Raw genomic sequence first — 55,929 nt, 5'->3', positions numbered from 1 at the left:
CGCTGCGTCGCCGTCATCTCCGACCACGGCCCCGAGCGGAACGCCTGATCGGCCGCCTGCACGGCGCGATCGATATCTGCTGCGGTGCCGCGGGCCACTTCGGCCCAGGTCTTGCCGGTAAAGGGATTCTGGGTTTCAAACCAGCGACCGTCGCTCGCATTGACGAAGGTGCCGTCGATGAACATTTGATACTGCTTCATGGCGCGATGCTGTCCGTGTTGGTGTTGGCAGATCAGAACGGTGCGAAGCCGAGATGCTCGCGGAAGCGGTTCTTGACAAAGGTGCCATCGCGCGGAGGCAAGGCCCGTTGCGGCTCGTCGGTCGAGATATAGACCTGCGCCACGGTCATGCCCTCGGCCTTCCTGATGGCTTGCGCCAAATTGCCCAGCTCCTCGATATCGGAAATCTCGAGCGTCGTCGGCACGCCGACCGCCTTCGCCACCTGGGCCAGGTTGGTACCCAGGCTGGTGTGGCTTTGCTGCATGCCAGTCTCACCGAAGTGGCCGTTGTCGAGAATCACGATGTTCAGGTTTTTCTGCTGTTGCGCCGCCGCCGTTGCCAGGCTGCCGATGCCCATCAGCTGCTCGCCGTCGCCGGTGATGGCGATCACGGTCTTCTCGGGTTGTGCGATGGCAAGCCCGAGAGCCAGCGAGGTGGAACCGCCCATCGCGCCCCACAGGTAGAAGTTGCCGGGACGGTCGCCAGCGGCGAACACGTCGTACGAAGGCGAACCGAGGCCCGAGACTACGAGCGCGTCAGGAAATTGCTTCAGCAGTTCGGCAACGAACTTGCGGCGGTCGATGCCAGGCTTGGAGGTAGAGGTAGTCATAGGATCAGCGCATCCACTTTTTGCGGCCGATAAGGCTCTGGGACAGGAGAACGGCAACGCGGTTGCCAGCGTCGAAGGCGGAAACCAGGCCGGCGTCGACCAGCTCGGCGGCCTCTTCCGGCGAATTCACGCGATAGACCGTGATGCCCATCAGCTCCAGCGCGCGCTGGGTGGCCAGGCCCATGGGGTTCTGCCAGGGATTGAACTCGGCGTACTCGCCGCGCATAGTCACCAGGGTGAAGAACGGGAACTTGCAGCTCTCCAGCAGCGAGAACATGTTCACGCAGTTGCCGACGCCGCTGCTCTGCATCAGCAGCACCGCGCGATCCCCGCCCAGCCAGGCGCCGCTGACGACGCCCACGCCTTCCTCTTCCGTGGTCAGCACCACGTCGCGGATTTCGGGGTCGGCCTTGGCGCGTCGGATGACATGCGAGTGGCCGGCGTCGGGCACGTAGGCCACCTGGCGGACGCCGTTCTGTTTAAGGACCTGGAAGATGTCCTCTTGCCAGGCAAGAGGCTCTGAGTTGTTTGTCGTCATAGTGCGCAAGTTAAGAAAGGGGAAAGCGGAGGGACAACGTTTGCTATCATAGAGTTGACTAGCTGGAAGTATGAAATACAATTAATTGATGTCTGCGATCACGAAGTTGAATGCCGGCCAAGGGCCTTTACAGATATGGACATCAAGCAGCTTCGAGCCCTGTTAGCCATCGCCGAGACCGGCAGCGCCACCAAGGCGGCCGAGCTCCTGCGCATCGTGCAGCCGGCGGTTTCCCGGCACGTGCGCCTGCTCGAGGAGGAACTGGGCGTCGAACTGTTCGAGCGCGAGCGCCATGGCATGGTCCTGACTGACGCCGGCCGCACGCTGGTCGAATACGGCCGCAGGGCGCTGCAGGAACTCGATCGGGCCAAGGCGGAGATCACGCCGGCGTCTGGCGCGATTTCAGGCACTGCGGTCATCGGGCTACTCCCAAGCACTTGCGAACTGCTGGCAGCGGAGCTGGTTGCCACGGTGAAGGCCAGGCATCCGCAACTGGTGGTACGCATCAACGTCGGCTACGCGGGAAACCTGCTGCAGTGGCTCGAGGCCGGCGACGTGGAGGTCGCCTTGCTCTACGACACCAAGAGTTCTCCCGGCCTGCACGTCGAAGCACTGCTCGATGAACAGCTCTACCTGGTGGGACCCGCTGGCACCCTTGCGCCAGGCGAGGAACAAACCGTCGAGAGCTTCCGCGACCTGCCGCTGATCCTGCCTAACGCCCCGCACGGGTTACGCAGCGTGGTCGAGCATGCCTGCGCGGTCGCCGGCATCACCCCGGTGGTAGCGGTCGAGACCAACTCGCTGGTGGTTCAGAAAAACCTGGTCGGCAAGGGATTCGGCCACACCGTCCTGCCGAGCTCCGCGATTTCCGAGGAGATGGAGACTGGCGCGCTGGCGGGCGCGCCCATCGTGTCGCCCAACCTGTCGCGCCGCATCGTGCTGGCGCACGCGGCCACCCGCAGGCTGACACCCGCAGCCAGCTTCGTCCGCGCCGAACTGGTGGCATTGATGAAGCGGCTGGTGCTCGACGGCGCATGGCCCGGTGCATCCTGGATCAGCGCTTGATACGGTGCCAGCGGCAGTTCAGTCCAGTTCGATGTTGGCGGCCTTGATGACCTCGGCCCACCGGCGCGTCTCAGCCTGGACAAACCTGGCCGCCTTGTCCGGGGTGGAATCGACGATGGGCTGCACGCCGATCTTTTCCATGCGCTGACGCACCTCAGAGTCCTTGACCGCCGTCTGCAAGGCAGCGCTCAGCTTTTCAATGACCGGGGCCGGCGTGCCCTTTGGCACCATCACCATGTTCCACAGCGACGTTTCATAGTTCGCGTAGCCCGCTTCCTTCATCGTCGGCACGTCCGGCAGCACGCTGGAACGCGTGGCAGTCGTGACCGCGAGCGCCTTCAGGCGACCGGACTGGATCATGGGCGCAGCCGTCGACACTGCATCGGTAATGAACTGGACGTCGCCGGAAATCACGGACTGGATCGCCTGGCTGGCGCCACGGAACGGAACATGGGTGAGCTTCAGGTGCTCCTGGAACTGCAGCAACTCGACCGCCATATGGACGGCGCTACCCTTCCCCGCGGAACCGTAGCTGTACTTGCCAGGATTCTTCTTGATGTCCTCGACCAGTTCCCTGGCCGTGTTCGCCTTCACCGAAGGATTGACCGCCAGCACCATCGGCACCCCCGCGACCACAGATACCGGCACCAGCGCATTGACGGGGTCATACGGCAGCTTCTTGTAAAGCGTGGCGTTGATGGCGTGGGAACTGGTGCCGAACAACAGCGTGTAGCCGTCCGCCGGGCTCTTGGCGACTACGTCGGTCGCAATGGTGCCGCCGGCACCCGCCTTGTTTTCCACCACGACCGACTGCCCGAGCAAGGCGCCGAGCTTGTTCGCCACGATACGCGCCACCACGTCGGTGCTGCCGCCGGCGGCGAAGCCGACGACCATTCGGACGGGATGGTCAGGGTAAGCAGCCTGGGCGTGCGCGCTGAACGAAATGAGCGCACCGATCCCTACTTGAGCAAGCAAGCGTTTCATGTCTCTTCCAGGTAGATAGTTTTGGTTGGGTGGCGCATTGCGCGTCGACACCCTTTGAAGCGATGGTAGCGAGCAACCGTGGCGACGGTGAAATAGAAAATTCCGCTGCTGCTATCAAGAGGCGGCATGCCTGGGGCTACTACTGCGGTGTTAACCCGAAGCAGCCTCCGCAGGCCCCGCGTAAACGCAAGTACGCCGCGCAGCCATCGCCGCGCGGCGTACATTCAAGGTCCAACGGAACGGAAGCGCTGGCGCGCTACCGGCCGCAGGATGTCAGTCGGCCTCCACCTTCATGGTCTTCAGCAACGGCTGCCACTTGTCGCTTTCCGCCTTGAGCCAAGACCTGAGCCCCTCCGGCGTCTGCTTGTCGAGCGGCACCACCTCTGCACCCAGGTCGTCAAGCCGCCTGGCGACGGCAGGATCTTTCAATGCCTGCTGCAGGGCCTTGGTCAGCCTGGCCGTGACCGCGGGCGGCGTACCCTTGGGCGCATAGATCCCATGCCAGACCTTCATCGAGAAGCCCTTCAGGCCGCCTTCCTGCAGCGTCGGCGCATTGGGCAGCGCCTTGATCCGGCTCGGTGTCGTCACGCCATACAGCTTGACGCGGTTGGCGTTGATATGCGACAGCGTCGAGGTGGTCTGGTCGCACAGCAGGTCCACCTGCCCGCCCAGCAAGGCCGTCAGCGCGGGCCCGGTGCCCTGGTAGGGAACGGAGGTCATCTTGACTTTGACTGCCTCCTCGAACAGCAGGCCGCATAGCTGCGAAACCGCGCCAAGGCCGGCATTGGCCAGCGAGACCTTTTCCTTGTTCTGCTGCACGTACTTGATCAGTTCCGCCGCGTTGGCCGGCGGCAGGTCCTTGCGGCCCAGCAGCGTCATCGGCACATCCGCCACCTGCCCGATGTACTCGAAATCCTTCAGCGGGCTGTAGGAGAGCTTCTTGTACAGCGCCGGCGCCGTCGCCATGCCATTGTGGTGGATCAGAATGGTGTAGCCGTCGGGCTGCGCCCGCGCCACGAATGCGGCCGCCACTGTGCCGCCGGCGCCGAGCTTGTTTTCCACGACAACGCTCTGCCCCAGATCCTTCGACATGGCCTGCCCAAGCGCCCGCGAAACCACATCGGTCGGGCCGCCGGCCGAGAACGGCACCACCAGCGTGATGGGCTTGGACGGATATGCATCCGCTGCCAGCGCCCCAGCGGAAAACGCCAGCCCGAGCGCTCCGCATGTGATCCACTTCATACCGGCCAGCATGGCCTTGCCCGCTTGAACGCACATATCACCGTCTCCATGTCGCCGGCGCGCTGACTTTGTCGCGCCGGTCGGTTTATCAAACAGGGCTAGAGTGCGGGATAGCGGCACCGGAGGACAATCCGGATTTATCGAACGGGCCATACGGCCAGGCCGAACGCACGCCGGCCGATCACCCGGTCTGGAACATCTGCCCGAAGTCGCAGGCCTCCCGGGCCAGCATGGCGATGGGCGACACAAGCTCGCTGCAATGGTCACTCTTGCAGATGGCGGCATCCGCCCGCCACCATGGCGCATCTTCCGGCAGCAGGTCGAAGCCTCATGTTCTGCTCTCCCTAGCCACGCGCCCATGGCGCTGGTCCGCCTGAAATCGCCTGAAATTTTCAACCAATGAAAATATACGGCATTCGTTTGACGCTCTTTCGCTCCGCTCCCTAAGATCTCCCACACAGAGTTTCCCTCAACGAAACCAGATGCGCGCGCACCGCCTCGCGCCCAGGAGACAACCCGATGCAGCGTCATTCCCCCCAGCGGCGTGCCGTAGTTGCGGCGCTCGCCACCCTGCCCGCCTTGTGCGCCTGGTCCGCACCGGCCTGCGCGGCAGAGGCATTTCCTTCACGTCCGATCCGGCTGGTGGTGCCCTTCACGCCCGGCGGCACCACTGACATCCTGGCGCGCCTGGTTGCGCAGAAGGCGGGCGAGGCGCTGGGTCAGCAGATCGTGGTCGACAACCGCCCGGGCGCGGGCGGCAACATCGGCGCGGAGGCGGTGGCGCGCAGCGCGGCTGACGGCTATACGCTGCTGATGGGCACGTTGGGCACGCAGGTGACCAACCAGTTCATCTACCCGCGCATGCCGTACGACAGCACCCGGGACTTCGTGCCCGTGACGCTGGTCGCCAACTCGCCCAACGTGCTGCTTGTCAACAGCACGCTGAACGCCAGGTCGGTGGGCGAACTGGTGACGCTGGCCAGGCGCCAGCCGGGCAAGATCAACTATGCCTCCACCAGCACCGGCGGGTCGCCCCACCTGTCAGGCGAGTTGCTGAACATGATGGCGGGCGTCAGCATGCAGCACGTGCCGTACAAAGGGGCCGCTCCCGCCATGACGGACCTGCTCGCGGGCCAGGTCAACCTGATGTTCGACAACCTGCCGTCCGCGCTGGCACAGATCCAGACCGGCAAGGTGACGGCGCTGGCGGTCACCAGTGCCAGGCGGGCCTCGGTGCTGCCTTCCGTGCCGACCGTGCGCGAGTCGGGGCTGCCGGGCTATGAAGTCAATTCCTGGTTCGGGCTGCTCGCTCCGGCCGGCACGCCGCCGGAGCGTGTTCGCCAGCTCCAGCAGGCGGTGGATAAGGTGCTGGCCACGCCCGACGTGCGCAAGCGCATCGAACAGCTTGGCGCCGAGCCGGGCGGCGAAGGCTCCGCCGCGTTCGCGGCGCAGATCAGTAGTGATACGGAAAAATGGTCGCGCGTGATCCAGACCGCCGGCATCAAGGCGCAATGACACGGCTCGGCAGCGCCACCCCCTGACACAGGACAACCATGACCAAGACCAACACCCTTCGTATCGGCTCGGGATCGGGCTGGTGGGGCGACCGCGTGGAGCCGGCCGAGCGTTCGGCGCGCCTGGGCAAGCTCGACTACCTGTGCTTCGAGACCATGGCCGAGGCCACGGTATCCGCCGCGCAGGTGCGCAAGCGGCGCGATGCCGCTTTCGCCGGCTACGACACCTATCTCGACGAGCGCATGCGCGCAGTGCTGCCCCCCTGCATCGCCAACGGCACGCGCATCATCAGCAACCAGGGCTGGATTCATCCGCTGGGCGCAGCCCGGCGCGTGGCCGAACTCTGCGAAGAACTGGGCCTGCCCGGTGTCAGGATCGCCGCGGTCACCACCACGGACCTGACCGGGAGCATCTGCGAGCTGGATCTCACCCTGCTGGAAAGCGGCGCACCGGTGTCCTCGCTGCGTGAAACGCTGATCAGCGCCGAGCCATACGAAGGCGCCGAGCCGATCGTCGCCGCATTGCGTGCGGGCGCGCAGATCGTGATCACCGGGCGCGTGGCCGACCCGTCGCTGTTCCTCGCGCCGATGATCCATCATTTCGGCTGGTCTCCGGACGACGTGACACGGCTTGCGCGCGGCAGCGCCATCGGCCATTTGCTCGAGTGCGGCGCGCAGGTGACGGGGGGATATTTCGGCGATCCCGGCTACAAGGATGTGCCGGAACCATGGAACCTGGCCTTCCCGATCGCCGAGGTGGAAGCCGACGGCAGCGCCGTGATCGGCAAGGTGGACGGCAGCGGCGGGCGCATCGACCTGCAGACGGTCAAGGAGCAAATGTTCTATGAAGTCCACGACCCGCGCCGCTACATCACGCCGGACGTGGTGGTCGACTTCTCGACCGCGGTGCTCGAACAGGTGGGGCCGGACCGCGTGCGCATCAGCGGCGTGAGCGGGCAGCCGCGCACCGATACGCTCAAGGTGTCGCTGGGCTGCACCGAAGGGCATATCGGCGAAGACATGTTCTTCTTCGCGGGGCCGGGTTGCCTGGAAAAGGCCAGGCTGGCCAAACGCATCCTCGAAGCGCGCTTTGCCATGGCAAGGTTGCAGGCGGATGAGGTGCGCATCGACTTCCTCGGCGTCAACGCCGTGCACGGCGCGGCCTCGCCCGAGCCTGCCTGCGAGCCCAACGAGATCGCGGTCCGCGTCGCCGCGCGCACCCGCACGCGCGCGGAAGCCGCCAAGGTCGGCCGCGAGATCGACAGCATGGCGGTCTGCGGCCTGGCCTCCACCGGCAAGCGCGTGCCGCACCAGGACCGCACGCGCGAGATCATCGGCGTCTGGTCGGCGCTGGTGCCGCGCGCGTTGATCACCTCCCAGGTCCACTATCTCTGAGGATTCGCCATGCGTGTACCACTGCGCCGCCTCGCACACAGCCGCTCCGGCGACAAGGGCAATACTTCGAACACGGCAGTCATCGCCTATGCGCCGGAGTTCTACCCGCATATCAAGGCACAGCTGACGGCACCCATGTTCAAGGCGCTGTACGGCACGCTGATCACGGGAGCGGTCACGCGCCATGAAGTGGATGGGCTGCAGGTGCTCAACTTCGTGGCGGAGGGCGCGCTCGGCGGCGGTGTGTCGCGCAGCCTCGCGATCGACAACTACGGCAAGGCGCTGGCCAGCGCCGTACTGCGTTTTGAAGTGGAAATACCTGATGCGTTGGCCGGCCTGCTGCGCGGGCCGGCGCCATAGGCTCGCCGGAGTAGGCGTCAGCCGCCGCCGGACTGGCGCCCCCTGGCACGTCGGCCGTCGGTGCACGCGCCGGCCCGCGGCGGTATCACGGTGCGCGTCCAGGCGCTGGTGATGCGCCGCGCCTCTTGCTTGAGCTTGCGCGCCAGCGCGGCCTCGCGCGAGCGGATGCGCGCACTCAGCGCCGCCACGCTCAAGGCACCGATCGGCCGGCCCTCATAGTCGAGAATCGGCACCGCGATGCCGCCCATCCCGTCAACCACCCAATCAAGAAACAGCACATGCCCGCGCGCGCGGGCGGCCTCGATTTCCGCGGCGATGCACGCCGCATCGAGCCGCGGGTACTTGCCAAGCTTGCGCGTGGTCTGCTGCAGCCGGCGCGCGCGCTCGGGCGCGGGCAGCCATGCCAGCACCGCCAGGCTGCCGGCGCCCACGCCAAGCGGCCGACGCGTGCCGACCGTCACGTAGTTCGCCCGTATCGCATACGTGCCGGGTTCCAGGTCGGTGCACACCGCCTCGCCACGGCTGGCCTCGGTCAGCACGGCGGTATCCTCGAACGCCTCCACCAGCCGTTCCAGTGCCGGACGCGCCAGCTTGCGCAAGTCCACGCGCCGCTGCGCCACGTCTGCCAGCTGGAAGATTTCGGGCCCGATGCCGTAGCGGCGCGCCTGGTCGCGCGTGGCGAAGCCCTCCTGCACCAGCAGGTCAAGCATGCGCGAGGCCGTGGCCGGATCGAGCCCGGTTGCGCGCGCCACGTCGCTCATGCGGCGCACTTCCGGATCGGACAGCGCGCGCAGCACGGCCAGTGCACGCTGGATCGGAGATGGGCGCGATGGCACCTGGCGGGCCCGCTCAGGCAGGCCCGGCGCCAGGGCAGCGCTCAGCCATGATGCGATGTTGCCAGGGTATCGCGCTTGATCTTCTTTGCCAGCGACCACTTGTGGACTTCGGTCGGGCCGTCGTAGATGCGAAACGCACGCACTTCACGGAAGACCTGTTCGACGATGGTGTCGCGCGACACGCCCATGCCGCCGAGGATCTGCACGCAGCGGTCAGCCACGCGGAATAACGCATCGGACACGGCCACCTTTGCCATCGAACTCTCCGCGGTGCCCAGGGAACCGCCGTCGAGCACCCCGGCGCACCAATCGATCATCAGTGCGGCCTGCTGCAGGTCGATCAGGTTCTCGGCCAGCATGAAGCCCACGCCCTCGTGGTCGATCAGCAGCTTGCCGAAAGCCTTGCGCGTGGTGGCGTAGGCACGCGCGGTCTCGTCGGCACGTGCCACACCGCCGAACCAGCGCATGCAATGCGACAACCGCGCCGGCGACAAGCGAACCTGCGCATAACGGAAGCCCTCGTCCACCTCGCCCAGCACCTGGTCCTGCGGCACGCGCAGGTCGTCGATCAGAACCTGTGCATGCCCGCCCGGCATGGAACTGTCGATGGTATCGAGCAGGCGCTCGATGCGGATCGCCGGATGCGGCAGGTCGACCAGGAACATGGTGGCCTGCGCGCGCTCACCGTCGCCGGTGCGCGCCATCAGGATGCCGACCCTGGCCCCTTCCGCACCGGTGATGAACTTCTTGCGTCCGCGGATCACCCATTCGTCGCCGTCCCTGACCGCGGTGGTCTGGAGCATCGACGGGTCGGAACCGGCCCCGCCTTCTTCCGCTGGCTCGGTCATGAAGAACGCGGAGCGGGCCTCGCCGCTGACCAGCGGTGCAAGGAAGCGTTGCTGCTGTGCGTCCGTGGCGACCTTGCCCAGCAGGAACATATTCCCCTCGTCCGGCGCCATGGTGTTGACCGCGACCGGCCCGAGGGGCGACAAGCCCGAGCGCTTGAGCACGGCCGCAGTTTCGAGCTGGGTCAGGTGAGAGCCGTCGGCCAGGATATGTGGCGTCATCACGCCGGCGGCGCGCGCCTGGTCGCGAAGCTCGGCGACCAGCCCGGCCGTCGGACCATGGGCTTCGCAGCGCGCATCGCGCTCATAGGGCACCACGACGTCGCGGACAAAGCGCTCGACGCGATCGGCAATGACACGGCTTCTTTCTGTGGGACAGGCGGTGAACATGGTGAGCCTCGTTGTCAGGACAGGATCAGATTGTAGGACGGCACGCCGCCGGGCCGCTGTCACGGAAGGCTGTTCGAACAAGGAACCCCGACATCTGGTCTGCAGCCCTTGCCTGCCGCCCAACAGAGTAATCGCATTGCGATTACTAGTATGTGGATTTCACCTATACCTATGCTCATAACAATCGACTAATATGGCTTCAATCGAGCACGAGGGCACAAAGCGATGTCACTTGTATTGAAGCTGAAAGACCTGTTGGGACCCGATGCGGTTCTCACCGAAGCCGCGGACGTTGCCGCCTACATCGAGGACTGGCGCGGCCGCTACACGGGTCCGGCGCTGTGCGTGGTGCTGCCGGCTTCCACCGCGCAAGTCGCCGCGGTGGTGGAGGCCGCGGCCCAGGCCAACGTGCCCGTGTTGCCGCAAGGCGGCAATACCAGCCTGTGCGGCGGCGCGGTGCCAGCCCCGGACGGCACGCCCCCCATCGTCATCAGCCTGGCGCGCATGCGGCGCATCCGCGCCATCGATGCGGCCAACAACTCGATGGAAGTCGAGGCAGGCTGCGTGCTGGCCGCGATCCAGCAGGCGGCGGCGGAACAGGGGCGTCTCTACCCCGTGAGCCTGGGCGCCGAAGGCTCCTGCCAGATCGGCGGCAACATCGCCACCAATGCGGGCGGCACCGGCGTGCTGCGCTACGGCAACACCCGCGACAACGTGCTCGGCCTTGAAGTGGTCCTCCCTGACGGCCAGGTCTGGAACGGCCTGTACCGCTTGCGCAAGAACAACACCGGCCTAGATCTCAAGCACCTGTTTATCGGCTCTGAAGGCACGCTGGGCGTGATCACCGCCGCCACGCTCAAGCTGCACCCGCTGCCCACCGCGCACGCCATGGCGTGGCTGGCGGTGCGCACGCCGCAGGCGGCGCTGGAGATGCTGGGACGCTTCCAGCAGCGCTGTGGCGCCACGCTGTCCGCGTTTGAAATGCTCAACGACGTGCAATTGCAGATCGTGCTCGATCACGTGCCCGGCCGCCGTGCGCCCTTGCCTGCCAGCCATCCCTGGCACGTGCTGGTGGAACTTGCCGACACCGGCCGGCGCGAACTGCTCGACGAGGTGCTGCAGGAAGTGCTGGAGCAAGGCGTGGCCGAAGGCCTGGTCGACGATGCCGTGGTGGCCGCCAGCGGCGCGCAGCGCGAAGCCATGTGGCAGGTGCGGCATAGCGTCTCCGAAGGCAACAAAAAGGCGGGCCTGGGCCTGAACACCGATTGCGCCGTGCCGGTCTCGGCGGTGCCGCAGTTCATTGAGCGCGCCACCGCGGCGGCGCATGCGGTCCTGCCGGATTTGCCGATCATCGTGGTGGCCCACCTGGGCGATGGCAACGTCCACTTCATCCCGCTGGTGCCTTTCCCGCAGTGGGAAGCGCTGCCAGGGCGCGATGCCGTGGCCGCCCGCATCAAGCATGCCATCGACCAGGTGGCTTACGAGCTGGGCGGCACCTTCAGCGCGGAACATGGCATTGGCCAGGTCCTGACCGAAGAAATGGCGCAGTTCAAGCCGGCGGTCGAGATCGCCATGATGCACGGCATCAAGCGCATGCTCGACCCTCGCGACCTGTTCAACCCCGGCCGGCTGCTGCCGTCCCCACCTTCCCAGCAATAACGGCAATCAAGGAGCCCGCATGAACGATCACAGCCCCATCAACTCTTCTCGCCGGCGTGCCCTCAAGGTCGCCGCTGCCGGCCTCGGCACGCTTGCCGCGCCCGCCGTGCTCCAGTACGCGCGCGCGCAGTCCAAGCGCATCGTGGTGCGCGACGACGGCGGCATCTACACCAAGGCCTACAGCGCGGTGTACTACAAGCCGTTCACCGAGAAGACCGGCATCGAGGTGGTGGGCGTGCAGGCCAACGCCGAACCGGTGGCGCAGATCCGCAGCATGGTCGAGACCAAAAACTACACTTGGGACATGGCCAAGATCAGCCAGCCGGCCATCCTGCTGCTGACGCAGGGAGGCAAGGTCTACCTGGAGAAGCACGGCCTGGAGGGCGACGCCACCGTCAAGACCATTCCGGCGCATTTCATGTCGCCCTATGGCGTGGGCACCAACGTCTACAGCACGGTCCTGGCCTATCGCACCGACGCCTTCAAGGGCCGCAAGGCACCGTCGTCGTGGGCCGACTTCTGGAACGTCAAGGATTTCCCCGGCCGCCGCGCCCTGCGCAAGCACCCGTTCGACACGCTGGAAGAGTCCCTGATGGCCGCCGGCACGGCGACCTCCGCGCTCTATCCGCTCAATGTCGACCGGGCCATCGCCAACCTGGAGAAGATCAAGGCGAACGTGGACGTGTGGTGGAACTCCGGCGCCCAGGTTGAGCAGATGCTCAAGTCCGGCGAGGTCGACATGGTGGCCACCTGGGTGTCGCGCGCACAGAGCGCGGCCGCCTCCGGTGCGGAGGTTGGCATCGTCTGGAACCAGAACCTGTGGGGCGTGGACAACTGGTCCATCCTGGCCGGCACGCCGAATGCGCAAGCCTGCCGCGAGTTCATCAAGTTCGCCTCCGACCCGAAGCGCATGGCCTCGCTGGTGGATTACTTCCCGGCGGGCGTGACCCAGCCGGATGCCTTCAAGTACATCAAGCCCGAGGTCGCGAAGAACTGTCCGACCCACCCCGACAACATCAAGTCGGGCGTGCAGATCAACGCCAAGTACTGGCTCGACAACCAGGCCGCGGTGATGGAGAAGTTCAACGGCTGGATCCTCAAGTGATCTGAACCTCTTCACCAGACACCACAAGCAACGACACGATGCCGAACTTCAAACTCAAGATTTCCGGGCTGACCAAGCGCTATGGCGACTTCGTCGCGCTGGCCCCGACCGACCTTGAAGTGGCCGAGGGGGAATTCCTTACCCTCCTGGGCCCTTCGGGCTCGGGCAAAACCACGCTGCTCAGCCTGATCGCCGGGCTGGCCGTGCCGGACGGCGGCCAGCTGCTGATCAATGGCAAGGACGTGACCTATGGCGCCCCCTACGAGCGCGATATCGGCATGGTGTTCCAGAACTACGCGCTGTTCCCGCACATGACGATCGCGGAGAACATCGCCTTCCCGCTGAAGATGCGCCGGGTCGACGCGGCCACGGCCAGGCGCCAGGCACTGGAAGCCCTGGAAATGGTCCGCCTGCCCCACGTCGCGGCGCGCTTCCCGAAGGAACTCTCGGGCGGCCAGCAGCAGCGCATCGCGCTGGCCCGTTGCCTGGTCTACAAGCCGTCGATCATCCTGATGGATGAACCGCTGGGCGCCTTGGACAAGAAGCTGCGCGACCACATGCAGCTGGAAATCAAGCGCATCCACCGCGAACTGGGCACGACCATCGTCTATGTCACGCACGACCAGGAAGAGGCGATGACGATGTCTGACCGCATCTGCCTGATGAACGGCGGCAAGATCGAGCAGCTTGGCACACCGTCGGACCTGTACTTCCGCCCGCGCACGCTGTTCGTGGCCGACTTCCTGGGCGAATCGAACCTGTTCGAGGGCACGGTCACGGAAGTGCGCGGCGACCACGTGGAGGTGGCGCTGGCACAGGGCGGCGCCGTCGCCCACGCGGTCACCAATGCGCCGGTGGCTGCCGGGGGCAAGGTGCGGGTCATGGTGCGGCCGCAGAACATCGCCATGGCCAACGGCGTCACCGCCGCCAATGCGGTCAGCGGCAAAGTGCTGGACAGCATGATCACCGGCAGCCTGACCAAGCTGTACGTGGAATCCGACGCCGCCGGCCAGGCCCCGGTGGTGCTGTCTTACCCCACCTCGATGGGCGCTTCCCGGCATGCGGTCGGGCAGCAAGTCACGCTCACCTGGCAGCGCAGCGACGCTGTCGCCGTCCCGGATTCCCTATGACCGCCGTCGCCCTGCAACGCCGACCCCTACCCTGGCTGCGGCCCGCCTTGCTGGCCGCGCCGCTGGTGCTCCTGTTCGTGGTGCTGCTGGTCTACCCGGTCGGCCAGCTCCTGCTGCTGAGCGTCTACAGCGACGGTGCCTTCACGCTGGCCAAGTACCGCCAGCTGTTTGCGTCGTCGGTCTACGTCGACGTGATGCTGATCACGCTGAAGATCTCGCTCTGGACCACGCTGCTCTCCGTGGTCGCCGGTTACCCGGTGGCCTACCTGGTCTCCTCGCTGTCAAAGGACAGGAAGGCAAAGTGGCTGTTCTGGGTGCTGCTGTCGTTCTGGACTAGCTTCCTGGTACGCGCCTTTGCCTGGATCGTGATGCTGGGCCGCAACGGCGTGGTCAACCAGTTGCTGAGCGCCGCGGGCCTTCAGGACGCGCCTTCCAACCTGCTGTACAGCCTCGGGGCCGTGCTGGTGGCGATGGTGCATGCGCTGATGCCGCTGGCGGTGCTGACCATGCTGTCGGTGATGGAGAACATCGACCGCAACCTCCCGCGCGCGGCACTGACGCTTGGGGCACGGCCTGGCACGGCGTTCTGGCGCGTCTACTTCCCGCTCTCGATGCCGGGCGTGGCGGCTGGCGCCATCATGGTGTTCGTCACCGCCGTCGGCTTCTTTATCGTGCCCGCGCTGCTGGGCGGACGCAAAGAAATCATGGTCGCCCAGCTGATCATCGACCAGGTGCAGCAGACCATGAACTGGGGCTTCGCCGGCTCGATCTCGGTGTTGCTGCTGCTGGTGGTGCTGGCGGTGTTCGCCCTGTATGACAAGGTGCTCGGCCTCTCGTCGATGGCTGGCGCAGCGGAGCAACGCACCCGCTCCGCCGCCGCGCACGATGGCGTGCTGCATCGGCTAGGCGACAGCGTGCTGGGCGCGCTGGGAACGGTCAGCGACAGGCTGCTGGCATTGGTGCCGCGCGGCCGGCGCGAGCCGCAGCCGGGCGACTCGCTGCCGCTGCGCACGGCCGTGCTGCTGGTGCTGCTGTTCCTGAGCGTGCCTGCGCTGCTGATGATCCCGCTGTCGTTCGCCGACAAGTCGGGCCTGAACTGGCCGCCGCGCGGCTTCACGCTGCAGCACTACCAGGACATGCTCGCGTCGCCGCTGTGGATGCAGGCCGGGCTGCGGTCGTTGCTGGTCGGCCTTGGCGCCGCGGTGCTGGCGCTGCTGGTCGGCACGCCGGTGGCGTTCCTGCTGGCGCGCTCGCAGATGCGGGGCAAGTCGCTGCTGCTGGCGTTCGTGCTGTCGCCGATCATCATCCCGCGCATGATCATCGCGGTGGGGATGTTCTACTTCTTCGCCAAGGTCGGGCTGGTCGGCACCTCGCTGGGCCTGATGATCGGCCACACCGTCATTGCCGTACCCTACGTCGTCATGACGATGATGGCGGTGCTGCGCAACTACGACACGCGGCTCGACCTGGCGGCGCAAAGCCTGGGCGCCCGGCCCTGGCAGACGCTGCGCTACGTGACGCTGCCGATCCTCGCCGCCGGGCTGTTCTCGTCCTTCCTGTTCGCCTTCGCCACCTCGTTCGATGAGCTGACGATCGCCCTGTTTGCCTCTGGCGGACTGAGCGCCACCCTGCCCAAGCAGTTCTGGGACGAGGTGACACTGCAGCTTTCACCGGTGATTGCCGCGGTGTCTACCTGCCTGTTCGTCTTCATTACCCTCCTGATCACCTGCGCCGAGCGCTTGCGCCGCAAGAGCGCCGGGCGCTGAGAACCTTATCCATGAACAACAAGCTTACCGCCGCCGACCTGCGCGGCATCTTCCCCGCCATCCCGACGCCCGTGACGGCCGACGACAGGATCGACCAGGACGCCACGCGCAAGCTGATGGCCTACCTGCTCGCCAACGGCGTTTCCGGCGTGGTGCCGCTGGGCGGCACCGGAGAATACGGTGCTCTGGCGCGCGAGGAGCGCGTACGCATGGCGGCCCTTTGCGTCGAAGCCGCGGCGGGCCAGGTTCCCGTCATTCCCGGCGTGCTCGACCCGGGGTTCCACGATGCGCTGGATGCGGGCAAGGCCTTTGCCGGCGTCGGCGCCTCTGCCCTGATGGTGCTGACGCCGTATTACACCTCGCCGACCCAGCAAGGCATCCGCGACTATTTCCTGCGCTATGCCGACGCCTCGCCGGTGCCGGTCATGATCTACGAGATCCCCTACCGCACGCGGATCGCGATCGCGCCCGAGGTGCTGCACGAGCTGTCGCGCCACGAAAACATCATCGGCATGAAAGCCTGCAACACCGACATGTACCACTTCCTCAAGGTGGTGGCGGGTGTCGACGACAGCTTCAGCGTGTTCAGCGGCGAGGACAGCCTGTTTCCGCTGCACATGGCGGCGGGTGCCAGGGGTGGCGTGGTCGTGACCGCCTCCGTGCTGCCGCGCACCTGGCGTGCCATCTATGAGCTCGGCGTGGCCGGCAACACCGCGCAAGCGGTACGCCTGCACCGCGAGCTGATTCCGTTGCTGGACTTGGCCTTCTCCGAAACCAATCCGGGGCCGCTGAAATCCGTGCTCGACCTGGTGGGCGTGACCGCGCCGAAGGTGCTGGCACCGCTGGTAGCGCCGGCACCCGGGCTGCAGGCACAGCTGCGTGCCGAACTGACGCAGCGGCTGCAAGCCGAGGCTGCCCTCGCCTGAGGCGCCGACGATCATGCTGCCGGCCATCAAGGACTATCGGGACCTGGCGCGGCGCAGGCTGTCGCGCTTCGCCTTCGACTATCTGGAGGGAGGCGCTGAGGACGGGCGCACGCTGGCACGCAACCTGGCCGCATACCAGGCACTGCTGTTCCGGCCGCGCGTGCTGCGCGATGTCACGGAGATCGATCCCGGCATGGAGATCTTCGGCCGCAAGTACAGCCTGCCATTGCTGGTGGGCCCCACGGGGCTGAACGGACTGTACTGGCCGAAGGCCGAAGAGGCGCTGGCACGGGCCGCGCACGCTGAGGGCCTGCCCTTCGTGATGTCGACGGCATCGACCTCGCCGATGGAAGACGTGCGCGCCGCCACCGACGGCGACCTGTGGCTGCAGCTCTACGTGCAGCGCGACCGCTCCATCGCCGAGAACATGATGGCGCGCGCACGCGCCGCCGGCTTCAGCACCCTGATGCTGACCGTCGACACCATGGTCCACGGCAAGCGCGACCATGACATCCGCAACGGCTTTCGCATGCCGGTGCCGTGGACGCCGCGGCTGCTGGCTGACCTGGCGGCCCATCCGCGCTGGTGCCTGCGCATGCTGCGCCAGGGCGGCTCGCCGCAGCTCGTCAACCTGGCCCGCAGCAGCGGGATGGCCAACGACCTGAAGACGCAGGCGGCGGGGTTGAGCCGGCAGATGGACATGTCGCTGTGCTGGGACGACATCGCCTGGCTGCGCCAGCACTGGCACGGGCCCGTCATCATCAAGGGTATCCTTACGCCGGCTGACGCGGAAATCGCCGCCCGCCAGGGCCTGGATGGCATCGTGGTCAGCAACCACGGCGGCCGCCAGCTGGAAGGCGCGCCCAGCGCAGTCGAGATGCTGCCCGCCATCGTCGCGGCGGCGGGCAGGATGCATGTATTCGTCGATGGCGGCGTGCGCCGCGGCGCCGACATCGCCAAGGCGCTGGCAATGGGCGCCCGCGGCGTGCTGGTGGGGCGCGCACCGCTGTACGGGCTGGCGGCGCGCGGTCCCCGCGGCGTAGCGGAAGTCCTGGCCATCCTGCGTGGAGAATTCGAGACCACGCTGCGGCTGCTCGGCATTCCGCAGGCAGCGAGGCTGGACACTGCCGCGCTCTCGGACGACCATGCCGCGCGGCTGGCCGCACTGTAAGCCGTGAAAACGATGACAAGGACGAACAGGAGGTTGTGTGGATTCAGGTAATGAAGGCAACGGGCTGCGCACAAGGCGCGAGCGTTCGTCCCTGTTCGTCGGTTCGGTGGAAAAGGCCTTCCAGGTGCTGGAAGCCTTCCACGGCCCGGACCGCCGCCTGATGTCGATGGCGGAGATCGCCCGGGCGGCCGATCTCGACCGCAGCGCAACGCAGCGGCTGGTGCACACCCTGGAACAGCTGGGCTACATCCGGCGCCTGCCCGATTCGGCGATGTATGGGCTTGCGCCGAAGGCACTGGGCCTGTCGTACAACTACCTGCGCTCCAACGACCTGGTCGAGCGCGCATCGCCCTACCTGCTCGATATCAGCCGCACGCTGGGGGAAACCGCCAACCTGCAGGAACTCGACGGGCACGAGATCGTGTTCCTGGCCCGCTTCCCGGGGCAGCACCTGATCAACGTCGATTTCGGGGTCGGGTACCGGCTCCCGGCCGTGTACACCGCGTCCGGGATTGCGATCCTGTCGAAGCTGCCCGAGGCACAGCGCCTGGAGGTGGTGCGGGCGACCGCACTGAACCCCATCACGCCGTTCACGGAAACCGACCCCGACAAGCTGATGACGGCGATCCGCGAGGCCGGTGAACGCGGCTATGCCGTGGCCATGAACCAGACCGTGGTCGGCGACATCTCCGTCGCAGCAGCAATCACCGACCACCGCGGCCTGCCGGTTGGGGCCATCAACATCTCAGTCCCGTCCACGCGCTGGACGCTGGAAACCGCCCAGGCCAAGCTGGCCCCGCATGTGCAAGTGGCGGCCATGTCGATCTCGCAGGCGAAGCGGATGAGTTTTCAGACAGCATGAGCGATGCCTGAAGCCAAGCCGGCGCCTGAGGGAAGCCAACGTTCCTCGCTCGATGCCCTGCTGACCGAAGTACGGGCTTGCCGCGCCTGTGTGCCACACCTGCCGCTCGGCCCGCGCCCGATCGTGCGCGTCGGGGCCGACGCGCACATCCTGATCGTCGGCCAGGCGCCGGGGATCCGCGTGCACGAAACCGGCATTCCCTGGAACGATGCAAGCGGCGACCGGCTGCGGCAGTGGCTCGGGGTCGATGCCGCCACCTTCCTCGACGAATCGCAGTTCGCGATCATCCCCATGGGGTTCTGCTATCCCGGACGCGGCAAGAGCGGCGATAACCCGCCGCGCCGCGAGTGCGCGCCACTGTGGCTCGACCGGCTGCTGGCGGAACTGCCGTCGATCGAGCTGACCTTGCTGGTCGGCCAGTACGCACAGCGCCATTTCCTCGGGGCGCGCCGCAAGCCGACGCTGACCGAGACCGTCAGGGCATGGAAGGACTACGCGCCCGACTTGGTGCCGTTGCCGCATCCGTCACCGCGCAACCAGCCGTGGTTCAAGCAGCATCCCTGGTTTGAGGGCGAGGTGCTGCCGATGTTGCGCGAGCGGGTTGGCCGGCTTTTGCGGCACGGCCCTGTGCAGCCGGGGTAGGTAACAAGCGATACTCCCCCACCCCGCCTGGCCGGCTGGACTCATTCGCTGGCCGTAAAGCCCGAGGCCGCGACCACCGGGCCCCACTGCGTGCGCTGCGCCTGGATGAGCTTGCGCAGGGCATCCCCCGGCTTGCCGTTCATTTCCATGCCCAGCGCAGACATCTTGTCGCGCACCACGGGATCCTTGATGGCGTCGAGCAGCGCCTTCTCGATCCTCGCCACCGTCGCCGGCGGCGTCCCCGCCGGCACAAAGGCCGAGTACCAGCCGGACGCCGCCTCGAAACCCGGCGCGCCCGCCTCCGCCAGCGTTGGCACATCAGGCAGCAGCCCCGACCGGCGGGTCCCGGTGACGCCGAGGAAACGGATCTTGCGCGCGCGATACAACTCCATCTGGCCCCCCACCGCATCGATACCCAGCGGCAGCGTGCCGCCGATCTCATCGGTCAGCATCATGACGGCGCCGCGGTAGGCAGTGGGCAGCAAGGGCACGCCAATCGACTTGCTGAGCGACAGCACGCCGAAATGAATGCTGCCGCCGAGCGTGACCAACCCGACGCCGCCCTTGTCCTGGTTGCGCTTCACCCATGCCAGGTATTCCGGCATGGTCCGATAGGGCTGGTTGATGCTGGCGGACGCCACCAGCGGCACGTCGGCCAGGTAGGCGACCGGAACCAGGTCCTTGTCGGGGTCATAGGCCAGGCGCTTGTAGGTCAGCGGAAAGATGGTGAACGGCGGCGCGGGTGAGATCAGCACCGTCTTGCCGTCCGGCGGCGCGCGCTTGACGTTCTCCAGCGCCAGCCGCGCCGATGCGCCGGGGCGGTTCTCGACCAGGACAGCCGTGTCGAGCGAAACACGCAGCTTTTCAGCAAGCGTGCGCGCGAAGATGTCCAGCGCGCCACCAGCCGCGAAGCCGACGACAATGCGCACGGGCGCGTCGCCGCTGGCGGGGGCAGCCATGGCAGGAACGGCACTGGCACCCAGGGCCAATGCCAGCGCGGCGGCCAGCCGTCGCAAGGGGGTCGAATATGTCATGCGGTCACTCCGGTTGACGGCGGCGGATGCGCTCAGGCGGCCTCGAGCACGGTATGCGCTTCCAGCGGATAGATCGGGCGGCGCAGGTTGCGGAACGGAAACTGGCTGTAGTCAGAGCTGCAGACTCCGGGGCCGGCCACCAGCACGATCTCGCTGGCGATCGGCTCGAAACCGGCGCGGAAGTGCTGGCGCGACTTGACCAGGATGTACTTGCGGCGCGACAGGTCGATGCCCGCGTGGGTGAATACGCCGGTATCGAACGGCTCCTGCGGCTTCTCGCAGATCACGACCAGCGTGCCGGCGACATCCAGCACCACGGTACGGCCCAGGCTCAGCTTCATGCCCGTGAACATCGGGCCGGTGACCTGGTAGTTGCCGTCGGTAATGCACTGCACCCTGCCGCTCAGCCGCAGCGGGCGGCCCTTCAGGTCCAGCGCCGGCATGTCGGTCTTGCCGCCCACATCCAGCGTGACAGACTGCCCGACGCCGGCGGCAATCAGTTCCGCCACGGCGCTCGGGTCCCAGAACGGCCCGGCGACCACGCCTTCGAGCCCCTGGCGCAGGACTTCGCCCAGCACCGTCATTTCATCCGTCGGCCCGCCCGCGCCGCAGTTATCGCCATGGTCGACCAGCACGACCGGGCCCTGCGTGAGCGTCTTGGCGCGCGCGATGGATTCCGCCATCGGCTCGATCGGGAAAACGAAATCAGCCCGGCGTTCCCACGCCATGCCGCAGAGATCGTCGAGCAGGCGCCGCCCTGCTTCGATCCTGGCGCCATCAGCCACGATCACCACGGCCAGGCCTGTGTGCGGGATGTCGGCAAGCGGGAAGCCACCGAACACCGAGGCGTTGAGCACCTCGCCATCGCGCTCGGCCGCCATCGCACGCTCCATGATGTCCTTCATGGGTTGCGCGCGCGGGGTCTGGCGCAGCATGTGGGTAAGCATCGGCAGCGTGCGCCACAGCAGGACCGGGCGGGCCTCGCCTCGCAGCGCCGCCATCAGGGTACGGGCGGCGCGTGCGCCGGTCTCGTACACGTCCACGTGGGGATAGGTGCAGTAGCCGGCGATCACGGTCGCATTGTCAACCAGCGCAGCGCTGAAGTTGGCGTGGAAATCCAGCGATACCGCAATCGGCACCTCGGGTGCGGCGGCACGGATGCGTGCCAGCAGTTCGCCTTCGGCATCCGGATAGCCCTCGGCCACCATGGCGCCATGCAGGTCCAGCATCACGGCATCGCAGCCTGCACGTACTGCCTCGACAATGCTGGCCGCCATCGACTCGAATGCTTGCGCCGTCACCATGCCACTGGGCACCGCGTTCGCCATCAAGGGCATCACGAACTCGTCGCCCTGGCGGCGTACCAGATCAATGAACGCGGCCGCGGCGCTGTTGGTGCCCTGGCAGGCACGCACCGCGTCGTCGCCGTAAAGCGGGCCAGCGGTGCTGCCGCGGTTGAACGCGCTCAATGGCGTGGCAATCGGCGAAAAGGTATTGGTTTCATGCCGCATCAGGGCAATGACAAATCGCATGGACTGGCTCCGACAGCGTGAAGGGTTCAGTTAGATTCGAGATCGACCGCGCGCGCAATGGCACCGTAGCGGATCGTTTCCGCTTGCAGGAAGCGGCGGGCCTGCTCGGGGGTGGAAAGGACCGGCTCATAGGCAAGCGTCTGCAGGCGCGCGGCAAAGTCCGCTTCCTGCACGCTGGCCTTCACTTCCCTGTAGAGCCTGTCGATGACCGGAGCCGGCGTGCCCGCCTTGACCACCAGCGCCAGGTTGCCGCGTACCTGCAGCGCATCCGTGCCGCCCGCCTTCTGCGTTTCGAGGGCGGGAAACTGCGTGATGGGCTCCGCCTGCAGCGTGGCCAGGGGCTTGGCCTTGCCATCCTGGACGTAGTTGACCGAAGAGCCGATCACATCGACATGCGCGTAGGTCTGGCCGCCGATCAGGTCCGCCATGGCCGGCGGCGAGCCGCGATACGGAACGATGGTGAAATCCAGGCCATTGCGGCGCTTCCAGTCGGCCAGGCCAAGGTGCGCGGCCCCCGCGACGACATTGATGCTGATCGACACCTTGCCGGGATTGCGCTGGATATGCGTCTTCAGCTCACCCAGCGTCATCTCCTTGCGGTCGGCGCGCGTGATGATCCAGTGCGGCACGGTGCTGACGATGGTCACCGGCGTCAGGTCGGTATCGGGGCGATAGCGCAGGCCCTTGATCGTGAACGGATTGATATTGAGCGTGCCGTCGCTGGCCAGCAGCAGCGTATTGCCGTCGGCCTTCTCCTTGAGCACCGACGACACGCCCGGCACGGTCGCGCCGCCGGCGATGTTCTCCACCACCACCGGCTGCCCCAGCCGCTGTTCCAGCTTGCGCGCGAGCGTGCGGCCAATGATGTCGTAGGAACCGCCGGCCGGGAACGGCACGACCAGGCGCAGCGGCCGGTCGGGCCACGCGGGTGCGGCACTTGCGCAGGTGGCCGCGAGCAAGGCTGCGCCGGCAAGCATGCCGCGCATGATCGAGCGCAAATGGCTCACTGCTTCCATGGGTCTCCTCCTGAGGTCTGATTGCCTCGTGATGGCTTGGAATGAATCAGGTGATGCGCCGACTATATGGGATCCGTTCCGATACCAAAAGCGAATAAAAATCGCTGTTTGTTGAGCAAATGGTTAACTTGTAGAATGAGCCACCCAGCCCCGCCGATCATCGCCTGCCCCATGCCTGCCGAAACCTTCGCCCATACCCTGCTTGGCCGCCTCAAGCTGCGCCACCTGCGCATCATGCTGGCGCTGAGCGAGATGCCAACCGCCGCCGCCGTCGCCGCGCGCTTTCACGTCAGCCCCGCCGCGGTGTCCAAGACACTGGCCGAGATCGAAGACATCGTGGGCATGCCGCTGTTCGAGCGCAACCGCCGCGGCCTGCACCTGACCGAGCCCGGACGGGAGATGGCGGCCCATGCGGCGGTCTTGCTGGCGCAGCTCGAACGGCTCGCCGAATCGCTTCAGGCGGTGCGTGCCGGCAGCCAGGGTGCGTTGCGCATCGCGTTCCGGACGATGTCGGTGCAGCCCTTCCTGGCGCGGGCAATGAGCGACTTCTACCGTGACAATCCGCGCGTGGAGATCAGCGTGATCGAAGGCGGCATCGGCGAACTGGCGGATCAACTGGTGGATGGCTCGCTGGACCTGCTATTCGCCTATGACGATCCGCGCCTGTCGTTACCCGCGCTGCGCACGGCGCCGGTGGTCCCCGCGCAGAAGGTGGTGATCGTCGCCAGCCTGTACCATCCGCTGCTCACGCGCCGCAAGCTGGCGGCGCGGGACCTGTCCGGGCAGCAATGGTGCATTCCGGTGGCAGGCTCGCGCATGCTTCACCTGCTGCACACGGCGTTTCATACCCTTGGGGCGCCGGCGCCCTCGCTTGGCATCCGCACCAGCGATGTGGCCGCCACGGCCAGTCTGTTGCAGGCGGGTCATTTCCTCGCGGTGTTCCCCGAGCGCATTGCCGCGCAGCTCACCCTGGCCAAGGTGGCAAGAGTGCTTCGCTTCGAACTTGGCAGCCGCGTGGAGCCGGTAGTGGCGGTCTGGAACGACGAACTCACGCCACGCACGCCGGCGCGCCTGTTTCGCGAGCTCGTCATGCGCCGGGCCGGCGAGACCCTCATGGCCGAGCCAGTGCCGTTGCTGGCCGCGCGCGCGGTGGCGGCGGCTGGCATTCGCAAGCGCTGAGCGGGAAGCCGGCCCGGCTCAGTGCGCGCACAGTACCGCCGCCATCTCCCTCGCCGCCCCCTGCAACGTCGGCACCGCCTGCAGCAGCGCCTCAAGCGAAGCCCGTGCCGTCGGCGCATGACAGGCAATCGCAGCCACCACCCGGCCTGAACCCTCCCCATCCGGCTCCCGCACCGGCACGGCCACCGCGCACATGCCGCGCACGAATTCCTCATGGTCCACACCGATGCCGCGCGCGCCCAGCCGGTCCAGTTCGGCATTGAGGACAGGCACATCGGACAGCGTGCGCGGCGTGTGCGGGGCCAGGTCCAGGCGCCTGAGCATCTGCTGGCGTTCCAGCCGGTTCATCGCCGACAGGAACAGCTTGCCGCTGGCGGTACAGTGCAGCGGCACGTGGATGCCGGGCGACAGCTGCAGGCGCAGTGGCTCGTGCGTCTCGACGCGCTCTACGTAGAGGACCCGGTCGCCGTCTAGCGCGGTGAGGTTGCAGGTCTCGCCCAGGCTCGCCACCAGCCTGGCCAGGATGGCGCGGCACTCGCGCAGCATCGGCGGGCTCCTGAGGGTCTGCAGTGACAGGGCCGCGGCGCCCGGGCCGGGCACGTACCCGCGCTCGGCGGGCATGCGGACCACGAAGCCGGTGCGCTCCATGGCGGCCAGCAGGCGCATCAGTGTCGCCTTGGGCACATGCAGCCGCTGCGAAAGCTGGGAAAGCGTCTGCGGATGCTGCGCCCTGGCCAGGCTGGACAGCACCATCAGCACGCGCAGGCTGCGTGCATCGTCCTCCACCGCGCCGTCTTCTGCTGCAGTGCGATTCTGAAACGGGAATTGCACGTTCTGTTTCACAACCGACGTCTCCTCGCGATTGAGCTTTCCATTCCGGCCTGGAAAAATAAAATCCGGAACAGAACGTTTCAGATTATAGATCGAAGCCGGGTGGCTACGTGCCTGCCGGTCAGAAAAGGAGACAGCGACGATGTCGCAAACCGTTGACTACATCGTGGTAGGCGCCGGCTCGGCCGGGTGTGTGCTGGCCAACCGGCTCAGCGAAGACGGCCGGTATTCCGTCTGCCTGCTGGAGGCCGGCCCGCCCGACCGCTACCCGTGGATCCATATCCCGATCGGCTATGGCAAGACCATGTTCCACAAGCAAGTGAACTGGGGCTTCTATACGGATCCCGATCCCAACATGCTCAATCGCCGCATCTACTGGCCGCGCGGCCGCACGCTGGGCGGCAGCAGCGCCATCAACGGCCTGATCTACGTACGCGGCCAGCGCGAGGACTATGACCACTGGGAGACGCTGGGCAATCCGGGCTGGGGCTGGGACAACTGCCTGCCCTACTTCCGCAAGCTCGAGAACAACGACCTTGGCGCCGGCCCCACGCGCGGCACCGACGGCCCGCTGAACGCGACCTCGATCGACCGGCAGCATCCGCTGGTCGATGCCTTCATCGGCGCCGGCCAGGCCCTTGGCCTGCCGCGCCAGACCGACTTCAACGGTGGCGACCAGGAGGGCGTGGGCTATTACCAGCTCACCACCCGCAACGGCTGGCGTTGCTCCACCGCGGTGGCCTACCTGCGTCCAGTGCGCGGGCGCACGAACCTGCGCGTCGAGACCGATGCCCACACCACCGGGATCCTGTTCGAAGGCAAGCGTGCAGTGGGCGTGCGCTACACTCGGCATGGCCAGCCCTACATCCTGCGGGCGCGGCGCGAGGTAATCCTGTGCGCCGGCGCGCTGCAATCGCCGCAGTTGCTGCAGCTGTCGGGCATCGGCCCGGCGCCGTTGATGCAGGACCTGGGCGTACCGGTGGTGCATGCCCTGCCGGGCGTGGGCGAGAACCTGCAGGACCATCTGCAGGTGCGGCTGATCTACGAGGTGGCAAAGCCGATCACCACCAACGACCAGCTGCGCTCGCTGACGGGCAAGGCGCGCATGGGCCTGGAATGGCTGCTGATGCGCAAGGGGCCGCTGGCGATCGGCATCAACCAGGGCGCGATGTTCTGCCGCGCATTGCCGCAGGAAAGCGCCACGCCGGACACGCAGTTCCATTTCTCGACCCTGTCCGCCGACATGGCGGGCGGCATGGTGCATCCCTTCTCCGGCTGCACCTATTCGGTATGCCAGCTGCGGCCCGAGTCGCGCGGCACGGTGCGGATCCGCTCGACCGACCCTTATGAGCCGCCGTCGATGCAGCCCAACTACCTGTCGGCCGAGCTGGACCGGCGCTGTACCGTGGCAGCGGTGCGCTACGCCCGGCGCGTGGCGCAGACCGAACCGATGCGCGGCCTAATGAAACGCGAGTTCCGGCCGGGCGACGAGGTGCGCAGCGACGAAGAGATACTGCATTTCTGCCGCGAGTACGGCGCCACCATCTTTCATCCGTCCGGCACCGCGAAAATGGGTCCCGCCGCCGATCCGCTGGCCGTGGTCGATGCACGCCTGCGCGTGCATGGCGTGGGCGGGCTGCGCGTGGTGGACTGCTCGGTGATGCCCACGCTGGTCTCGGGCAACACCAACGTACCAGTGGTGATGATGGCCGAGCGCGCGGCCGACTTCATCCGCGAAGACGCTAGGCGGGAAATGCATCCCGTCGACGTTGCGACCCCGATGGCAGCAGCCGCCTGAGCGGGTTGCGCCAATCCTGATTGCGAACAACCAAGGCCAGGCATCCATAACAAGGCCAAACCCTGCAGTGCATCCGGCGTCCATAACCATCCTTCCAGAGGACGCCGCCCATCACCAGAGGAGACAAGCATGACAAGCCCCAACGAACAGGCGATCCGCAAGGTCGCGCTGGCGTCCGTGCTCGGCGCCACCATCGAGTGGTATGACTTCTTCCTGTACGGCGTGGTCGCCGGCCTGGTCTTCAACAAGCTGTACTTCCCCGGCAATGACCCGCTGGTGGCCACCATGCTGGCCTACACAACCTTTGCGGTGGGCTTTGTCACGCGGCCGCTGGGCGGCGTGATCTTCGGGCACTTTGGCGACAAGGTCGGCCGCAAGAGCATGCTGGTGATCACGCTGATGATCATGGGCGTGTCCACCTTCCTGATCGGACTGGTGCCGACCTACGACAGCATCGGCATCCTGGCGCCGATCCTGTTGCTGCTGCTGCGCGTGCTGCAGGGCATCGGCCTGGGCGGCGAATGGGGCGGCGCGGTGCTGATGGCCTATGAGTACGCGCCGCCGGGCAAACGGGGCTTCTATGCGTCGCTGCCGCAGATCGGGCTGGCGATCGGACTGTGCCTGGCATCCGGCGTGGTGGCGCTGCTGTCGCTGACCCTGACCGATGCGCAGTTCCTGGCCTGGGGCTGGCGCGTGGCCTTCCTGATCTCAGCGGGGATGGTGTTCGTGGGCATGTATATCCGCCTCAACGTCAAGGAGACGCCTGAATTCGCCGTGATCAAGCAGCGCAATGCCGAGACCCAGATTCCCTTTGTCGACATGATGCGGCGCTACCCCGGCAATATCCTCAAGGGCATGGGCGCGCGCTATATCGACGGGGTCTTCTTCAACATCTTCGGCGTGTTCTCGATCACCTACCTGACTCAGACCATCCATATCAGCCGGACTGAAGCGCTGGTCGGTGTGATGGCGGCGGCCATTGCGATGTGCTTCTTCATTCCGTTCTTCGGCCACCTGTCCGACCGCATCGGCCGCACCCGCGTGTATTTCTGGGGCTCGCTGATCACGGCCTTGTCCGCGTTCCCGGCGTTCTGGCTGATGCTGAACAGCGGCGGCAACACCATGCTGCTGTGGCTGTCCATCGTGGTGCCGTTCGGCATCCTCTACGCCGCGGTCTATGGCCCGGAAGCGGCGCTGTTCTGCGAGCTGTTCGATGCCAGGGTGCGATACACCGGCATTTCGTTCGTCTACCAGTTCTCGGGGATCTTCGCGTCCGGCATCACGCCCATCATCGCCACGGCACTGCTCAGGTCGGGCGGCGGCAAGCCCTGGCAGATCTGCGCCTACGTGGCCTTTGCGGGGGTGGTGTCGGCGTTGTCGGTGGCGCTGATCGGGCGGGGCGAAGGCTCCCAGGCGCCGCGCGAAAACGGCATCCCGCTGCGCGGTCCGGCACGCTAGGCGAGGAGCGCGCCACCGGCCGCCGGCAATGTCTTAGAATGGCGCAACGCCAATGACAGGGACATTGCATGCAAACTCCGGACGGCACCGGTGCGGCCGCCGCCCCGCTCCTGCCCAGGGTCGTGCGCCAGCGGCTGCACGACACCGTGGTCGACCACCTGCGCAACTTTATCGTCGAGGGGGTGCTGCCGCCGGGCATGAAGCTCAATGAGCGCGAGCTGTGTGAAACGCTGGGCATCTCGCGCACGCCGCTGCGCGAGGCGCTGAAGGTGCTGGCCGCCGAGGGGCTGATCGAGATCTCGCCCAACCGCGGCGCGAGCGTGTCACGGATGAGCGAGGCCGAGGCCTGGGAAGCCTTCGAGCTGATGAGCGGCCTGGAGGCCTTTGCCGGGGAGCTGGCGTGCGAGCGCATCACGCCGCCGGAGCTGGCCGAGATCAAGGCGCTGCACTACGCCATGCTTGCCTGCCGCGCGCAGAACGACCTGCCCGGCTATTACGCCCGCAACCAGGAAATCCATGACCGCATTGCCGAGGCCGCGCGCAACCAGACGCTACAGCAGACCTACCTGACGCTCAACCGGCGGCTCAAGGCGATGCGTTTCCGCTCCAACCACCAGCCCGGCAAATGGGACCGCGCCGTGCACGACCACGAGGAGATGATCCGCGCGCTGGAAGCCCGCGACGGCAAGCGGCTGTCGGCCATCCTGCGCCAGCACTTGCTGGAGAAGCGCGCCGCGCTGATGCAGATCCATCCCGACCCGATCGCCGGCGCGCCGGCGGTGCCGAACGCCTGAGGCCTCGACCCTGAGCTGTCAGGCGGCCGCCCCCGCATCGGGGCGATCCAGGTACCCGCCGACGATACGGACCAGCAGCGGCAGCTTGCCGGTAAAGAAGTGGTCCGCCCCCGGCACCACCACCACGGGCAGCCCCTGCGGGCGCGCCCAGTCGAACAGCGCGCCGAGTTCCGCGCGCTCGTCACGCTCGCCATGGACCACCAGGCAATCGGCGGGCACGGCCGGCGTGTCATAGCTGCGATGCGCCTTGACGGTGCCGTAAGGCGTGCCGGCAAGCACCAGGTGCCGGATCGGCACGGACTGCGCCGCCAGCGTGGCGGCGACATGGGCCATCACGAACGCACCAAAGGAAAAGCCTGCCAGTGCCAGCGGCAGGCCGGGATGGGCCTCGCGCAGATGGGCGATGACGGCGAGCATGTCCTGCGCCTCGCCGCTGCCCTGGTCATGCTCGCCCGCGGACCCCTCGACCCCGCGGAAATTCGGCCGCACCGTCAGGAAGCCGCGTGCCACCAGCGCCTTGGCCAGCTGGTGCGGCACCTTGTGCGTGGCCGAGCCGCCCAGCAGCGGATGCGGATGCGCCACCACGGCGATGCCTCGCGGCGCGCCGGCGGGACGGTCGACCAACATTTCAATCTGCCCGGCCTCGCCGCCGAGCTGCGTCTTTTCCGTGCCTGACGGAACAGTCATGCCTTCTCCTGGTGATGACAATGGGCCGCCTGCGGCCCGAAAACCGTGATGGTAATGCCATTCCCGCAGGCCGCGCCGGCTGGCGCCCGGCCCTGCACCGCGCGCCGCGCGCGCGTATCCGTATCAAAATGTCAGCCAGTGCACCATCCGGCACCCCTCGGAGCTGGGTGGCGCATCCGCTTTCGTATAATTCTGCGAACCGCGGCAAGGCCGTTTACCGTTTTCCCCTGGGCCCCGCCGCCATCGGTCAGCACGTCCCGTGTCACGCGCACCGGCCTGCCAGGCAGCCCGCCGCGCTTCGTGCCCTGACCAGACTTCGCCGAAGGGAGCGCCAGCGAGCGGTCATCCCTTCCCGTGTTCATTGCCGGTGTTCCGGCCGTTCCCGCATCCCATCGCCGCCGCATCCGACGCATGCCAGCGCGATGCCTTGCCGATGCCGGAGCCGCCGCAAGCCGTCACCATCCGACGAGATTCCGCCATGAGCAAAGTTTCACGGCTCGCACTGGGCCTTGCGTTCGCTGCGCTATGCCACCTGATGCCGGCCACGCTGCCCGCCGCCCTGGCCGCCCCGGCATCCGAAGCGGCTTCAGAGGCCGGCGCCCAGCAGGCGCCCGCCATCACCCACGGCGAGGCCACCGCCGAACTCAAGCGCTTGCAGACCGAGCAGGACCGCATCAAGCAGCAGGCCTCCGACCCGGATGGCAACACCAGGCTGCATGAACTCGAAGAAGCGCTGCAAAAGCTCAGTGCCGACGTCGCCAAGCTGTCTTCGGCCCTGACGCCGCAGCGTGCGCAGCTGCAGGCGCAGCTGGACGTGCTGGGTCCGCCACCGGCGGACGGCACCACCAAGGAAGCGCCTGCGGTCGTCAGGCAGCGCGCCGAACTGAATGCGCGCCGTGCCCAGCTTGACGCACAACTCAAGCAGGCGGGCGAGAGCAAGGCGAACATCGCAAACCTGAGCGACCAGCTGGCGCGGCTGCAGCGCAGCCAGATCAAGGACCAGCTCGCGCTGCGCTCCGAGAGCATCCTGAATCCGCAGTTCTGGAAGCCGCTGGCCAGCCCGACGCAGGAAGACCAGGCGCGCCTGGCCACCTTTACCGACCAGGTGGTGCCAATGGCGCAACTGGCCTGGCAGCCGTCACAGCGCGCCGCCACCATCGCCTTGCTGCTGCTGGCCCTGGCCGTATGGACCCTGGGCCGGCGCCTGGCCGAACGGGCACTGGCGTGGTTCTGCCTGAACAAGCTGCCGGCGACGCGTTTGCGCCGCAGCGCCCTGGCGCTGGCCACCACCCTGGCCACCTTGTGCACCACCGGGCTGGCGGTGCAACTCGTCTACAACGCCTTTACGCGCAGCTATGAACTGCCGCCGGACCTGACAGAGCTGTACGGCCAGCTGCTCAAGCTGACGCTGACCAGCGCGCTGATCGCGGGCCTGGGGCGCGCGCTGCTGTGCACGCGCCATCCCTCCTGGCGCCTGCCGGCGCTGGCCGATCCGGTCGCGCTGGCGATGAAGCCGTTCCCCGCCGTGCTGGCCGGCCTGCTGCTGCTGGCCGGCACGCTCGAGCAACTGAACCGCATTGCCGATACCAGCGTCCAGGTCACGCTGCTGTGGCGCGGGCTGGTGTCGCTGGTGGTGGTGCTGACCATCGGCGCCGCGCTGCTGCGCGCCAACCGCGTGCGCAACGTGCTGGCCGCCGCGGGCGAGCGGCCCGAGGCGCGCGCCACCCTGGCGGGCATGATCCACGCCGGCGTGTCGGTCATCGTGCTGGTGTCGGTGGTGGCGCTGCTGGCCGGCTATATCAGCTTTGCGCGCTTCCTGACCTACGAGCTGGTCTGGTTCGACATCGTGCTGTGCAGCCTGTACTTGCTGACCCAGGTTACGCGCGACGTCTGCGAAAGCCTGCTCTCGACCAACTACGCCAGCGGGCGCGTCATCAAGCAGCTGTTCGGCGTGGACGATTCGCACCTGGAGCAGGCGTCCACCATCCTGTCAGGCATCGGCGCCAGCGTGCTGCTGCTGGTGGCGGTGCTGGCGCTGCTGACAGGCGGCTTCGGCACCACACCCGCGGACCTGCTCAACAGCCTGGTAATGGTGCTGGGCGGCGAGAAGCTGCACAGCCTCAACATCATGCCCGACCGCATCCTGAATGCGCTGATCGCTCTCGGAGTCGGCATCTGGCTGCTGCGCTCGGTGCGGCGCTGGCTCGATGGGGAACTGCTGCCCAAGGTCTGCAAGGAGCCGGGCCTGCGCGCCTCGCTGATCACGCTGTACAGCAATGTCGGCTATGTGTTGCTGGTGCTGCTGGTGCTGTCGCTGCTGGGCGTGCGCTGGGACAACCTGGCGTGGATCGTCAGCGCGCTGTCGGTGGGCATCGGCTTCGGCCTGCAGGAGATCGTGAAGAACTTCGTCTCCGGCCTGATCCTGCTGACCGAGCGGCCGGTCAAGGTGGGCGACATGGTCAGCATTGCCGGCGTGGAGGGCGATATCCGCCGCATCAACGTGCGCGCCACCGAGATCCAGCTGGGCGACCGCTCCACCGTGATCGTGCCCAACTCGCAGCTGATCTCGCAAAACCTGCGCAACGTGACCATGAGCAACAGCACCCAGGGGGTGGCGTCGCTGCAACTCACCTTCCCCCTGAATACCGACCCCGAACAGCTGCGCGACCTGCTGCTGGATGTCTACCGCGAGAACGAGACCATCCTCGACGTGCCGGCTCCCTCAGTCATGTTCAGCCAGCTGGCGCCCAACGGCATCACGCTGTCGGTGACGGGCTATGTCGGCAGCCCCCGCATCGCCGCCAACACGCGCAGCGACCTGTTGTTCGAGATCCTCAAGCGCCTGCGCGCCGCCGACATCTCGCTGTCGGTGCCGCAATCGCTGCGGCTGGAAAACATGCCGCCATTCGGGCAGGAGCCAGAGCGCGCGCTGGCCGCCGGCTGACCAGCACCGGCATTAAAGCAGCCGTTACAACCCTAACAAGTCGCCGGCCGCGCCGAAACACATTGAGGGGCACTTTGCGTCCATCATGAATGCACACAAGCTGCATCAGAAGGAGTCCGATATGCGCCCCTCCACCCGAATCGTTTCAGCGGTTGCCCTGAGCGTGGCGCTGGTGGCAGCCGGCCCGGCGTCGGCGCGCGACCGCTACCACCACGGCGGCGGCTCGAATGCCGGAGCGATGCTGGCTGTCGGCGCCCTGGTCGGCCTGGCCTTTGGCGCGGCCCTGGCTTCGGCGCCAGTCATGGCGGCACCGCCCCCTGTCACCTACGCCCCGGCGCCGGTGACCTACGCGCCGGCTCCCGTCTCATACGCACCGCCGGCAGCGCCGCCAGGCTATTGCTACCGCGACTACGACCGTGCCTACGTGCCTTGCGGTCCGCAGCCGCCGGGGTATTACGAACAGCAGCAGCCGTATTACGGTTATTGAATAAGGCGGCTGTGCAAAAAAGAAACGCCCCATGCCAAGCATGGGGCGTTTGTCTTGAAGATACCGGCAAGCATGCGCCGCACAGACTACCGATTGGGTGCTCCCTCTCCCGCTTGCGGGAGAGGGGAGCAAACCAGCGGGACGCGAGACCAGCGCGACGCGAGACGATGTCGCCTTACACCGGCACATCCCTGGTCGGATCCGGCCTGCGATCATCAAACCAGCGATACAGCGTAGGCACCATCACCAGCGTCAGCAGCGTCGACGTAATCAACCCGCCGATCACCACCACCGCCAGCGGACGCTGCACCTCCGAGCCCGGCCCCGTCGAGAACAGGAACGGCACCAGGCCCAGCATCGCAATGGTCGCGGTCATCATCACCGGGCGGAAACGCTGAGTCGCGCCCTGCACCACCGCCTCATCGACCGACAAACCCGAGTCGCGCAGCGTGCGGATATACGACACCAGCACCACCCCGTTCAGCACCGCCATGCCCCACAGCGCGATAAAGCCTACCGAGGCCGGCACCGACAGGTATTCGCCAGTAACGAACAACCCGATGATGCCGCCGATGGAGGCAAACGGCAGCACCGTGATGATCAGCGTGGCAAAGCGCAGCGAGTTGAACAGCAGGAACAGCAGGAAGAAGATCGCGGCAATGGTCACCGGCACGATGATCTTCAGGTGGCCCATGGCGCGTTCCATGTTCTGGAACTGACCGCCCCACTCCAGGTAGTAGCCTTCGGGCAGCTTCACCTTGGCGCCGGTGGCCTGCTGCAGCTCGGCCACGAAGCCGCCGAGGTCACGGTCCTTCACGTTGATCATCACCACCACGCGGCGCTTGGCCATTTCGCGGCTGATCTGGGCCGGGCCGTCGTTGACCTCGATCCTGGCCACGCTCTGCAGCGGCACCTGGGTGCCGTTGGGCGTGGACACCAGCAGCTGGCGGATGGCCTGCTCGTTGTTGCGGAACTCCTCCGGCAGGCGCACCGCCGCGGCAAAGCGGCGCTCGCCTTCGAAGATGTCCGTGGCGCGCTTGCCGCCGATGGCGATCTCGATCACGTCATGGATGTCGGACACGTTCAGCCCGTATCGCGCAATCGCCTGGCGGTCGATCTCGATCGACAGGTACTGCTGCCCCGACACGCGCTCGATGCGAATGTCCTGCGAGCCCTGGATGCCGCCGGCCACGCGGGCGATCTCGCCCGCCAGCTCGCGCAGCTTGTCCAGGTCGTCGCCGAACACCTTCACCGCCACGTCCGAACGCACGCCGCTGACCATTTCGTCGACGCGGTCCGAGATCGGCTGCGCCATCACGATCTGCACGCCGGGAATGGCCTTGAGCTTGTCGCGGATGGCGTTGGCGATATCGTCCTGGGTCCAGCCGTCGGGCCACTCGTCGCGGTCCTTCAGGCTGGCGATCGGGGTCGACTCGTTCTGGCCCTGCGGGTCGGCCGGGCTTTCGCCGCGGCCCACGCCGGACACTACCGACTTCACGCCCGGCACGCTCAGCACCAGCTTGTTGGCTTCCTTCTCCAGCTTGATCGACTCTTCCAGCGAGATATTGGGCACGCGGTCGATCGCCGGCACGATCGAGCCTTCCTTCATTTCCGGAATGAACGAGGTGCCCAGCAGCGGCACGATCGCCAGCGTGGCGACGAAAGCCGCCACCGCGCAGAGCACCGTCTTGCGGCTGTTGCCCAGCGCCCAGTGCAGCAGGCGCAGGTAGTGGCGCTTCATGAAGGCGATCACATGCGTGTCGTGCTCCGCGCCGCCCTTGAGCAGGTACGACGACAGCACCGGCGACAGCGTCAGCGACAGGAACAGCGAGATCGCCAATGCGATCGAGATGGTGAACGCCAGCGGCGCAAACATCTTGCCTTCCATCCCCGACAGCGTCATCAGCGGCAGGAACACCAGGATGATGATGCCCACGCCCACGATCACCGGCGTGGCCACTTCCTGCACGGCCTTGACCAGGATCTCGGTCTTGGTGAGGCCCGGCTCCTTGTGGCCGAGCCGCTCGAACGCGTTCTCGACCACCACCACCGAGCCGTCGACCATCAGGCCGATGGCAATGGCCAGCCCCCCCAGCGACATCAGGTTGGCCGACAGGCCCACCTCGTTCATCACCATGAAGGTCAGCAAGGGCGTCAATACCAGCGTGGCCAGCACGATCAGCGACGAACGCACGTCGCCCAGGAACAGGAACAGCACGATCACCACCAGCACCACGCCTTCCAGCAGCACCTTGGTCACGGTCCACAGTGCGGAGTCGACCAGTTCGCTGCGATCGTAGTACGGCACGATCTGCAGCTTGCCCGGCAGCATGCCGCGCTCGTTGATCTCGGCCACGCGTGCCTTCACGCGGCTGACCACCTCCTTGGCATTGCCGCCGCGCATCATCATGACGATGCCGCCGACCGCCTCGGTCTGCCCGTTCTTGACCAGCGCGCCCTGCCGCACCTCATGCCCGATGGTGACGTTGGCCACGTCGCGCAGGTACACCGGCGTGCCGTTGATCTCCTTGAGCACGATGCTGCCCAGGTCATCCACGCCGCGGGCCAGGCCCACGCCGCGGATCAGGTACTGCTCGGCATAGTGCGGCAGCACGCCGCCGCCGGAGTTGGCGTTGTTGCGCGCCAGCGCCTCATAGACCTGCTGGGTCGAGATCTGGTAGTGGCGCATGCGTTCCGGGTTGACCAGCGCCTGATATTGGCGCACGTAGCCGCCCTGCGAGTTGATCTCGGCCACGCCCGGAATCGAGCGCAGCAGCGGGCGCACCACCCAGTCCTGGGCGATGCGGCGCTCGGCCAGCTCTTCCTGCGTCAGTTCGCGGTTGCCGTCGTCGGCACGGTCCAGCGTGTACTGGTAGACCTCGCCCAGGCCGGTGGAAACCGGGCCCAGGACCGGCGACACGCCTTCCGGCATGCGCCCGCCCACTTCGATCAGGCGCTCCATCACCAGCTGGCGGGCAAAGTACACGTCGGTGGCATCGGTAAACACCAGCGTGATCAGCGACAGGCCCGCCTTGTTCAGCGAGCGCATCTCTTCCAGTCCGGGCAGGCCGGTCATGGCCATTTCCACCGGCACGGTGACAAAACGCTCGACTTCCTCGGGTGAGCGGCCCGCGGCTTCGGTGGCGATCTGCACCTGCACGTTGGTGACATCGGGGAAAGCATCCACCGACAGCTTGGTGGCAGCGCGCAGGCCGAAGAAGAACAGCACCACGGCAATCACGCACACCACCAGCCGCTGCTTGATGGCGGCTTCGACTAGGGATTTCATCATGGCCGATTACCCTTGCTCGAGGCGCTTGCGCTCGTTGTCGAGATGGAAGGCGCCATCGACCACGATGCGGTCGCCGGCCTTCACACCGTTCTGCACCACGCGCATGCCGTCGCTCTCGGCGCCCAGCTTGACCTTGGTGAGACGGTACTTGTTGCCCGGCATCTCGACATAGACCAGCTCGTCATTGCCATCGCGCACCACCGAGGCGGCCGGGATCACCAGCTGGTCGACCGGCTTGCCGGCGATCAGCATGCTGGCCAGCATGGCAGGCTTGAGGCGGCCTTCGCGGTTCTCCAGCTCGGTACGGACCAGCACCGTGCGCGACTGTGGGTTGACCGTGCGGCCGACGTAGATCAGCTTGCCGGTAATGTTCTTGCTGCCCGCACCGTTGCCAAGCGAAGGCACCTCGATGTCAACGCTCTGCCCTTCGGCCACCTGGGCGGCCTGCTGCTCTGGCACTTCGGCCACCACCCATACGCGCGACAGGTCTGCCACGGTATAGAGCGCATCGGCCGGCTGCACCACCTGTCCTTGCGCCACGTTGCGCTCGACCACGGTGCCGCTGATGCTGGAAAACACCGGCGAATGCGAATTGATGCTGCCGCTCCTGGCCAGATCGGCGATCGATGCCTGCGACATGCCCAGCACGCGTAGCTGGTCGCGATAGGCGCGCATCTCGGCCGAGGCAATCGCCAGTTCGCTCTCGCGGCGCTGCAGCTCGCCGCGGCCGATCACGTCGGCGGCAAACAGCTGGCGCGCACGCTCGGCGTTGCGGCCCTGCAGCTCGGTCTGGGCCTCGCTCTTCAGGAAGGCCATCTGCGCCGCGCCCAGCTCGCTGCTGTGCAGGCGCGCCAGCACCTGGCCGGCCTTCACTTCCTGGCCCAGGGTGGCATAGAGGTCGGTCACGCGGCCGGTCACGCTGGCGCCGATGCGCGCCACGCGCTGCTCGTCGAAGTCGACACGGCCGGCCACGCGCAGCATCTCGCTGAACGGGGAGGTGGCCACCGGCGCCACCTTCAGCCCCTTCTGCAGGTTGCCCTCGGGCTGGATCACGCCCGGCGGCAACTTGGGCGCTTCGGCAACGGGTTCAGGTTTGTCGGAGCAGGCCGCCAGGCTGAACGTCAGGACGGCAGCGGCCGTCAGCGAAAGCAGGAAATTGAGACGCATGGTTATTTCTGTTCGATGGTGGAGGTCGGCTGCAGGCCCGGCGCTGCGGTAGCGCCCGGGGCGGTCGACATAAGCTTTTCGATCTGGATGGCGGCCACCTGCACGTCGTACTGGGCGGCAATCAGCTCATTGCGCGCGCCGCGCAGCACGCGCTGGGCATCGAGGTAGTCCAGGATGCCGCGCTCGCCGAAGCGGTAGGCGGATTCGGCCACGCCCAGCGCCGACTCGGCCTCGCGCACGATGCCAGACTCAAGCGCCGTCACCTGGGCCTGGTTGATCTCGTACTGGCGGTAGGCGGCCTCCAGCTCCTGCGTCAGCTCGAACTCACGCGCTTCCAGGGCGCTGCGCGCCTGCGTGGCCTGCGCCGTGGCTTCGCCCACCGGGCCGCTGCGGCGGTCCCACAGCGGGATGGTCAGGACCAGGCCGATCTGCGAGACGTTGTTGTCAGGCTGGCGGTCGGTGCTGGCGCGCACCGCCACCTCGGGCCAGCGCAGCGACTTCTGGTAGTTCACGCCCAGCTGTGCGCGCTCCAGCTCCATGCGGCGCTGGACCAGTTCGGCATTGCTGGCGGTCATGGTGTCGCGCAGCACCGGCAGCGGCGGCACGTCGGGCGACTGGCCCAGGGAGCCGGCCAGCGAATACTGGCCCGGCATGGCACCGCCCACCTGCTGGCGCAGCGCGGCCTTGGCCTGGTTGACGCGCAACTCGGCGGTCTGCTGGTTCTTCTGCGAAGCCAGCAGTTCGGTCTCGGCCTTGATCAGTTCATAGCGCGGCGCCTCGCCCACCTCCACGCGCAGCCGCGCCCGCGAATGGATCTGGCGCATCATCGCCAGGTCTTCCTCGGCGGCATGCAGCTCGCTCTCGCGGCGCAGCACGTCGTAGTAGGCGGTCTTCACGCGGGCGGCCAGGTCGGCCCGGAAGCCTTGCCGCATGGCCTGCGACGACTCCAGCCCGCGGGTGGCCATGGCCTCGCGCAGGCTGCGCTGGTGCGGGTAGTCCAGCTTCTGCACCACGGCGTAGCTGGGCGCATTGCCGCTGGTCACGCCCGGCTGCTTGCCGGACAAGCGGCCGTACATCACCTCCACCTGCGGGTTGGGATAGGCACGCGCGCTGCTGATGGCGGCGCTGGCGGCATCGACACCGGCCTCGGCGGCGGCCACGCCCTTGTTGGTGGACTGGGCCAGGTCGAGCAGTTGGGGCAGCGAGTAGGCGGGCCCCGCCTGGGCGCCGGCCGATACGGCGGATGCGGGCTTGGGCACCGCCGTGGCCGCCAGGATGGCGGAGCCCGGCATGGGTGCGGCAGCAGGTTTGGTCAGGAGTGCGGGGGCGGCAGGCGCGGCACCGGCCGCGTCCGTTGGCTTCGGGGACACCCCGCCTTGCGCGCCGGCATGGGCCGGGGCAGCGGCGAGCGCGATCAGCGAAAGCGACGCGATCAGGGTCAGCTTGGTTGTTGTCATGAGTCGGGAAAGCAAGCAATACGGCTGCCTGTCGCCATACTGCCGCTCGCCCCGGGGCGAGCGGTCACTTGGACGCAATCACGGCAGGACGCACAACGGCAGCGGCTTGCCCGCGCGGTCAGGCAGCAGGCAGGCTGGCGATATCAGACAAGGGGGCGCGGCCCACGGCACGGCGGCTGCATGCGGCAGCGCGTGCGGTGCGGGCGCAGGAAACGCTCAGGCGCGGGAAATGGGTGGCCGGAAGAAGGCCGAAGGCGGCGGCTCGGCGCGGCCAGGCGGATGCTGGGCGACGTCGCCAGAAGGCAGCAGCAGCTTCACTGGCGGCAAGGCAATCAGGGCACTGGATTCCTCGATCTCGTCGAGCAGGTCGAGGGGATCGAGCAGGTCCGCCGACCAGATATTGCAATACCCGGGGGGTGGGTCGTCGCAGATATCGTCGTCATGCAAGCCGTCGTCGCCGGGCACGATGATCCGGCCCAGGTCGTCGACAGGCTGCACCGCCGCCAGGTCCACCAGGTCAACGCTGGCCTGCGCCTGCAACGCCGCGCGCGCGTCCGCCACTGCTCCGAAGGAGAGCAGCGACAAGCACATGGCAGTCAGCAGGAGGAACAACAGTCGCATTGGATCGGGGGCATTGACGGCATCGCTGCCGGGGCCCGCTGTCGGGGCTGGCCGGTGGGATGCTGCAGGACAGCATTGTAACGTAACGATGACGATTGACAGGGAATCGTTACGTTCGTTCCCTTGCTGCAGAGAGATCGGCGCGGGCGAGGGCTTTCAGACTCCTCTAATTTCTGCCCAATTCGCTCCCCCAGCTACGCTCTGGTCACTGCTTCCAAACCCTGTAAGCCGGTCTGAGCACCCATCTGTTAGTGGTTTTGTAATACAAAAATGAGGGACAAATGAGCGCTATACTTCCGTATTACCGAAGTACGGAGCCATTCATGCAAGGAACGACGTTGTCCTTCCGTGCCGGCGAAGAACTGGCCGACCAGACTCGCGCGCTGGCAAAGGCATCGGGACAAAAAACTTCCGACTACATCCGCGATGCCGTGCGCGAGAAAAACGAGCGGGAAATGGCCTCCCGTATCGCCATGCTTTCCCGCAAGCTCTCGGCAAAGCACCTTGCCGCCAGTGAAGACATGGACGGATCGGCCGGAGACGGGCTTGACTGAGCTGAAGCGCGGGCAGATCTGGGAGGTCGACCTCAATCCACAGACGCATCGGGAAGAGCCGGCCAAGCGCAACCGGCCGGCACTGGTCATCCAGACGGATTTGCTCAATGACGCCGGCCATCCGACCACGATCATCGTGCCGGGCACATCACAAATCGAGCGCGAGGATTGTTTTCCGTTGCGGGTCGCGCTGGGCAAGCTGCCTGGCCTAGCCTATGAGACGGACCTGTTGATCGACCAGGTCCGAGCGGTGTCCAATCGCCGGTTCATGGGCGGCCGGCCGGTGGCCACGCTGGCGGCCAATCACCTGCGCAAGGTGGAAGAGGCCATGCGTCTGCTGCTCCGCCTCTAGGCCTTCCGGTCTCGCCCCGTCGCCGGCCTCGCTGCATGATATGCAGCGTCAGTGCATATCATGCAGCGGCCCTACACCACCCTGAACCCATGCGTCCCGTCGCGCTCCAGTTGCGCGATCAGGCCGAACTCCCAGTCCAGGTAGCCCTGCATCGCCTCGCGCGGGTTGTCGGTGCCCTCATACGGCCGGCGGTAGCGGTCGGTGCGTTCCGAGGCCAGGCGCGTTTCCCCGCTTTCCAGCGGCAGTCCCGCTGCAATCCACGCCTGGGTGCCGCCTTCCAGCACCAACACTTGCGCATCGGTCAGGCGCCGCAGGTCGGCGGCGGCAAAGCGCGCCAGCAGGCTCGATCCGCAGGTGAGCACGTAGCGCCTGGGCTGCGGGATGCGTGGCAGCGCGTCGGCCAGCTGGGCGCGAATGACGAAGTACGCGCCGGGAATATGGCGCTTGACGTAGTTGGCGCTGGTGGTGAAGTCGAGGACAGCGGTGCTGCCATCGCCTGCGTCAAGCCACGTGGCCAGTTCCGCTGCAGTGACGATCGATACCGGCGCTGACGCCGGCACCGGTGCGCTGACCGCGCCGGTTTCGCTACGCTCTGCCGCCGCCACCGGTTCCACCACCCAGATGTCCCAACCCATCTGCGCCAGCCATGAGCCGGTCATGCTGGCGCGCACGTCGTCATCATCCGCCAGCACGATGCGCGCGCCGCGCACCGGAGCGGAATGGTCGGTCTCCTGCACCAGCTGGCCGCCCGGCGCGTTGACAAAGCCCGGCAGGTGGCCGTCGGCGAATTCCTCGGGCGTGCGGACATCAAAGCGGTACACGGTGCGGCCGGGCTGCTGCAGCGTTTCGATCTGGGCCAGCGCAATACGGCGCACGCCGGCCCGGTCGGCGATCTCGCGCGCGCCGCGGCAGGCGCTGTCGCGGTTGGCGTCGCTGACCGCGGCGGGGGCGCGGCGGCTGGCACCGTGGTCCAGTTGCTGGCCGGCCAGGGTCCAGCCGATGGTGCCGTTGCGCAACGCCGCCACCGGGTTGGGGATGCCCGCGTTGACCAGCGACTGCGTGCCGATGATGCTGCGCGTGCGCCCGGCGCAGTTGACGATCACGCGCGTGTGCGGATCGGGCGCCAGCTCGCGCACGCGCAGCACCAGTTCGGCCCCCGGCACGCTGGTCGCGGTGGGAATACTCATGGTCTGGTACTCGTCGAGGCGGCGCGCATCGACGATCACCACATCGGCCTTGGTGTCGATCAATGCCTGCACTTCCTCGGCCGCCAGCGACGGCGTGTGGCGCCTGGCTTCGACGACTTCGCCGAACGACTTGCTCGGCACGTTGACGTCGCGGAACACCTCGCCGCCGTCGTCGATCCATGCGCTCAGTCCGCCTTCCAGCAGGTGCACGCGCGTATAGCCCAGCTCGCGCAGCACGGCCGCGGCGGGCGGCGCCAGGTCAGTGCCGGCGTATTCGCCGTAGACGACGATCAGCGTGTCGCGGCGCGGGATACGTGCCCACGCCTCGATCTCAAGCCTGGACAGCGGGAAATTGGCCGCCCATAGCGGGTGTTCCTGCGCGAAGGGATCTTCCTCGCGCACATCGATCAAGGCGATCTCGTCGCGGTTGAGCAGCGCCTTGCGCACCGCGTCGCGCGAGTACGTCGGAAAGGCCGGTGCGGCTTGCGTAGCAGTAATCGTGGTCATGACTGGGCGACTTCGCGGGAACGGTCCCAAAGGTTGGGCAGGGTCCGGTTGGAATAGCCGGAGACAAAGGGCTTGCGCGTGCCGTCCTCGGCATAGACCGAACGGCGCACCGCACCGATATTGGCGCCGTACACATGGATGCTGACCGAGACGCGGTCGTCATGCACGTTGTTGACAAGGTGGATATCGCCGACCGTGGGCGACACGGCCTCGACCTGCCCGGGCAGCAAGCGCACGGCGTCGCCATGCGGTACAGGCCGGCCGCCGGCGTCGAGCGCGAACGGCTGCGAGTCTTCCGCGCCGCGCAGCATGCCGATCAGGCCCCAAACGGTGTGGTCGTGGATGGGCGTGCGCTGGCCCGGCCCCCAGACAAAGCTGACGACCGAGAAGCGTTCGGCGGAATCGCAATGCAGCAGGTGCTGCTGGTAGTACTCGGGATGCGACTGGGCCCAGGCTTCGGGCAGCCAGTCGTCGCGCGCGACCAGCTTTGCCAGCAGCGCCCCGCCTTCGCGCAGGATGCGGGGCTCGTCCGGGTGCTGGTCCAGCAGCTCGGCCAGGCCGGTGATGAAGTCGCGCAGCGGCGCGAGCCTGTCGGGGGTGGGGGTGCTGCCCATGGGAATGACTCCGAAGTGTCTCGTTCTGGTTTGCCGGCGCGCCGGGCGCCTGCGGCGCGGCCCTCTTTGGGGCGGTGCTGCTGCAAACATAGCACGGCCAGGCAGGCCCGCGCTTACAGGCCAAGCTGCGCACGCCCGGCGGCGACCAGGATGGAATCGTTCTGCGGCGTATGGATGCGGCTGCATAGCACGTCGCGGTAGTGGCGCTCGAGCGGGTTGTTGCGGCTCAGGCCGTGGTTGCCCGAGAGCTGAAGCGCCAGCTCCACCGCGCGGATCGCATTGCCCGTCACCGTGTACTTGAGCAGCCCGCCGTCGGCCGGCGTGGGCGCCTCGCCCGCGTCAGTGCGCGCGGCGGCATCGTCCAGCAACACCTGATCGGTCCGCAGCAACGCGGCGATCTCGCCGATGGCTTCCTGCACGCGCGGCAGCGTGGCCAGCGGCGCGCCCAGGCTGCCGGGCGCGCGCTCGCGAACGAAATCGCCGATCCATGCGGCGGCAGCGCGTGCCACCGCGTCATAGAGGCTGCCCAGCAGCACGATCATCCAGGCCTGCTGGTCTGCGTTGGCGTCGATGTCGGCCTGGCTGGCGCCGGCCGGCGCCCATGCTGAGGGCGAACGAATATCGACCGCGTGGTCAGGCGGGATCCAGACGTTGTCGAGCACGGTCTCATGGCTGCCTGAAGCGCGCAGGCCAAGGTGGTTCCAGTTCTCGACGATGCGCACGCCCGCGATGCCGGCCGCCGGTCCGGGCACCAGGAACACGCCCACGCGCGGCTGAGGCTCATCGGTGCGCGCCCATACCGCCAGCCAGCGCAGCGCCGGAATGCCGGTGCTGTACAGCTTGCGCCCGCTGATGCGCCAGCCGTCGGCCACGCGCGTGGCCACCGTGGCCGGCAGGCCGCCGCGTGCCGGCGATCCCAGTTCCGGTTCCACCCGCAACGCGTTGATCAGCGCACCGTTTTGCACCGCGCTGGCAAAGACCTGGTCGCGCACGGTCTGCGGCCAGTGCGAATCGGCGCGGGCGATCGCGCGGTGCTGCAAGTAGGTCATGGTCAGCACGAGCGCCGTAGCGGCATCGCCGCCCGCCACCGCGGCCACGATGCGGCGCGCCTGCGCCAGGCCCGCCCCGCCGCCGCCCTGCGCGTGCGGCACCACTTGCGCTATCAGGCCATTGGCGTGCAACTGCGCAAAGTTGTCGTGCGGAAAGCTGGCAGCGGCATCGTGCGCGCCGGCACTGGCGGCAAAGCGCGTGGACAGCCCGGCCAGTACCTCGCCGAGGCGCGCTTCGCTGCTGGGCAGCCTGCGCAGGGTAGACGCTAAAGACATGGAAAAAGACTCCGGGAAGGATGACGACGAGGCGCGCTGCTCGCACCGAATGCCGCCTAGCGTAGCGCAGGCACCGCATTACGAAAACGACGCTTATTGAATATGGACCGTCGTTTTTATTCGTTAGCGAGCGCGCGCGCCTGTCGTACTTTCTGCCTCAGCCCAACACCATCCGGGCGGTCACGCTGCCGCCCTCACCGAACACAGGAGAGCGCGCATGAGCGTCGATTTCATCGGCATGATCCAGAGCCAGAAGCAGTCCGAGATCCATCCGCCGTCAGGTCCGGTGATCGATCGCGACTATGTGCGCGCCTTTGCCCAGGCCCACGAGCAGGCCGGCTTCGACCGCATCCTGGTGCCGCACCATTCCACCGGGCCGTCGGCCACGCTGACCATCGCCTACGCGGCCAGCGTGACCGAGCGCATCCACTTCATGCTGGCGCACCGCCCCGGCTTTACCGCACCGACGCTGGCCGCGCGCCAGATCGCCACGCTTGACCAGTTCAGCGGCGGCCGCCTCGGGGTGCACTTCATCTCCGGCGGCTCGGACAGCGAGCAGCAGCGCGACGGCGACTTCCTCGACCATGACCAGCGCTATGCGCGCACCGACGAGTACCTGCACATCCTGCGCCGCATCTGGACCGAGCCCGCGCCGTTCGACCATGAAGGCCAGTTCTATCGCTTTACGCAGGGCTTTTCGGAGGTCAAGCCCGTGCAGCAGCCGCATGTGCCGATCTATTTCGGCGGCGCCTCGGAAGCGGCGCTGGCCGTGGCCGGCAAGCATGCCGACGTCTACGCGCTGTGGGGCGAGTCGCTCGAGCAGGTGCGCGAGCTGACCGGCCGCGTGCGTGCCGAAGCCGCGCAGCACGGCCGCACGGTGCGCTTCTCGGTGTCATTCCGCCCGGTGCTGGCCGAGACCGAAGAAAAAGCGTGGGCCCGCGCCGACAGCATCCTAGAGCGCACCCGCGCCCTGCGCGTGCAGGCCGGCTACAGCCGCGGCGGCCCGCAGCAGAGCGAAGGGGCACGGCGCCTGCTCGCGGCGGCCGACAAAGGCGACCGGGTCGACCAGCGCCTGTGGACCGCGATCGCGCGCGAGACCGGCGGGCGCTCCAACTCCACCGGCCTGGTCGGCACGCCGGAGCAGGTGGCGCAGGCCCTGCTGGCGTACTACGAACTGGGCGTCACCACCTTCCTGATCCGCGGCTTCGATCCGCTCGAAGACGCCATCGACTATGGCCGCGAGCTGATCCCGCGCGTGCGCGAGCTGGTGGCACAGCACGACGCCGCGCAGCGGGCGGAGCGCAAGGCCGCCTGATGGCCTCACCACACAACACAACGAAGACGGGGAGTCTCACCATGAGCCAGGACAACAACAATCACGCCGACCCGCGCCGGCGCAGCGTGCTGCGGCTGGCCGGCGCCGCGGCCATCGCCGCGCCGTCGCTGATCCTTGGCCGCCAGGCCTGGTCGGCGCCGCGCAAGCTGACCTTCGCGTGGAACCAGAACTCTTTCTGCCTGACGCCGATCGTGGTGGCGCAGGAGAAGGGCTTCTTCGAGAAGAACGGCCTGCAGGTCGACCTGATCAACTACAGCGGCTCGACCGACCAGCTGCTGGAATCGATTGCCACCGGCAAGGCCGATGCGGCGGTCGGCATGATCCACCGCTGGCTCAAGCCGCTGGAAGCCGGCTTCGACGTCAAGATCATCGGCAGCTCGCACGGCGGCTGCGTGCGGCTGGTGGGATCGAAAGCGGCGGGGGTCACCAGCCTGCAGCAGCTGAAGGGAAAGACCGTCGGCGTGAGCGATCTGGCGGCACCGGGCAAGCACTTCTTCACCATCCTGCTGGCCAAGAACGGCATCGACCCGGACAAGGACATCACCTGGCGCCAGTACCCGGCCGACCTGCTGGGCGTGGCGGTCGACAAGGGCGAGATCCAGGCGATCGCCGACGGCGACCCCAACCTCTACCTGCTGGAAAAGCGCACCAACGGCGCCTACGTGGAACTGGCCACCAACCTCACCGGCGAGTACGCGCGCAAGGTCTGCTGCGTGGTCGGCGCCCGCGGCGAGCTGGTGCGCAACGACCGCCCCGCCGCCACGTCGCTGGCGCGCGCCATCGTGCAGGCCACCGACTACGTCAACGAGAACCCCAACGAGGCCGCCAGGGTCTTCGCCAGGTACTCGCCCAAGATCAACCCGGAAGACCTGCGCAAGCTCTACGCCACGCTGACCTATACCCACCACCCGACCGGCGTCGACCTGCGCGACGAGATCGCCTTCTACGCCGATGATTTCCGCCGCATCGGCGTGCTGAAGAAGACCACCGATGCCAAACGCCTGGCGCAGCACGTCTACGCCAATGTCCTGGGGTGATGCCATGACGACAAGCCAAACTGCATTCGACGCCGGGCTGGCGCGCAAGCCAGCCGCAGCCCCCGTGCCGCATGCTGCCGCGAGCGCGCGCGCGTCCGGCCCGGTCTGGGCCACCGGCATCCTCGCCGCGCTGGCGTGGGCCGCGTTCGGCGCGCTGACGTGGCTGTGGCCCAACCAGGCGGTGGGCTTCAGCGACTGGGCCTATACGGCGGAACTGGGCATCGCCGCGCTGGCGGGCGCCGCGTTGCCGGCGCTGGTTGCGCTGGCCGGCCAGCGGGTCCGGGCGGCGCAACGCGCGCTGGCCGAGCTGCGCGCCGCGGGCCCGTGGCTGGTGGCGCTGCCCGTGGCCCTGGCCGCGTGGGAAATCCTGACCGCCAAGACCGCCATCCTGCCCACGCCCTTCTTCGCGCCGCCACAGGCGCTGATCGAGGTCTATGCCGACGACTGGCGGCGCCTCGGCGACAGCGTGCTGAACACGCTCAGGCTGCTCGGGCTGGGCGTGGCCTATGGCGGACTGGCCGGCTTCCTGGTGGGGGTGTCGATCGGCTGGTCGCGTCGCATCGGCTACTGGGTGCATCCGGTGCTGCGCGTGCTGGGCCCGCTGCCGTCGACCGCGCTGCTGCCGCTGACCTTCTACTTCTTCCCGTCGAGCTATTCCGCCGCGGTGTTCCTGATCGCGCTGGCCACGGCCTTCCCGGTGGCGGTGCTGACGTGGTCAGGCGTGGCCGGCGTCAACAAGAGCTACTACGACGTGGCGCGCACCATGGGCGCCTCGGGCTGGTTCCTGGTGCTGCGCGTGGCGATCCCGGCGGCGCTGCCGCAGGTATTCGTCGGCCTGTTCATGGGGCTGGGCGCTTCGTTCTCGGTGCTGGTCACGGCGGAGATGATGGGCGTGAAGTCGGGCCTGGGCTGGTACCTGACGTGGGCGCAGGGCTGGGCTTCGTACGTCAATATGTATGCGGCGCTGATCGTGATGGCGCTGCTGTTTTCGGGCGTGATCACGTTGCTGTTCGTGGCGCGTGATCGCGTGCTGTCGTGGCAGAAGGGGACGGTGAAATGGTGAGTGTTGCAGAACGGCGGGAGAGGGAAGTCAACGCCGTGGGGAGCGAGGCCGCGGAAGCCCTGACCGGTGCCCGCATCGACATCCATCAGGTCAGCCACTGGTTCGGCAGCGGCAGCGACCGGCTGCAGGTGCTGGACGACGTCGACCTGAGCGTCGCACCCGGCGAATTCGTCGCGCTGCTGGGGCCCAGCGGTTGCGGCAAGTCCACGCTGCTGCGGCTGGTGGCAGGGCTGGACCAGCCCGCCTCCGGCGAGATCCTGCAGGACGGCACCCCGATCACCGAGCCCAACCCGTCGCGCATCGTGGTGTTCCAGGACCCCACGCTGTACCCGTGGCGGCGCGTATGGGACAACGTCGCGCTGGGCCTGCAGGCGCGCGGCGTGCTGGCAAGCCAGCGCCCGCGCGTGGATGACGCGCTGCGGCGCGTAGGGCTGGAAACCTTCGCCCGCGCCTTCCCGCACCAGCTCTCCGGCGGCATGGCGCAGCGCGTTGCGCTGGCGCGCGCGCTGGTCAACGATCCGCGCCTGCTGGTGCTGGACGAGCCGCTGGGCAAGCTGGACTCATTGACGCGGCTGGCAATGCAGAGCGACCTGGTTGAACTGTGGCAACGCTCGCGCTTCTCGGCGCTGCTGGTCACGCACGACGTGGAGGAAGCGCTGTTCCTGGCGCAGCGCGTGATCATCTTCAGCCAGCGTCCGGCACGCATCACGGCGGAGATCCGGGTCGACCTGCCCTACCCGCGCCATCGCGGCGATCCGCGGCTGACCGGGCTGCGGCACGAAGCGCTGCGCCACCTGGGGCTGGACGCGAGCTGGTAATGGCGTTGCGCTTCACCTCGTGGGCCGCCAGATGAGCGGCCCGCCTCCGCAGGCATGGCTCAATGGACTAATGGTCCTGATCGAGAAACTCCAGCTTGGCTTGCTGTCGCTCTGGCATGCCCTTGGCCTGAGCGGCGACAGCCACGGCCAGCCCGCGTGGCCGTGGGCGCGGCGTGTGGCGGGCGAAACCCTGCTGATCGACCTGGGCCTCGCGCGCCAGGTCGGCCTGAGCCTGTGCGCCCTTGTCTTTGCCGTGCTGGCCATTACCGCCGCGCTGGCTTGGAGACGCCAGCGCGGCGTACTGCTTGCCGCCGGCGCGCTCGCTCTGGTGGCGGCTCCCTGGCCCAGCGCAGCGCTGCTGTTGGTGCCAGCCGCGCCGACCAGCTTTCACGCCAGCCCTACCCGCTTCTCCGTCGACGCCATCGCGCTCGGCGCCCGGGTCTATGCGCAGCATTGCGCCAACTGCCACGGCGCGGACGGGCGCGGGGAAGGCCCGCTGGCCGCCAGCCTGGCGCAGTGGCCGCCCACGCTGGTCAGTCCGCTGCTGGCGCGCCGCGCCGATGGCGAGCTGTTCTGGCATGTGCTGGCCGGTATGCGCGACCGTCATGGCCAGCCCACCATGCCGGCCTTCCGCGACATTCTGGGCGACGGTGAGGCCTGGGCCGTGGTCGACTACATGAAGGCGCTGTCGGCTGGCAGCGGCGCCGGTGCCGACGGCAACTGGCCGGTACCGCTGCGGCTGCCGGAAATGGCCGTCCGCTGCGTCGATGCCGCGCCTCTGGCACTGTCGCAGTGGCGCGCGGACCAGCGCGTGCGGCTGGTGGCTGTCGACGGGGCGGCTCCGCTGCCGTATGAGGATCCCCGCTTCCTGACCGTGCTGGTCACGCCCGACGGGCGCCCGCCGGCGCAGGTGCCGCGCTTTCGCGCCGGCTGCACGGCCACGTCGCCGCATGCGTGGCAGGCGGTGGCGGCAATCGCCGGTGAATCGCCCGCACGGCTGGCAGGCACCCAGTTGCTGGCTGACCGCACCGGGTGGCTGCGCGCGCGTGGTGCGCCCGGCCGGCAATGGTCCGATGCAGACCTTGTGTGCGTATCAGGGCCCAGCGCCAACACCCCGCGCAATGCTGCGGAACCAGCAGATGGCCTGACCGCCCTGCTCTTGCGCATGGACGCCGAGCCGGTGCGCTTCGTCAAGGGCGGCTTTATCCATTGATCGCGTCCACCGCGCGCCTTGGCCGTCGTCCTCCCGGATTATTCGCTGCCAGCGAATTCTGACTTTCCATCCATTGCGCTGATTGCCCTCGCTCCTGCCAGTAACCTGCGCACGAAGACAAAGCCAACGTGGATCGGTGACATGATGCAGACAGGGATGGCCGTGGCAAGCGCAGCTTGCCGGCCTGCGGCGTGAGCCCCATGAGAGGGGCCCGGGAACTGCAAGGCATCCTGCTGATAGTGGCGGCGGTAGCCTGCTTCGCTGCGCTCGACACGCTGACAAAGATCGCCGGCGCGGCCGTGCCAGTCGTGATGGCGCTATGGCTGCGCTACCTGGCGCAGGCGGCGCTGACCGGCGCGGTGTTGCTGCCGGCTCGCGGCCGCGCCCTGCTGCGCACGCGCCGGCCGCTGCTGCAGTGCGCGCGTGCGGTGGCGATGCTGCTGTCCAGCGGATGCGCGTTCTTCAGCCTGCAAGTCCTGCCGGTAGGCGAGTTCACCGCCGTTGTGAGCCTGACGCCGCTGGCGATGGCGCTGGCCGCGGCGGCCATGCTTGGCGAACGCGTGTCGGCCGTGCGATGGCTCTTCCTGTTGACGGGATTTGTCGGGGCCCTGGTGGTGATCCGGCCGGGCGCCGGCCTGCAGCCCGCGATGCTGTTGCCGCTGGGGGCAGTGCTGTCCAATGCCGCATACCAGTTGCTGACCAGCGTGCTGACCCGTGCCGATGGCGTCGGAACCACGCACTTCTATACAGGCTGCGTTGCCACGGTGCTGCTCTCGGCAGCGCTGCCGAGCGCATGGACCTCGCAACTCACGGCATTGCACTGGTGCCTGCTCGCTGGCATGGCGCTCGCCGGCACCGCCGGCCATCTGTTCCTGGTCCTTGCCTATGCGCGCGCGCCGGTCAGCCTGCTTACCCCTTATCTCTACCTGCAGATCGCCTTTGCGATGCTTGGCGGCTGGCTGGCATTCGCCTATCTGCCCGATGCGTGGTCCGTGCTCGGCGTTGCGTTGATCGCCGCCAGCGGCGTGGGTGGCACTGTGGCGGCGGCCCGCGACCGGGAACTGCCGGGGCGGCCCGTCGGGGCGACATAGCCGCCCCGCTGCCGCCGTCAGTCCAGCCCGAGCAGCGACCGCGCCTGTGCCGGTGTTGCTACCGCCCGGCCGTACTGCCAGCAAAGCTGCGCCACGCGGCCAACCAGTTGCGCGTTGCTGGCCGCCAGTGTGTCCTTGTCCCAGCGGATGTTGTCTTCCAGACCGGTACGGCAGTGCCCGCCGAGCTCCAGCGTCCAGTGATTGACTTCCAGCTGGTGGCGGCCGATGCCGGCGGCCGTCCATGTCGCGCCCGGCAACAGCGTTTGCAGTTGCTCGACCTGGAACGCCAGGATCTCGCGCCGCGCCGGCAGCGCATTGCGGATGCCGAACACGAACTGCACGTGCGGCGGTGCCGCGATCAGCCCTTCTTTCACCAGTTCCGCCGTGTTGTAGAGCATCGCCAGGTCGAAGATCTCGATTTCCGGCTTGACGTGGAATTCCCGCATCGTGGTGGCCAGCGTGCGCACGAAGTCCGGCGGGTTTTCGTAGACGCTGGTGGGAAAGTTGACCGAGCCGGTGGCAAGCGAAGCCATGTCTGGCCGCAGATGGAGCATCGCGCCGCGCTGGCTGGCCTCGCGGCCGCGTCCGCCGGTGGAGAACTGCACGATCATGCCCGGGCAGTGTTTGCGGATGCCTTCCTGCAGCGCGGCGAATCGTGTCGGATCGGAGCTCGAATTTTCCAGTTCGTCGCGCACGTGCAGGTGAACCAGCGTGGCGCCGGCCTCATAGCTGGCGTGCGTGCTTTCGATCTGTTCAGCCACCGAAATGGGCACGGCCGGGTTGTCTTTCTTGCGCGGCACGGAACCGGTGATGGCCACGGAAATGATGCACGGCTCTTGCATGGAATGTCTCCTGTAGGGAATGTTGTGAGCGGGTGACGATGATGTTCAGCTGTGCCGCAGCTGCGCCTGTGCGGCCATGCGCACCGAAGCGTTGACCGCGCCGTAGCCGGTGTAGCCGCTGCGTTGCACGAGTTCGAAGAAAAACCGTTCGTGGAACGGCTCGGTGTAGGCATGCAGGAATTCACCGTGGGCGTCGCGGTCGTAGAGCAGGCCGAGACCTTGCAGGCGTTCCAGCAGCGCGTCGTCGAGCGCGAGCCGCGCGGCCACGTCGTCGTAGTAGTTGTCCGGCACGTGGAGCATCGCGGCGCGGGTGCGGTCGATGGCTTCCAGCGTCTGCCCGATGCGTTCCGACCGGAAGGCGATGTGGTGCACGCCCGAGCCCGCGTAAGCGGCGACAAAGCGCCCGGTGGCGGTGCGACCGCTCTCGGACACGTTGAGCGGGATGCGAACATGCTGGCCGGGGCTGACCATGGCGCGGCTCTTCACCAGGCCATACGGATCGGCGATCTCATGCACGGCCTCCGGCTGCATGGCGAACACCGAGCGGTAGAACAGCACGAAGCTGTCGAGCCGGTTCGCCGGCAGCGCCTGCGCGATATGGTCGATGGCGGACAACCCTGCGCCGTGGTGGACGGTTCCCACGGGCGTATCGAGCACGAAGTCGCTCTCATAGATGCTGCGGTCGGCGTCGCGGTCGTCGATCAGGTGGAACAGCATGCCGTCGGGCGAGCGCAGCGCCGGGATCACGCGCTCGTCGGGCCCCACCGGCTCACGCCACTCCTTGCACAGCAGCGTGCGGGCGCGCGCCACGGCGCGGCGTGCGTCGTCCACTTTCAGGCCGATGGCGCACACCGACGGGCCGTGCAGTTGGAAGTGCTCGGCGGCGGCGCTGTCCTGCTCGGCATTCAGGATCAGGTTGACGCCGCCCTGGCGGTACAGGTCGACCGCCTTGGAGCGATGGCGGCCGGCATGGGCAAAGCCAAGCGATTCCAGCCGTTGCGCGAGTTCGCGGCCAGCCACGTAATCGACGGCAAACTCGACGAAGTCCACGCCGTCCAGCACCGGCGGCGCAGGCAGCGGCGTGCCGCCCGCCTCGGACTCCAGCCAGATCAGCGAGCGCAGCCCGTCTTGCGCGGTCAGCCGTGCCGGCGCCGCGCGGAAGTCGTCGTTGAAGACCTCCAGCGACAACGGCCCGTTGTAGCCTGCCTGCAGCACGGCGCGGGCGAAATCGGTCACCGGCAGGTCGCCCTGCCCGGGAAAATTGCGGTAGTGGCGGCTCCACGACAGCACGTCCATCGACAGGCGTGGCGCATCGGCCAGTTGCACAAAGAAGATCTTGTCCGCCGGCACAACGTCCAGGCCCTGCAGCGAATCGCCCAGTGACAGCGTATGGAAGCTGTCCAGCACCAGCCCCAGCGCGGGGTGGTCGGCGCGCTGCACGATGTCCCACGCTTGCCGCCAGAGGCGCGTATGGCGGCCCCAGGCAAGCGCCTCGTAACCGACGCGCAGCCCGCGCTGCGCGGCGGCCTCTGCCATCCGGCGCAGGTCGGCGGCAGCGCGGGTGGGGTCGTCGATGGCCACCTCCTGCACATTGCTGCACACCAGCACCATCTCCGCGCCAAGCTGCTCCATCACGTCGAACTTGCGTTCGGCGCGCGCCATATTGCGGACAAACAGGTCATCCGGCATGGCCTCGAAGTCGCGCAGCGGCTGGTAGAGCAGGATCTGCAGGCCGAGGTCGGCCGCCATGCGGCGCACCTCGGCCGGTGAGCCGTCGAAATGCAGCAGGTCGTTCTCGAAGATCTCTACGCCGTCGAAGCCCGCGGCCGCGGCGGCTTCCAGTTTTTCCGGCAGCGTGCCGGACAGCGAGACGGTGGCGATCGATTTCGGGAGAGGCCTGCGGGCTGCGGTCATGGCGATTGCGAGGTGGCGACGGTATTGCCCCAAAGGTTAGGAGCGAGCCGGCCCGTCAACAACCACAATTCGCGCGTAGGCGTGCGACAATCGCTCCATTGCGATCATCCCTCGCGCGAAATTCGGGTTAACCATGGAAAAAGAACCGCTGAGCCGGCGCGACTGGATCGCCGGGCTCGAAAAAGGCCTGGCCATCCTGGAGGCCTTCGACAACGACCATCCGCGCCTCACGCCCACGCAGGCGGCGCAGCTGACCGGCCTGACGCGCACGGCTGCGCGTCGCTACCTGCTGACGCTGGAGCACCTCGGCTACACCACCAGCGACGGCACGCTGTTCAGCCTGACACCGCGCGTGCTCAAGGTGGGCTGGTCGTATTTCGACTCGGCGCGGCTGCCGCGCACGGTGCAGCCGTTCCTGCAGCAAATCACCGCGCAGCTCGGCGAGGCGGCCTACCTGAGCGTGCTCGATGGCTGGGAGCTGGTGTTTATCGCCCGCACCAGCACCAGCCGCGTGATGAGCACCGGCTTCGTGCTGGGGGCACGGGTGCCGGCGCCGCTGGGCTCGGCCGGGGTGATGATGCTGGCCTCGCGCCCCGAGCAGCAGGTGCGCGAATGGCTGGAATCTGTCGTGCTCGCGCCCTACACCCCTTACACCATCCTGCAGCATGAGCGCCTGCTCGAAGAGATCCGCAAGGCTGGCGCGCAGGGCTATGCGATGCTGGAGCAACAGCTGCAGACCGGTGTGCGCGGCATCGCCGTGCCGCTGCGCGACCGCCACGGCAAGGTGATCGCCGCGCTGTCGGTCAATATGCCGATCGGCGACGAGACCGCACAGCAGGCGCTGGACCGGGTATTGCAGGTGTTGCAAGACACCGCGCTGCTGATCATGCGAGTGCTTTAGTCCAGCGTCGTCGCCAGCGCCTGCGGTCCCTGCGACAACTGCGCCTTAAGGAACTCAAGGCACACGCGCATCCGCGCCGAGGCCGACGCCCGCGCGCTGGTCACGGCCCAGACATCGGCCGGCTGCTGCCAGTCCGGCAGCACGCGCACCAGTTCGCCGGCGCGCACGCTGGCGGCCACGTCCCAGACCGAAGCCATGATGATGCCGAAGCCTTCCAGTGCCCACTGGTGGGTCACGTCGCTGTGGTTCGATGCCATCGGCCCGGTCACTTTCACGGTCTCCCAGCCGTCAGGCCCTTGCAGCCGCCATACGCCAAAGGCCTGGTCGCGTTCGCGCAGCAGCAGGCAGTCGTGCCGGGGCAGCTCGCCCGGGTGCTCCGGCATGCCGCGCCGCGCGAGGTAGGCGGGAGCGGCGCACAGCACGCGGCTGCCGCTGGCGATCTTGCTGGCGATCAGGTGCGGCTCCTCGACCTCGCCCACGCGGATGTCGAGGTCGAAGCTTTCGCCGATCAGGTCGACGCGCCGGTCGAGCAGCTCCAGCCAGACCTCCAGCCCCGGATGCTGCTGCCGCAGCCGCGACAGCGCCGGTGCCACATGCCTGCGCCCGAGCCGCACGCTGGTGGCGATGCGCAGCAGCCCGCGTGGCTCGCCCCCGGTGGCACCCACCGCTTCCAGCATGCCGTCGACGTCTTCCAGGATCTTCTGCGCCCACGCAAAGGCGCTCTCGCCCTCGGCGGTCACGCTGACACGGCGCGTGGTGCGGTGGAACAGCTTCGCGCCCAGCATGGCTTCGAGCATGGCGATGCGCTTGCTGACGTGGGCCGGCGAAATGCCGGTCTCGTTGGCGGCGGCGATAAAGCTGGCGCGCCGCGCCACCGTGCAGAACAGCCGCAGGTCCCGCAGGAACGGGTCATTGTTCGCCGTCAGCGCATTCTGAGTTTCCATGGCGGTCGATGATGGGATGAAGGGAGTAACGATAGGCTATCGGCGATGGCCGCGCCAGCGCCGCGGCCGATTCCAGGAGACACGATGAAGACAGTACTGGTGCTCAACGGGCCCAACCTCAACCTGCTCGGCACCCGCGAGCCGGCAGTCTATGGCAGTGAAACGCTGGCGGATGTGGAGCGCATCTGCCAGGAAGCCGCGGAGCGGCTAGGGCTGGAGGCGCAATGCCGGCAGACCAACCATGAAGGCCAGCTGATCGACTGGATCCATGAAGCCGGGCGGCTATGCGCGCAAGGGGAAATGGTCGGCGTGGTGCTGAATGCGGGGGCGCTGACGCATACGTCGATTGCGCTGCATGATGCGATCAAGGGCGCGGCGGTGCCGCTGATCGAGTACCACATCTCTAACGTGCACGCGCGCGAGGCGTTCCGGCATCACTCATGGATCTCGCCGGTGGCGCGGGCGGTGATGGCGGGGCTGGGGGTGAAGGGATATGCGTTGGCGGTTGAGGCGCTGGTGCTGGTGACAGCGGCCGCGGCTGAATAAACGGATTAAGCAGATGCCACCGCGCATTGGGCGTTGCGCGGCGGCATTCCCCAATCGCGGTAGGAATGCCCATTACTGAGCACCCCCCGCACAGATCCGTACGAGCCCGATTCGGGCATACGGCTCCTA

Annotated in this window: 50 protein-coding genes (1 of these 50 only partly in view); 28 read left to right on the top strand and 22 right to left on the bottom strand. The window is 67.4% G+C overall.

Going from position 1 to position 55,929, the window contains the following annotated elements; genetic code table 11:
- The 3 genes in view from AC3WL8_RS07540 to AC3WL8_RS07530 are tightly spaced (at most 32 nt apart) and all read right to left on the bottom strand, a layout consistent with a single transcriptional unit that may run on beyond the window.
- Positions 1-200, bottom strand: the 5' end (the start) of a protein-coding gene (locus tag AC3WL8_RS07540; RefSeq protein ID WP_211981847.1) for an aldehyde dehydrogenase. Its footprint begins 1,270 nt before the window's first position; 200 of the gene's 1,470 nt are visible here — the first part of the coding sequence; its start codon is at positions 198-200; its stop codon lies off the left edge, out of view.
- Positions 201-232: 32 nt separating this feature from the next.
- The gene (locus tag AC3WL8_RS07535; protein ID WP_013953415.1) at positions 233-829 is read right to left on the bottom strand and encodes a thiamine pyrophosphate-dependent enzyme; all 597 of its coding nucleotides are present in this window, start codon (positions 827-829) and stop codon (positions 233-235) included.
- Between the two features lie 4 nt (positions 830-833).
- Positions 834-1,367, bottom strand: a complete 534-nt coding sequence (locus AC3WL8_RS07530; protein ID WP_211981849.1) for a thiamine pyrophosphate-binding protein — start codon at positions 1,365-1,367, stop codon at positions 834-836.
- Positions 1,368-1,502: 135 nt separating this feature from the next.
- Between AC3WL8_RS07530 and AC3WL8_RS07525 the strand changes: the two genes are divergently transcribed.
- Positions 1,503-2,432 carry a LysR family transcriptional regulator gene (locus tag AC3WL8_RS07525; RefSeq protein WP_013953417.1) on the top strand — a complete coding sequence of 310 codons (930 nt, stop codon included), beginning with the start codon at positions 1,503-1,505 and terminating at the stop codon, positions 2,430-2,432.
- An 18-nt stretch (positions 2,433-2,450) separates the two neighbouring features.
- Here the strand turns inward: AC3WL8_RS07525 and AC3WL8_RS07520 are convergent, their stop codons facing one another.
- Both AC3WL8_RS07520 and AC3WL8_RS07515 read right to left on the bottom strand, forming a co-directional pair.
- Entirely contained in the window at positions 2,451-3,416 is a 966-nt protein-coding gene (locus tag AC3WL8_RS07520) for a Bug family tripartite tricarboxylate transporter substrate binding protein (RefSeq protein WP_013953418.1), read from the bottom strand.
- A gap of 273 nt (positions 3,417-3,689) precedes the next feature.
- Positions 3,690-4,694: a tripartite tricarboxylate transporter substrate-binding protein gene (locus AC3WL8_RS07515; RefSeq protein ID WP_013953419.1), complete on the bottom strand. Its 1,005-nt coding sequence runs from the start codon at positions 4,692-4,694 to the stop codon at positions 3,690-3,692.
- Between the two features lie 483 nt (positions 4,695-5,177).
- Between AC3WL8_RS07515 and AC3WL8_RS07510 the strand changes: the two genes are divergently transcribed.
- Genes AC3WL8_RS07510 through AC3WL8_RS07500 form a run of 3 tightly spaced genes read left to right on the top strand, consistent with a single transcriptional unit; the run spans position 5,178 to position 7,927 of the window.
- A complete protein-coding gene (locus AC3WL8_RS07510; RefSeq protein WP_211981850.1) occupies positions 5,178-6,173 on the top strand; it encodes a Bug family tripartite tricarboxylate transporter substrate binding protein in 996 nt (331 codons plus the stop codon).
- Positions 6,174-6,211: 38 nt separating this feature from the next.
- Entirely contained in the window at positions 6,212-7,567 is a 1,356-nt protein-coding gene (locus AC3WL8_RS07505; protein WP_211981851.1) for an acyclic terpene utilization AtuA family protein, read from the top strand.
- 9 nt (positions 7,568-7,576) lie between these two features.
- Complete coding sequence (locus tag AC3WL8_RS07500) at positions 7,577-7,927, top strand: AtuA-related protein (protein ID WP_013953422.1); 351 nt, start codon at positions 7,577-7,579, stop codon at positions 7,925-7,927.
- Positions 7,928-7,944: 17 nt separating this feature from the next.
- Here AC3WL8_RS07500 and AC3WL8_RS07495 read toward each other — a convergent pair whose 3' ends face one another.
- Positions 7,945-8,763, bottom strand: coding sequence for an IclR family transcriptional regulator (locus tag AC3WL8_RS07495; RefSeq protein WP_013953423.1), 819 nt, complete (start codon positions 8,761-8,763; stop codon positions 7,945-7,947).
- 41 nt (positions 8,764-8,804) lie between these two features.
- Positions 8,805-9,998 carry an acyl-CoA dehydrogenase family protein gene (locus AC3WL8_RS07490; protein WP_211981852.1) on the bottom strand — a complete coding sequence of 398 codons (1,194 nt, stop codon included), beginning with the start codon at positions 9,996-9,998 and terminating at the stop codon, positions 8,805-8,807.
- A 225-nt stretch (positions 9,999-10,223) separates the two neighbouring features.
- On the opposite strand from AC3WL8_RS07490, the gene AC3WL8_RS07485 reads away from it, so the two are divergent.
- From AC3WL8_RS07485 to AC3WL8_RS07450, 8 genes are read left to right on the top strand one after another with little or no spacing between them, the layout of a single operon-like run.
- On the top strand, positions 10,224-11,657 hold the full coding sequence (locus AC3WL8_RS07485) for an FAD-binding oxidoreductase (protein WP_013953425.1): 1,434 nt from the start codon (positions 10,224-10,226) through the stop codon (positions 11,655-11,657).
- A 19-nt stretch (positions 11,658-11,676) separates the two neighbouring features.
- Positions 11,677-12,762: an ABC transporter substrate-binding protein gene (locus AC3WL8_RS07480; protein ID WP_492378084.1), complete on the top strand. Its 1,086-nt coding sequence runs from the start codon at positions 11,677-11,679 to the stop codon at positions 12,760-12,762.
- A gap of 38 nt (positions 12,763-12,800) precedes the next feature.
- Entirely contained in the window at positions 12,801-13,892 is a 1,092-nt protein-coding gene (locus tag AC3WL8_RS07475; RefSeq protein WP_058696498.1) for an ABC transporter ATP-binding protein, read from the top strand.
- Positions 13,889-15,658 (top strand): ABC transporter permease subunit, encoded by a 1,770-nt coding sequence (locus tag AC3WL8_RS07470; protein ID WP_492378083.1) that lies wholly within the window; start codon positions 13,889-13,891, stop codon positions 15,656-15,658. Before AC3WL8_RS07475 ends, AC3WL8_RS07470 begins: the two co-directional genes overlap by 4 nt.
- A gap of 11 nt (positions 15,659-15,669) precedes the next feature.
- Complete coding sequence (gene dapA, locus AC3WL8_RS07465; RefSeq protein WP_492378082.1) at positions 15,670-16,584, top strand: 4-hydroxy-tetrahydrodipicolinate synthase; 915 nt, start codon at positions 15,670-15,672, stop codon at positions 16,582-16,584.
- A gap of 13 nt (positions 16,585-16,597) precedes the next feature.
- On the top strand, positions 16,598-17,755 hold the full coding sequence (locus tag AC3WL8_RS07460) for an alpha-hydroxy acid oxidase (RefSeq protein WP_013953430.1): 1,158 nt from the start codon (positions 16,598-16,600) through the stop codon (positions 17,753-17,755).
- 37 nt (positions 17,756-17,792) lie between these two features.
- Complete coding sequence (locus AC3WL8_RS07455; protein WP_010810310.1) at positions 17,793-18,617, top strand: IclR family transcriptional regulator; 825 nt, start codon at positions 17,793-17,795, stop codon at positions 18,615-18,617.
- Positions 18,618-18,620: 3 nt separating this feature from the next.
- Complete coding sequence (locus AC3WL8_RS07450) at positions 18,621-19,259, top strand: uracil-DNA glycosylase family protein (RefSeq protein WP_013953431.1); 639 nt, start codon at positions 18,621-18,623, stop codon at positions 19,257-19,259.
- Positions 19,260-19,300: 41 nt separating this feature from the next.
- Here the strand turns inward: AC3WL8_RS07450 and AC3WL8_RS07445 are convergent, their stop codons facing one another.
- The 3 genes from AC3WL8_RS07445 to AC3WL8_RS07435 are packed head-to-tail and all read right to left on the bottom strand — an operon-like array spanning position 19,301 to position 22,841.
- Entirely contained in the window at positions 19,301-20,293 is a 993-nt protein-coding gene (locus tag AC3WL8_RS07445; protein WP_492378081.1) for a tripartite tricarboxylate transporter substrate-binding protein, read from the bottom strand.
- 32 nt (positions 20,294-20,325) lie between these two features.
- Positions 20,326-21,825: a M81 family metallopeptidase gene (locus AC3WL8_RS07440; protein WP_013953433.1), complete on the bottom strand. Its 1,500-nt coding sequence runs from the start codon at positions 21,823-21,825 to the stop codon at positions 20,326-20,328.
- A 26-nt stretch (positions 21,826-21,851) separates the two neighbouring features.
- Positions 21,852-22,841 carry a Bug family tripartite tricarboxylate transporter substrate binding protein gene (locus AC3WL8_RS07435; protein ID WP_153953402.1) on the bottom strand — a complete coding sequence of 330 codons (990 nt, stop codon included), beginning with the start codon at positions 22,839-22,841 and terminating at the stop codon, positions 21,852-21,854.
- Between the two features lie 135 nt (positions 22,842-22,976).
- Here AC3WL8_RS07435 and AC3WL8_RS07430 point away from each other — a divergent pair, with 135 nt between their 5' ends.
- Positions 22,977-24,020, top strand: a complete 1,044-nt coding sequence (locus AC3WL8_RS07430) for a LysR family transcriptional regulator (RefSeq protein ID WP_492378080.1) — start codon at positions 22,977-22,979, stop codon at positions 24,018-24,020.
- A gap of 18 nt (positions 24,021-24,038) precedes the next feature.
- On the opposite strand, the gene AC3WL8_RS07425 is transcribed toward AC3WL8_RS07430, so the two are convergent.
- A complete protein-coding gene (locus AC3WL8_RS07425) occupies positions 24,039-24,863 on the bottom strand; it encodes an IclR family transcriptional regulator (RefSeq protein ID WP_013953436.1) in 825 nt (274 codons plus the stop codon).
- Positions 24,864-24,993: 130 nt separating this feature from the next.
- Here AC3WL8_RS07425 and AC3WL8_RS07420 point away from each other — a divergent pair, with 130 nt between their 5' ends.
- The 3 genes from AC3WL8_RS07420 (at position 24,994) to AC3WL8_RS07410 (ending at position 28,901) form a co-directional block, all read left to right on the top strand.
- The gene (locus AC3WL8_RS07420; RefSeq protein ID WP_492378079.1) at positions 24,994-26,649 is read left to right on the top strand and encodes a GMC family oxidoreductase; all 1,656 of its coding nucleotides are present in this window, start codon (positions 24,994-24,996) and stop codon (positions 26,647-26,649) included.
- 129 nt (positions 26,650-26,778) lie between these two features.
- Positions 26,779-28,107 (top strand): MFS transporter, encoded by a 1,329-nt coding sequence (locus AC3WL8_RS07415; protein ID WP_492378078.1) that lies wholly within the window; start codon positions 26,779-26,781, stop codon positions 28,105-28,107.
- Positions 28,108-28,175: 68 nt separating this feature from the next.
- The gene (locus tag AC3WL8_RS07410; RefSeq protein WP_153953401.1) at positions 28,176-28,901 is read left to right on the top strand and encodes a GntR family transcriptional regulator; all 726 of its coding nucleotides are present in this window, start codon (positions 28,176-28,178) and stop codon (positions 28,899-28,901) included.
- An 18-nt stretch (positions 28,902-28,919) separates the two neighbouring features.
- Here AC3WL8_RS07410 and AC3WL8_RS07405 read toward each other — a convergent pair whose 3' ends face one another.
- Positions 28,920-29,588 (bottom strand): alpha/beta hydrolase, encoded by a 669-nt coding sequence (locus AC3WL8_RS07405; RefSeq protein WP_492378077.1) that lies wholly within the window; start codon positions 29,586-29,588, stop codon positions 28,920-28,922.
- A 478-nt stretch (positions 29,589-30,066) separates the two neighbouring features.
- Between AC3WL8_RS07405 and AC3WL8_RS07400 the strand changes: the two genes are divergently transcribed.
- Positions 30,067-32,532 carry a DUF3772 domain-containing protein gene (locus AC3WL8_RS07400; RefSeq protein WP_211981863.1) on the top strand — a complete coding sequence of 822 codons (2,466 nt, stop codon included), beginning with the start codon at positions 30,067-30,069 and terminating at the stop codon, positions 32,530-32,532.
- Positions 32,533-32,653: 121 nt separating this feature from the next.
- Positions 32,654-33,019 carry a hypothetical protein gene (locus AC3WL8_RS07395; protein WP_013953442.1) on the top strand — a complete coding sequence of 122 codons (366 nt, stop codon included), beginning with the start codon at positions 32,654-32,656 and terminating at the stop codon, positions 33,017-33,019.
- A gap of 175 nt (positions 33,020-33,194) precedes the next feature.
- Here AC3WL8_RS07395 and AC3WL8_RS07390 read toward each other — a convergent pair whose 3' ends face one another.
- The 4 genes from AC3WL8_RS07390 to AC3WL8_RS07375 all read right to left on the bottom strand — a co-directional run bounded on the left by AC3WL8_RS07390 (position 33,195) and on the right by AC3WL8_RS07375 (position 39,556).
- Entirely contained in the window at positions 33,195-36,311 is a 3,117-nt protein-coding gene (locus tag AC3WL8_RS07390; protein ID WP_013953443.1) for an efflux RND transporter permease subunit, read from the bottom strand.
- Positions 36,312-36,317: 6 nt separating this feature from the next.
- Positions 36,318-37,478, bottom strand: a complete 1,161-nt coding sequence (locus tag AC3WL8_RS07385; RefSeq protein ID WP_013953444.1) for an efflux RND transporter periplasmic adaptor subunit — start codon at positions 37,476-37,478, stop codon at positions 36,318-36,320.
- Between the two features lie 2 nt (positions 37,479-37,480).
- Positions 37,481-38,935: a TolC family protein gene (locus tag AC3WL8_RS07380; RefSeq protein ID WP_211981865.1), complete on the bottom strand. Its 1,455-nt coding sequence runs from the start codon at positions 38,933-38,935 to the stop codon at positions 37,481-37,483.
- Positions 38,936-39,151: 216 nt separating this feature from the next.
- The gene (locus AC3WL8_RS07375; protein WP_041228682.1) at positions 39,152-39,556 is read right to left on the bottom strand and encodes a hypothetical protein; all 405 of its coding nucleotides are present in this window, start codon (positions 39,554-39,556) and stop codon (positions 39,152-39,154) included.
- Positions 39,557-39,879: 323 nt separating this feature from the next.
- On the opposite strand from AC3WL8_RS07375, the gene AC3WL8_RS07370 reads away from it, so the two are divergent.
- Together AC3WL8_RS07370 and AC3WL8_RS07365 are read left to right on the top strand one after the other, a co-directional pair.
- The gene (locus tag AC3WL8_RS07370) at positions 39,880-40,110 is read left to right on the top strand and encodes an antitoxin of toxin-antitoxin stability system (RefSeq protein WP_153953396.1); all 231 of its coding nucleotides are present in this window, start codon (positions 39,880-39,882) and stop codon (positions 40,108-40,110) included.
- Entirely contained in the window at positions 40,103-40,462 is a 360-nt protein-coding gene (locus AC3WL8_RS07365) for a type II toxin-antitoxin system PemK/MazF family toxin (protein ID WP_153953395.1), read from the top strand. The genes AC3WL8_RS07370 and AC3WL8_RS07365 overlap by 8 nt, the downstream gene beginning before the upstream one ends.
- A gap of 71 nt (positions 40,463-40,533) precedes the next feature.
- Here AC3WL8_RS07365 and AC3WL8_RS07360 read toward each other — a convergent pair whose 3' ends face one another.
- The 3 genes from AC3WL8_RS07360 to AC3WL8_RS07350 all read right to left on the bottom strand — a co-directional run bounded on the left by AC3WL8_RS07360 (position 40,534) and on the right by AC3WL8_RS07350 (position 44,095).
- Entirely contained in the window at positions 40,534-42,156 is a 1,623-nt protein-coding gene (locus AC3WL8_RS07360; protein ID WP_211981866.1) for a rhodanese-related sulfurtransferase, read from the bottom strand.
- Positions 42,153-42,770, bottom strand: a complete 618-nt coding sequence (locus AC3WL8_RS07355) for a cysteine dioxygenase family protein (RefSeq protein WP_013953450.1) — start codon at positions 42,768-42,770, stop codon at positions 42,153-42,155. Before AC3WL8_RS07355 ends, AC3WL8_RS07360 begins: the two co-directional genes overlap by 4 nt.
- Before the next feature lie 113 nt (positions 42,771-42,883).
- A complete protein-coding gene (locus tag AC3WL8_RS07350; protein WP_153953392.1) occupies positions 42,884-44,095 on the bottom strand; it encodes an acyl-CoA dehydrogenase family protein in 1,212 nt (403 codons plus the stop codon).
- Between the two features lie 217 nt (positions 44,096-44,312).
- Here AC3WL8_RS07350 and AC3WL8_RS07345 point away from each other — a divergent pair, with 217 nt between their 5' ends.
- The 6 genes from AC3WL8_RS07345 to AC3WL8_RS07320 all read left to right on the top strand — a co-directional run bounded on the left by AC3WL8_RS07345 (position 44,313) and on the right by AC3WL8_RS07320 (position 50,653).
- Positions 44,313-45,410, top strand: coding sequence for an LLM class flavin-dependent oxidoreductase (locus AC3WL8_RS07345; protein ID WP_153953391.1), 1,098 nt, complete (start codon positions 44,313-44,315; stop codon positions 45,408-45,410).
- A gap of 41 nt (positions 45,411-45,451) precedes the next feature.
- Positions 45,452-46,468 (top strand): ABC transporter substrate-binding protein, encoded by a 1,017-nt coding sequence (locus tag AC3WL8_RS07340; RefSeq protein ID WP_153953390.1) that lies wholly within the window; start codon positions 45,452-45,454, stop codon positions 46,466-46,468.
- A gap of 4 nt (positions 46,469-46,472) precedes the next feature.
- Entirely contained in the window at positions 46,473-47,531 is a 1,059-nt protein-coding gene (locus tag AC3WL8_RS07335) for an ABC transporter permease (protein ID WP_211981868.1), read from the top strand.
- Complete coding sequence (locus AC3WL8_RS07330; protein ID WP_153953388.1) at positions 47,525-48,349, top strand: ABC transporter ATP-binding protein; 825 nt, start codon at positions 47,525-47,527, stop codon at positions 48,347-48,349. The genes AC3WL8_RS07335 and AC3WL8_RS07330 overlap by 7 nt, the downstream gene beginning before the upstream one ends.
- 31 nt (positions 48,350-48,380) lie before the next feature.
- Positions 48,381-49,562 carry a c-type cytochrome gene (locus tag AC3WL8_RS07325; RefSeq protein ID WP_153953387.1) on the top strand — a complete coding sequence of 394 codons (1,182 nt, stop codon included), beginning with the start codon at positions 48,381-48,383 and terminating at the stop codon, positions 49,560-49,562.
- 200 nt (positions 49,563-49,762) lie between these two features.
- Positions 49,763-50,653: a DMT family transporter gene (locus AC3WL8_RS07320; RefSeq protein WP_013953457.1), complete on the top strand. Its 891-nt coding sequence runs from the start codon at positions 49,763-49,765 to the stop codon at positions 50,651-50,653.
- A 17-nt stretch (positions 50,654-50,670) separates the two neighbouring features.
- Here the strand turns inward: AC3WL8_RS07320 and AC3WL8_RS07315 are convergent, their stop codons facing one another.
- Together AC3WL8_RS07315 and AC3WL8_RS07310 are read right to left on the bottom strand one after the other, a co-directional pair.
- Positions 50,671-51,495: a 3-oxoadipate:acetyl-CoA acetyltransferase gene (locus tag AC3WL8_RS07315; RefSeq protein ID WP_013953458.1), complete on the bottom strand. Its 825-nt coding sequence runs from the start codon at positions 51,493-51,495 to the stop codon at positions 50,671-50,673.
- 45 nt (positions 51,496-51,540) lie between these two features.
- Positions 51,541-53,409 (bottom strand): bifunctional sugar phosphate isomerase/epimerase/4-hydroxyphenylpyruvate dioxygenase family protein, encoded by a 1,869-nt coding sequence (locus AC3WL8_RS07310; RefSeq protein WP_013953459.1) that lies wholly within the window; start codon positions 53,407-53,409, stop codon positions 51,541-51,543.
- Between the two features lie 133 nt (positions 53,410-53,542).
- Here AC3WL8_RS07310 and AC3WL8_RS07305 point away from each other — a divergent pair, with 133 nt between their 5' ends.
- Positions 53,543-54,310 carry an IclR family transcriptional regulator domain-containing protein gene (locus AC3WL8_RS07305; protein WP_153953385.1) on the top strand — a complete coding sequence of 256 codons (768 nt, stop codon included), beginning with the start codon at positions 53,543-53,545 and terminating at the stop codon, positions 54,308-54,310.
- Here the strand turns inward: AC3WL8_RS07305 and AC3WL8_RS07300 are convergent.
- Positions 54,307-55,254: a LysR family transcriptional regulator gene (locus AC3WL8_RS07300; RefSeq protein ID WP_153953384.1), complete on the bottom strand. Its 948-nt coding sequence runs from the start codon at positions 55,252-55,254 to the stop codon at positions 54,307-54,309. The genes AC3WL8_RS07305 and AC3WL8_RS07300 overlap by 4 nt on opposite strands.
- Before the next feature lie 84 nt (positions 55,255-55,338).
- On the opposite strand from AC3WL8_RS07300, the gene aroQ reads away from it, so the two are divergent.
- Positions 55,339-55,800: a type II 3-dehydroquinate dehydratase gene (gene aroQ, locus AC3WL8_RS07295; RefSeq protein WP_153953383.1), complete on the top strand. Its 462-nt coding sequence runs from the start codon at positions 55,339-55,341 to the stop codon at positions 55,798-55,800.
- The last annotated feature ends 129 nt before the right edge of the window (positions 55,801-55,929 follow it).

This window comes from Cupriavidus sp. FW305-F7, assembly GCF_058782875.1.
This window is presented reverse-complemented; position numbering and strand designations above follow the sequence as displayed.

Excerpts from the sequence above, each read along its gene's own strand:
- AC3WL8_RS07535 (WP_013953415.1), bottom strand. The coding sequence starts at position 829 with ATGACTACCTCTACCTCCAAGCCTGGCATCGACCGCCGCAAGTTCGTT.
- AC3WL8_RS07530 (WP_211981849.1), bottom strand. The coding sequence starts at position 1,367 with ATGACGACAAACAACTCAGAGCCTCTTGCCTGGCAAGAGGACATCTTC.
- AC3WL8_RS07525 (WP_013953417.1), top strand. The coding sequence starts at position 1,503 with ATGGACATCAAGCAGCTTCGAGCCCTGTTAGCCATCGCCGAGACCGGC.
- AC3WL8_RS07520 (WP_013953418.1), bottom strand. The coding sequence starts at position 3,416 with ATGAAACGCTTGCTTGCTCAAGTAGGGATCGGTGCGCTCATTTCGTTC.
- AC3WL8_RS07515 (WP_013953419.1), bottom strand. The coding sequence starts at position 4,694 with ATGTGCGTTCAAGCGGGCAAGGCCATGCTGGCCGGTATGAAGTGGATC.
- AC3WL8_RS07510 (WP_211981850.1), top strand. The coding sequence starts at position 5,178 with ATGCAGCGTCATTCCCCCCAGCGGCGTGCCGTAGTTGCGGCGCTCGCC.
- AC3WL8_RS07505 (WP_211981851.1), top strand. The coding sequence starts at position 6,212 with ATGACCAAGACCAACACCCTTCGTATCGGCTCGGGATCGGGCTGGTGG.
- AC3WL8_RS07500 (WP_013953422.1), top strand. The coding sequence starts at position 7,577 with ATGCGTGTACCACTGCGCCGCCTCGCACACAGCCGCTCCGGCGACAAG.
- AC3WL8_RS07490 (WP_211981852.1), bottom strand. The coding sequence starts at position 9,998 with ATGTTCACCGCCTGTCCCACAGAAAGAAGCCGTGTCATTGCCGATCGC.
- AC3WL8_RS07485 (WP_013953425.1), top strand. The coding sequence starts at position 10,224 with ATGTCACTTGTATTGAAGCTGAAAGACCTGTTGGGACCCGATGCGGTT.
- AC3WL8_RS07480 (WP_492378084.1), top strand. The coding sequence starts at position 11,677 with ATGAACGATCACAGCCCCATCAACTCTTCTCGCCGGCGTGCCCTCAAG.
- AC3WL8_RS07475 (WP_058696498.1), top strand. The coding sequence starts at position 12,801 with ATGCCGAACTTCAAACTCAAGATTTCCGGGCTGACCAAGCGCTATGGC.
- AC3WL8_RS07470 (WP_492378083.1), top strand. The coding sequence starts at position 13,889 with ATGACCGCCGTCGCCCTGCAACGCCGACCCCTACCCTGGCTGCGGCCC.
- dapA (WP_492378082.1), top strand. The coding sequence starts at position 15,670 with ATGAACAACAAGCTTACCGCCGCCGACCTGCGCGGCATCTTCCCCGCC.
- AC3WL8_RS07460 (WP_013953430.1), top strand. The coding sequence starts at position 16,598 with ATGCTGCCGGCCATCAAGGACTATCGGGACCTGGCGCGGCGCAGGCTG.
- AC3WL8_RS07450 (WP_013953431.1), top strand. The coding sequence starts at position 18,621 with ATGCCTGAAGCCAAGCCGGCGCCTGAGGGAAGCCAACGTTCCTCGCTC.
- AC3WL8_RS07445 (WP_492378081.1), bottom strand. The coding sequence starts at position 20,293 with ATGACATATTCGACCCCCTTGCGACGGCTGGCCGCCGCGCTGGCATTG.
- AC3WL8_RS07440 (WP_013953433.1), bottom strand. The coding sequence starts at position 21,825 with ATGCGATTTGTCATTGCCCTGATGCGGCATGAAACCAATACCTTTTCG.
- AC3WL8_RS07435 (WP_153953402.1), bottom strand. The coding sequence starts at position 22,841 with ATGGAAGCAGTGAGCCATTTGCGCTCGATCATGCGCGGCATGCTTGCC.
- AC3WL8_RS07430 (WP_492378080.1), top strand. The coding sequence starts at position 22,977 with ATGAGCCACCCAGCCCCGCCGATCATCGCCTGCCCCATGCCTGCCGAA.
- AC3WL8_RS07420 (WP_492378079.1), top strand. The coding sequence starts at position 24,994 with ATGTCGCAAACCGTTGACTACATCGTGGTAGGCGCCGGCTCGGCCGGG.
- AC3WL8_RS07415 (WP_492378078.1), top strand. The coding sequence starts at position 26,779 with ATGACAAGCCCCAACGAACAGGCGATCCGCAAGGTCGCGCTGGCGTCC.
- AC3WL8_RS07410 (WP_153953401.1), top strand. The coding sequence starts at position 28,176 with ATGCAAACTCCGGACGGCACCGGTGCGGCCGCCGCCCCGCTCCTGCCC.
- AC3WL8_RS07405 (WP_492378077.1), bottom strand. The coding sequence starts at position 29,588 with ATGACTGTTCCGTCAGGCACGGAAAAGACGCAGCTCGGCGGCGAGGCC.
- AC3WL8_RS07400 (WP_211981863.1), top strand. The coding sequence starts at position 30,067 with ATGAGCAAAGTTTCACGGCTCGCACTGGGCCTTGCGTTCGCTGCGCTA.
- AC3WL8_RS07395 (WP_013953442.1), top strand. The coding sequence starts at position 32,654 with ATGCGCCCCTCCACCCGAATCGTTTCAGCGGTTGCCCTGAGCGTGGCG.
- AC3WL8_RS07390 (WP_013953443.1), bottom strand. The coding sequence starts at position 36,311 with ATGATGAAATCCCTAGTCGAAGCCGCCATCAAGCAGCGGCTGGTGGTG.
- AC3WL8_RS07385 (WP_013953444.1), bottom strand. The coding sequence starts at position 37,478 with ATGCGTCTCAATTTCCTGCTTTCGCTGACGGCCGCTGCCGTCCTGACG.
- AC3WL8_RS07380 (WP_211981865.1), bottom strand. The coding sequence starts at position 38,935 with ATGACAACAACCAAGCTGACCCTGATCGCGTCGCTTTCGCTGATCGCG.
- AC3WL8_RS07375 (WP_041228682.1), bottom strand. The coding sequence starts at position 39,556 with ATGCGACTGTTGTTCCTCCTGCTGACTGCCATGTGCTTGTCGCTGCTC.
- AC3WL8_RS07370 (WP_153953396.1), top strand. The coding sequence starts at position 39,880 with ATGCAAGGAACGACGTTGTCCTTCCGTGCCGGCGAAGAACTGGCCGAC.
- AC3WL8_RS07360 (WP_211981866.1), bottom strand. The coding sequence starts at position 42,156 with ATGACCACGATTACTGCTACGCAAGCCGCACCGGCCTTTCCGACGTAC.
- AC3WL8_RS07355 (WP_013953450.1), bottom strand. The coding sequence starts at position 42,770 with ATGGGCAGCACCCCCACCCCCGACAGGCTCGCGCCGCTGCGCGACTTC.
- AC3WL8_RS07350 (WP_153953392.1), bottom strand. The coding sequence starts at position 44,095 with ATGTCTTTAGCGTCTACCCTGCGCAGGCTGCCCAGCAGCGAAGCGCGC.
- AC3WL8_RS07345 (WP_153953391.1), top strand. The coding sequence starts at position 44,313 with ATGAGCGTCGATTTCATCGGCATGATCCAGAGCCAGAAGCAGTCCGAG.
- AC3WL8_RS07340 (WP_153953390.1), top strand. The coding sequence starts at position 45,452 with ATGAGCCAGGACAACAACAATCACGCCGACCCGCGCCGGCGCAGCGTG.
- AC3WL8_RS07335 (WP_211981868.1), top strand. The coding sequence starts at position 46,473 with ATGACGACAAGCCAAACTGCATTCGACGCCGGGCTGGCGCGCAAGCCA.
- AC3WL8_RS07330 (WP_153953388.1), top strand. The coding sequence starts at position 47,525 with ATGGTGAGTGTTGCAGAACGGCGGGAGAGGGAAGTCAACGCCGTGGGG.
- AC3WL8_RS07325 (WP_153953387.1), top strand. The coding sequence starts at position 48,381 with ATGAGCGGCCCGCCTCCGCAGGCATGGCTCAATGGACTAATGGTCCTG.
- AC3WL8_RS07320 (WP_013953457.1), top strand. The coding sequence starts at position 49,763 with ATGAGAGGGGCCCGGGAACTGCAAGGCATCCTGCTGATAGTGGCGGCG.
- AC3WL8_RS07315 (WP_013953458.1), bottom strand. The coding sequence starts at position 51,495 with ATGCAAGAGCCGTGCATCATTTCCGTGGCCATCACCGGTTCCGTGCCG.
- AC3WL8_RS07310 (WP_013953459.1), bottom strand. The coding sequence starts at position 53,409 with ATGACCGCAGCCCGCAGGCCTCTCCCGAAATCGATCGCCACCGTCTCG.
- AC3WL8_RS07305 (WP_153953385.1), top strand. The coding sequence starts at position 53,543 with ATGGAAAAAGAACCGCTGAGCCGGCGCGACTGGATCGCCGGGCTCGAA.
- AC3WL8_RS07300 (WP_153953384.1), bottom strand. The coding sequence starts at position 55,254 with ATGGAAACTCAGAATGCGCTGACGGCGAACAATGACCCGTTCCTGCGG.
- aroQ (WP_153953383.1), top strand. The coding sequence starts at position 55,339 with ATGAAGACAGTACTGGTGCTCAACGGGCCCAACCTCAACCTGCTCGGC.